Source organism: Corallococcus sp. bb12-1, from assembly GCF_026626765.1.
GTDB lineage: Bacteria > Myxococcota > Myxococcia > Myxococcales > Myxococcaceae > Corallococcus > Corallococcus terminator.
In genome coordinates, this window is record NZ_JAPNJZ010000003.1 from 170,001 (window position 1) to 226,657 (window position 56,657).

General features: G+C 69.8%; 52 protein-coding genes (2 of these 52 cut by a window edge). 9 read left to right on the plus strand and 43 right to left on the minus strand.

What is annotated here, in order from left to right:
- Together gmk and OV208_RS08370 are read right to left on the minus strand one after the other, a co-directional pair.
- A protein-coding gene (gene gmk, locus OV208_RS08365) for a guanylate kinase (protein WP_267573300.1) crosses the window boundary here: on the minus strand, window positions 1-434 show its 5' portion. Its footprint begins 190 nt before the window's first position; 434 of the gene's 624 nt are visible here — the first part of the coding sequence; the start codon lies at window positions 432-434; its stop codon lies off the left edge, out of view.
- Complete coding sequence (locus OV208_RS08370) at window positions 431-1,309, minus strand: YicC/YloC family endoribonuclease (RefSeq protein ID WP_267573301.1); 879 nt, start codon at window positions 1,307-1,309, stop codon at window positions 431-433. Before OV208_RS08370 ends, gmk begins: the two co-directional genes overlap by 4 nt.
- An 81-nt stretch (window positions 1,310-1,390) precedes the next feature.
- Here OV208_RS08370 and OV208_RS08375 point away from each other — a divergent pair, with 81 nt between their 5' ends.
- The gene (locus tag OV208_RS08375) at window positions 1,391-2,500 is read left to right on the plus strand and encodes a glycosyltransferase family 9 protein (RefSeq protein ID WP_267573302.1); all 1,110 of its coding nucleotides are present in this window, start codon (window positions 1,391-1,393) and stop codon (window positions 2,498-2,500) included.
- Here OV208_RS08375 and OV208_RS41215 read toward each other — a convergent pair.
- From OV208_RS41215 to OV208_RS08420, 10 genes are all read right to left on the minus strand, one after another.
- Window positions 2,490-2,666 carry a Trm112 family protein gene (locus tag OV208_RS41215; RefSeq protein WP_324291357.1) on the minus strand — a complete coding sequence of 59 codons (177 nt, stop codon included), beginning with the start codon at window positions 2,664-2,666 and terminating at the stop codon, window positions 2,490-2,492. The genes OV208_RS08375 and OV208_RS41215 overlap by 11 nt on opposite strands.
- Window positions 2,667-2,669: 3 nt before the next feature.
- Window positions 2,670-3,158, minus strand: coding sequence for an adenylyltransferase/cytidyltransferase family protein (locus tag OV208_RS08380; RefSeq protein WP_267573303.1), 489 nt, complete (start codon window positions 3,156-3,158; stop codon window positions 2,670-2,672).
- Window positions 3,155-4,168, minus strand: a complete 1,014-nt coding sequence (locus tag OV208_RS08385) for a bifunctional heptose 7-phosphate kinase/heptose 1-phosphate adenyltransferase (protein ID WP_267573304.1) — start codon at window positions 4,166-4,168, stop codon at window positions 3,155-3,157. Before OV208_RS08385 ends, OV208_RS08380 begins: the two co-directional genes overlap by 4 nt.
- A gap of 31 nt (window positions 4,169-4,199) precedes the next feature.
- Window positions 4,200-5,342 carry a tetraacyldisaccharide 4'-kinase gene (lpxK, locus tag OV208_RS08390; RefSeq protein ID WP_267573305.1) on the minus strand — a complete coding sequence of 381 codons (1,143 nt, stop codon included), beginning with the start codon at window positions 5,340-5,342 and terminating at the stop codon, window positions 4,200-4,202.
- Window positions 5,339-6,370, minus strand: a complete 1,032-nt coding sequence (locus tag OV208_RS08395; RefSeq protein ID WP_267573306.1) for a glycosyltransferase — start codon at window positions 6,368-6,370, stop codon at window positions 5,339-5,341. Before OV208_RS08395 ends, lpxK begins: the two co-directional genes overlap by 4 nt.
- Entirely contained in the window at window positions 6,370-7,371 is a 1,002-nt protein-coding gene (locus tag OV208_RS08400; protein WP_267573307.1) for a glycosyltransferase family 4 protein, read from the minus strand. The genes OV208_RS08395 and OV208_RS08400 overlap by 1 nt, the downstream gene beginning before the upstream one ends.
- Entirely contained in the window at window positions 7,368-8,651 is a 1,284-nt protein-coding gene (locus OV208_RS08405; protein ID WP_267573308.1) for a 3-deoxy-D-manno-octulosonic acid transferase, read from the minus strand. The genes OV208_RS08400 and OV208_RS08405 overlap by 4 nt, the downstream gene beginning before the upstream one ends.
- A gap of 20 nt (window positions 8,652-8,671) precedes the next feature.
- The gene (locus tag OV208_RS08410) at window positions 8,672-9,838 is read right to left on the minus strand and encodes a PHP domain-containing protein (RefSeq protein ID WP_267573309.1); all 1,167 of its coding nucleotides are present in this window, start codon (window positions 9,836-9,838) and stop codon (window positions 8,672-8,674) included.
- Window positions 9,839-10,028: 190 nt separating this feature from the next.
- Window positions 10,029-11,813 (minus strand): ABC transporter ATP-binding protein, encoded by a 1,785-nt coding sequence (locus tag OV208_RS08415; RefSeq protein WP_267573310.1) that lies wholly within the window; start codon window positions 11,811-11,813, stop codon window positions 10,029-10,031.
- 2 nt (window positions 11,814-11,815) lie between these two features.
- Window positions 11,816-13,699, minus strand: coding sequence for a DUF4388 domain-containing protein (locus tag OV208_RS08420; RefSeq protein ID WP_267573311.1), 1,884 nt, complete (start codon window positions 13,697-13,699; stop codon window positions 11,816-11,818).
- Between the two features lie 65 nt (window positions 13,700-13,764).
- On the opposite strand from OV208_RS08420, the gene lpxB reads away from it, so the two are divergent.
- The 3 genes from lpxB (at window position 13,765) to OV208_RS08435 (ending at window position 16,344) form a co-directional block, all read left to right on the plus strand.
- Window positions 13,765-14,934, plus strand: coding sequence for a lipid-A-disaccharide synthase (lpxB, locus tag OV208_RS08425; protein WP_267573312.1), 1,170 nt, complete (start codon window positions 13,765-13,767; stop codon window positions 14,932-14,934).
- Window positions 14,935-14,996: 62 nt separating this feature from the next.
- Window positions 14,997-15,704, plus strand: a complete 708-nt coding sequence (locus OV208_RS08430; protein ID WP_267573313.1) for a polyprenol monophosphomannose synthase — start codon at window positions 14,997-14,999, stop codon at window positions 15,702-15,704.
- Window positions 15,705-15,708: 4 nt separating this feature from the next.
- Window positions 15,709-16,344, plus strand: a complete 636-nt coding sequence (locus OV208_RS08435) for a MarC family protein (protein WP_267573314.1) — start codon at window positions 15,709-15,711, stop codon at window positions 16,342-16,344.
- On the opposite strand, the gene OV208_RS08440 is transcribed toward OV208_RS08435, so the two are convergent.
- From OV208_RS08440 to OV208_RS08535, 20 genes are all read right to left on the minus strand, one after another.
- Window positions 16,337-16,810 (minus strand): hypothetical protein, encoded by a 474-nt coding sequence (locus tag OV208_RS08440; RefSeq protein ID WP_267573315.1) that lies wholly within the window; start codon window positions 16,808-16,810, stop codon window positions 16,337-16,339. The genes OV208_RS08435 and OV208_RS08440 overlap by 8 nt on opposite strands.
- A gap of 8 nt (window positions 16,811-16,818) precedes the next feature.
- Window positions 16,819-17,856 carry an OmpA family protein gene (locus OV208_RS08445; RefSeq protein WP_267573316.1) on the minus strand — a complete coding sequence of 346 codons (1,038 nt, stop codon included), beginning with the start codon at window positions 17,854-17,856 and terminating at the stop codon, window positions 16,819-16,821.
- A gap of 136 nt (window positions 17,857-17,992) precedes the next feature.
- On the minus strand, window positions 17,993-18,796 hold the full coding sequence (locus OV208_RS08450) for an LpxI family protein (protein WP_120541675.1): 804 nt from the start codon (window positions 18,794-18,796) through the stop codon (window positions 17,993-17,995).
- A gap of 38 nt (window positions 18,797-18,834) precedes the next feature.
- Entirely contained in the window at window positions 18,835-19,611 is a 777-nt protein-coding gene (gene lpxA, locus OV208_RS08455) for an acyl-ACP--UDP-N-acetylglucosamine O-acyltransferase (RefSeq protein ID WP_267573317.1), read from the minus strand.
- Between the two features lie 29 nt (window positions 19,612-19,640).
- The gene (gene fabZ / locus OV208_RS08460) at window positions 19,641-20,120 is read right to left on the minus strand and encodes a 3-hydroxyacyl-ACP dehydratase FabZ (protein ID WP_420714992.1); all 480 of its coding nucleotides are present in this window, start codon (window positions 20,118-20,120) and stop codon (window positions 19,641-19,643) included.
- Window positions 20,117-21,181, minus strand: coding sequence for a UDP-3-O-(3-hydroxymyristoyl)glucosamine N-acyltransferase (gene lpxD, locus OV208_RS08465; RefSeq protein ID WP_267573318.1), 1,065 nt, complete (start codon window positions 21,179-21,181; stop codon window positions 20,117-20,119). The genes fabZ and lpxD overlap by 4 nt, the downstream gene beginning before the upstream one ends.
- A 21-nt stretch (window positions 21,182-21,202) precedes the next feature.
- Window positions 21,203-21,763 (minus strand): OmpH family outer membrane protein, encoded by a 561-nt coding sequence (locus tag OV208_RS08470; RefSeq protein ID WP_267573319.1) that lies wholly within the window; start codon window positions 21,761-21,763, stop codon window positions 21,203-21,205.
- Window positions 21,764-21,876: 113 nt separating this feature from the next.
- The gene (bamA, locus tag OV208_RS08475) at window positions 21,877-24,351 is read right to left on the minus strand and encodes an outer membrane protein assembly factor BamA (protein ID WP_267573320.1); all 2,475 of its coding nucleotides are present in this window, start codon (window positions 24,349-24,351) and stop codon (window positions 21,877-21,879) included.
- A 76-nt stretch (window positions 24,352-24,427) separates the two neighbouring features.
- Window positions 24,428-25,102, minus strand: a complete 675-nt coding sequence (locus OV208_RS08480; RefSeq protein WP_120532532.1) for an ABC transporter ATP-binding protein — start codon at window positions 25,100-25,102, stop codon at window positions 24,428-24,430.
- Window positions 25,103-25,104: 2 nt separating this feature from the next.
- Window positions 25,105-27,477, minus strand: a complete 2,373-nt coding sequence (locus OV208_RS08485; RefSeq protein ID WP_267573321.1) for an ABC transporter permease — start codon at window positions 27,475-27,477, stop codon at window positions 25,105-25,107.
- Between the two features lie 12 nt (window positions 27,478-27,489).
- Window positions 27,490-29,052, minus strand: a complete 1,563-nt coding sequence (gene lysS / locus OV208_RS08490) for a lysine--tRNA ligase (protein WP_267573322.1) — start codon at window positions 29,050-29,052, stop codon at window positions 27,490-27,492.
- A 109-nt stretch (window positions 29,053-29,161) separates the two neighbouring features.
- Complete coding sequence (locus OV208_RS08495; protein WP_267573323.1) at window positions 29,162-29,542, minus strand: anti-sigma factor family protein; 381 nt, start codon at window positions 29,540-29,542, stop codon at window positions 29,162-29,164.
- Window positions 29,539-30,171, minus strand: a complete 633-nt coding sequence (locus OV208_RS08500; protein ID WP_267573324.1) for an RNA polymerase sigma factor — start codon at window positions 30,169-30,171, stop codon at window positions 29,539-29,541. Before OV208_RS08500 ends, OV208_RS08495 begins: the two co-directional genes overlap by 4 nt.
- Window positions 30,172-30,356: 185 nt before the next feature.
- A protein-coding gene (gene prfB / locus OV208_RS08505; RefSeq protein WP_267573325.1) for a peptide chain release factor 2 occupies window positions 30,357-31,479 on the minus strand; the annotation gives its coding sequence in 2 pieces (ribosomal slippage) (window positions 30,357-31,409 and window positions 31,411-31,479; 1,122 coding nt in all).
- A gap of 48 nt (window positions 31,480-31,527) precedes the next feature.
- The gene (locus OV208_RS08510) at window positions 31,528-32,847 is read right to left on the minus strand and encodes a DUF4105 domain-containing protein (RefSeq protein WP_267573326.1); all 1,320 of its coding nucleotides are present in this window, start codon (window positions 32,845-32,847) and stop codon (window positions 31,528-31,530) included.
- A gap of 132 nt (window positions 32,848-32,979) precedes the next feature.
- Window positions 32,980-33,861: an rRNA maturation RNase YbeY gene (gene ybeY / locus OV208_RS08515; protein ID WP_267573327.1), complete on the minus strand. Its 882-nt coding sequence runs from the start codon at window positions 33,859-33,861 to the stop codon at window positions 32,980-32,982.
- Window positions 33,858-36,365: an HD family phosphohydrolase gene (locus OV208_RS08520; RefSeq protein WP_267573328.1), complete on the minus strand. Its 2,508-nt coding sequence runs from the start codon at window positions 36,363-36,365 to the stop codon at window positions 33,858-33,860. Before OV208_RS08520 ends, ybeY begins: the two co-directional genes overlap by 4 nt.
- Before the next feature lie 207 nt (window positions 36,366-36,572).
- Window positions 36,573-37,625: a PhoH family protein gene (locus tag OV208_RS08525; RefSeq protein WP_267573329.1), complete on the minus strand. Its 1,053-nt coding sequence runs from the start codon at window positions 37,623-37,625 to the stop codon at window positions 36,573-36,575.
- Window positions 37,626-37,722: 97 nt separating this feature from the next.
- A complete protein-coding gene (locus OV208_RS08530; RefSeq protein WP_267573330.1) occupies window positions 37,723-38,841 on the minus strand; it encodes a DUF4388 domain-containing protein in 1,119 nt (372 codons plus the stop codon).
- 3 nt (window positions 38,842-38,844) lie between these two features.
- Complete coding sequence (locus tag OV208_RS08535) at window positions 38,845-41,007, minus strand: tetratricopeptide repeat protein (RefSeq protein WP_267573331.1); 2,163 nt, start codon at window positions 41,005-41,007, stop codon at window positions 38,845-38,847.
- 116 nt (window positions 41,008-41,123) lie between these two features.
- Here OV208_RS08535 and mazG point away from each other — a divergent pair, with 116 nt between their 5' ends.
- Together mazG and rpsT are read left to right on the plus strand one after the other, a co-directional pair.
- A complete protein-coding gene (mazG, locus tag OV208_RS08540; RefSeq protein WP_267573332.1) occupies window positions 41,124-42,296 on the plus strand; it encodes a nucleoside triphosphate pyrophosphohydrolase in 1,173 nt (390 codons plus the stop codon).
- Between the two features lie 161 nt (window positions 42,297-42,457).
- A complete protein-coding gene (gene rpsT / locus OV208_RS08545; protein ID WP_120538442.1) occupies window positions 42,458-42,724 on the plus strand; it encodes a 30S ribosomal protein S20 in 267 nt (88 codons plus the stop codon).
- 40 nt (window positions 42,725-42,764) lie between these two features.
- Here rpsT and OV208_RS08550 read toward each other — a convergent pair whose 3' ends face one another.
- The 3 genes from OV208_RS08550 to leuS are packed head-to-tail and all read right to left on the minus strand — an operon-like array spanning window position 42,765 to window position 46,419.
- Window positions 42,765-43,280, minus strand: a complete 516-nt coding sequence (locus tag OV208_RS08550; RefSeq protein ID WP_267573333.1) for an LptE family protein — start codon at window positions 43,278-43,280, stop codon at window positions 42,765-42,767.
- 32 nt (window positions 43,281-43,312) lie between these two features.
- Window positions 43,313-43,885: a hypothetical protein gene (locus OV208_RS08555; protein WP_267573334.1), complete on the minus strand. Its 573-nt coding sequence runs from the start codon at window positions 43,883-43,885 to the stop codon at window positions 43,313-43,315.
- Window positions 43,886-43,917: 32 nt separating this feature from the next.
- Window positions 43,918-46,419, minus strand: a complete 2,502-nt coding sequence (gene leuS, locus OV208_RS08560; protein ID WP_267573335.1) for a leucine--tRNA ligase — start codon at window positions 46,417-46,419, stop codon at window positions 43,918-43,920.
- Between the two features lie 236 nt (window positions 46,420-46,655).
- On the opposite strand from leuS, the gene asnS reads away from it, so the two are divergent.
- Window positions 46,656-48,056: an asparagine--tRNA ligase gene (gene asnS / locus OV208_RS08565; protein ID WP_267573336.1), complete on the plus strand. Its 1,401-nt coding sequence runs from the start codon at window positions 46,656-46,658 to the stop codon at window positions 48,054-48,056.
- Window positions 48,057-48,141: 85 nt separating this feature from the next.
- On the opposite strand, the gene OV208_RS08570 is transcribed toward asnS, so the two are convergent.
- The gene (locus tag OV208_RS08570; RefSeq protein WP_267573337.1) at window positions 48,142-48,546 is read right to left on the minus strand and encodes a cupin domain-containing protein; all 405 of its coding nucleotides are present in this window, start codon (window positions 48,544-48,546) and stop codon (window positions 48,142-48,144) included.
- A 244-nt stretch (window positions 48,547-48,790) separates the two neighbouring features.
- Between OV208_RS08570 and OV208_RS08575 the strand changes: the two genes are divergently transcribed.
- Entirely contained in the window at window positions 48,791-49,099 is a 309-nt protein-coding gene (locus OV208_RS08575) for a hypothetical protein (protein WP_267573338.1), read from the plus strand.
- 53 nt (window positions 49,100-49,152) lie between these two features.
- Window positions 49,153-49,350 (plus strand): hypothetical protein, encoded by a 198-nt coding sequence (locus tag OV208_RS08580; RefSeq protein ID WP_120544097.1) that lies wholly within the window; start codon window positions 49,153-49,155, stop codon window positions 49,348-49,350.
- A gap of 55 nt (window positions 49,351-49,405) precedes the next feature.
- Here OV208_RS08580 and OV208_RS08585 read toward each other — a convergent pair whose 3' ends face one another.
- From OV208_RS08585 to OV208_RS08615, 7 genes are all read right to left on the minus strand, one after another.
- Window positions 49,406-50,296 carry an NAD(P)-dependent oxidoreductase gene (locus tag OV208_RS08585; RefSeq protein WP_267573339.1) on the minus strand — a complete coding sequence of 297 codons (891 nt, stop codon included), beginning with the start codon at window positions 50,294-50,296 and terminating at the stop codon, window positions 49,406-49,408.
- Between the two features lie 25 nt (window positions 50,297-50,321).
- Window positions 50,322-52,052, minus strand: a complete 1,731-nt coding sequence (locus tag OV208_RS08590; RefSeq protein WP_267573340.1) for a putative ABC exporter domain-containing protein — start codon at window positions 52,050-52,052, stop codon at window positions 50,322-50,324.
- Window positions 52,049-52,828, minus strand: a complete 780-nt coding sequence (locus tag OV208_RS08595) for an ABC transporter ATP-binding protein (RefSeq protein WP_267573341.1) — start codon at window positions 52,826-52,828, stop codon at window positions 52,049-52,051. The genes OV208_RS08590 and OV208_RS08595 overlap by 4 nt, the downstream gene beginning before the upstream one ends.
- A gap of 21 nt (window positions 52,829-52,849) precedes the next feature.
- Window positions 52,850-53,236 (minus strand): response regulator, encoded by a 387-nt coding sequence (locus OV208_RS08600; protein WP_267573342.1) that lies wholly within the window; start codon window positions 53,234-53,236, stop codon window positions 52,850-52,852.
- Between the two features lie 70 nt (window positions 53,237-53,306).
- On the minus strand, window positions 53,307-54,350 hold the full coding sequence (gene cheB / locus OV208_RS08605; protein ID WP_267573343.1) for a chemotaxis-specific protein-glutamate methyltransferase CheB: 1,044 nt from the start codon (window positions 54,348-54,350) through the stop codon (window positions 53,307-53,309).
- Complete coding sequence (locus OV208_RS08610) at window positions 54,350-55,222, minus strand: CheR family methyltransferase (protein ID WP_267573344.1); 873 nt, start codon at window positions 55,220-55,222, stop codon at window positions 54,350-54,352. The genes cheB and OV208_RS08610 overlap by 1 nt, the downstream gene beginning before the upstream one ends.
- 13 nt (window positions 55,223-55,235) lie before the next feature.
- Window positions 55,236-56,657 carry the 3' portion of a HEAT repeat domain-containing protein gene (locus tag OV208_RS08615; protein ID WP_267573345.1) on the minus strand. It continues 570 nt past the right edge of the window, so the window shows 1,422 of its 1,992 coding nt (coding positions 571-1,992); the start codon falls outside the window, past its right edge — the gene reads right to left on this strand; it ends in the stop codon at window positions 55,236-55,238.

Below are 56,657 nucleotides of genomic sequence, written 5' to 3' on the forward strand. Positions count from 1 at the left end.
TCCGTCTGACGGTCCCGAAGCCGGCGCTCCAGCTCATCCATGGAGGGGGGCAGTACGAAGATGAGAACCGCGTCAGGGTGCTTGCGCTTGATGGACTGCCCGCCCTGCACATCAATGTCGAAGACTGCGGTGCCACGGCGGCTTCGCGCTTCATCCACCACCGACTGGGGGCTTCCGTAGAAGTGGCCGTGCACTTCGGCCCACTCCACGAACTCCCCCTGTTCGATCTTCTGCTGGAAGGTGGCCACCCCGACGAAGTGGTAGTCCTCCCCTTCCTGCTCCTTGCCTCGGGGCCGGCGGGTGGTGACGCTCGTGGAGAAGATGCCGTCCGGCATCTCCTTCAGGAGTCGGTGCGCGAGCGTGGTCTTTCCCGCGCCGGAAGGAGCGGAGAGGACGAGCAACAAGCCAGGCGGGAGTCCAGAGGGTTCGTTCATTCGACGTTCTGCACCTGTTCGCGGATGCGCTCGACCTCGGCCTTCATCGAGACCACGCGCGCGGAGATCTCCGCGTGCTGGCTCTTGGAGCCCGTCGTGTTCACCTCGCGGTGCATCTCCTGCACAAGGAAATCCATGCGCCGGCCGACCGGCTCGGGGCTCGCCATGAGGAGCCGGAACTGCTCGAGGTGGGTCGCCAGCCGGGTCACTTCTTCGGCGATGTCCGTGCGCTCGGCGAACAGGGCCACTTCCTGCGCCAGCCGCTGCGGGTCCACCGCGACGCCGCGCGCGAGCTCCGCCACACGCTCTGTGAGCCGCTGCTGGTAGTCGTTCACCGCTCGCGGCGCGAGCCGGGCCACTTCCTGGCTCCAGCCCTCGATGAGCTTCATCCGGGTGTCGAGGTCCGTGTGGATGGACTCGCCCTCCGTGTTGCGCATCGTCTCCAGCGCCGCGAGGGCCTGCTGGAGCGCGGTCTGGGTCGCCTGGGTGGCCGACTCCACGTCCACGCCCTTCTCCTCCAGGCGGATGACGCCCGGCTGGTTGGACACCTGCGACCAGGCCACCTCGGCGGTCACGCCCAGGGCTTCAGCGACTTCGCGGAAGGCTCGCGCGTACTCGCGGGCGAGGGCGACATCCACCGTGGGGACATTGCCCGAGACGGTGGCGGCCTGACGGCGCACCAGGATCTCCACCGAGCCTCGCGCGAGCCGGTCCTTCACCAGCTTCACGAGCGCGGGCTCCAGCGCGGACAGCTCGCGCGGCAGCCGGACCTTCACTTCGCAGAACTTGTGGTTGAGCGAACGAGCCTCCACGGAGACCTCTTCGTCTCCCACGCGGGCGCGGCCCGAACCAAATCCGGTCATGCTTTTGAGCATCGGGCGGGGTGCTAGGGGCTTTCCGCCCCGAGGTCAAGCCAGCGTCTTGTGTCCATTCCAATTCTGGTAGGGTCCGCCGCGATGGCGTGGCACAAGCGGCTCGAAACGTGGGCAAAGCTGGCGCTGACGCTCCTGGCCTCAGTCCTGTTCTGGCGGCCTGGACGTCGTCGTTCGCTCGGAACGCCCCTCCCCCTTCCTCGCAAGGTCCTGCTGGTCCGGCCTGACAACCGTGTGGGTGAAGCCCTGCTCACCACGCCCTTGTTGCGGACCCTCAAGGCACTCGTCCACCCGCCCCCGGAAGTGCACATCCTGGTGCACACCAAGGTGGTCCGTGTCCTCCAGGGACATCCTGATGCGGATGCCGTCCTGGGCTTCGACCGGCGACTGCTGTGGCTGGGCCCCCTGGCGCCCGGCATCCGCGCGCTCCGTCGTGCGGGCTACGACACCGTGGTGGACTGCGCCAACTGGAGCGCGCCTTCGGTGACGAGTGCGCTCGTAGCCCGGATGGTCGGGCCCAAGGCGGTCGTCATCGGGCCGGGCATCTGGCCCGTGACCCTTCTGCAGTCGGTTTCGGTGCCTGCCCGCTCCGACACGCGGCACGAAGCCGTCCAACGCACGCACCTTCTCACCCCCCTGACGCAGGGGGCTGTCACCCAGGGGCTTTCCTTCCGGGAGCCGGTGCTCGGAGCCTCGTTCCGGACCTATCTGGAAGGCTTCGCGGGGAAGGGGCCTCGACGCGCGGTCATCAATCCCGGGGGGCGACTGGGCGAGCGTCGCATTCCCGCCGAGGCGTTTTCGGCGGCGGCCCGGGAGCTGATTTCGCTGGGCCATGTGCCCATCGTCACGTGGGGGCCGGGTGAGGAGGCGCTGGCGCAGGCCGTGCTCTCCGGGGCTCCGGGGGCTGAACTTGCTCCGGCCACCAGCATCGACGAGCTCGCCGCGCTCATGCGGGCCGCGGGTCTGACCGTCTGCAACAACACCGGGCCCATGCACCTGTCCGTCGCTGTGGGCGCACCCACGTTGGCATTCTTCCTGCGCATGGACATGGAACGCTGGGGCCATGCGGTCGGGCCCCATCGAATGGTGGACCTGACTCCCTTGGTGGATGGGGCCTCTGGCGCAGGCATGGAACAACGCGTGGCCGAAGAGGTCCGGTCGTTCGTCGCGGAGCGGAGCTCGCTCACGGGGTGAGCGGTCGCTCCCGCTCAGACACCATCTGCGGGATGCCCTGCTCCACGGGCCAGGCTCGCAGGCACCGGGGGCAGTGGACTTCTGGCGGGGGTCCCTCTTGCGGTTCGAGCGGCCCCTTGCAGTGGGGGCAGCCCAGGATGGACCTCAGCACCGGCTCCAGGACCATGGGCTACTTCGTGCCTTCGCGGCCGAGTCTTCGCGCCAGTTCCGTGGTGCTGTGGTCCTTCGGATCTCCCGCCACCGCGGTCCTCCCTCCGTAGGCCCGGACCTCGTCGCCCTCGGGAATGGAGTCCGGCGTGTAGTCCGTCCCCTTCACGTGCACGTCGGGCTTGAGGGCCCGGATGATGACTCGCACGTTCGGTTCGTCGAAGACGACGACCCGGTCGGTGCAGGACAGGGCCGCTACCAGCTCCGCGCGCTCGGCTTCAGGGATGTGGGGGCGGCCCGGCCCCTTGTACGCCCTCGTGGAGGCGTCCGAGTTCACCGCCACCACCAGCACGTCCGCCAGGGCCTTCGCTCCCTCCAGGTACCGGACGTGCCCGACGTGCAACAGGTCGAAGACCCCGTTCGCCAGGGCCACCGTGCGCCCCTGTTCTCGCCAGCGTTCCCGTTCCTCCGCGATGGCCGCGAGGGGGCGAAGCTTGTCCAGGGTGTTCATCGCGGGCTCCGCAGCGCTCCGAGAAGTTCTTCCCGGGACACCGTCGCCGTGCCGGGTTTTTGCACCACCAGGGCGCCCGCCACGTTCGCGAGCCTCGCCGCCTCTCCGAACGAGGCTCCGGCCGCGAGCGACAACGCGAGGCTGGCGATGACCGTGTCTCCTGCTCCCGTCACGTCCACCGCCGACTTCGCTCCGTGCACGGGGATCAGGTCCACTCCCCCCTTCTTGTCGAAGAGCGCCATGCCGTGCCGGCCCCGGGTCACCAGCAGCGCCTGACACCCCAGCTTGCGCACCGCCGCGTGTCCGGCCTCCAGCAGATCTTCCTTCGTGCGCACCGGACGCCCCGTGAGCGCCTCCAGCTCCGGCTCGTTGGGCTTGCACACCGTCAGGCCCGTGAAGGACGCGAGGGCGTAACGGCTGTCCACGCAAACGGGGAGTCCCTTCGCCGCGAGCGTCCTCAGCACCTCGCGGACCTCGTCGCCCACCACTCCGGCGCCGTAGTCCGACACCACCACCGCATCCGCGTCCTTCGCGGAGGCTTCCACCTGCCGGGCAATCGCCTTGCGCATGCGGGGTGGGAGTTCTCCGCGCTGGCCCTGGTCCACGCGGAGCATCTGCTGCCTCGTCGTGCTCACGCCTCCCGCGAGGATGCGCGTCTTCGTCTCCGTCTGGATGCTCCGGCTGCTGACCGCGTGCAGTTGGATGTCAGCGGTTTCGAAGAGCTTGCGCAGCGACCGGCCCATTGGATCCACGCCCAATGCACCCACCGCTGTCACCTTACCGGATAGCGTCCGGACGTTGGCCGCCACGTTGGCGCCTCCGCCCAGCTTCACTTCCGAGGACTCGTAACGGACGATGAGCACCGGGGCCTCGCGGCTCACCCGATCCGTCTGCCCGTAGAGGTAGTGGTCGGCGACCAGGTCCCCCACCAGCAACACCCGGCGGCGCGCGAAGGCGAGTGGCAACCGCGAGGACGAAGCTGTCGGACGTGAGGACGGGGCCGCGGCCATGGGCGCGCTTTGTCCCACAGCACCCTGGCCCTCACAAGTCGCGCGTCGCGGCTGGGAGCCCGAGTGCTCGCCGTAGATGAGGCTCGCCCTCCAGGACTTCCACTCCCAGCCGCACAACCCAGGCTTCGAAACCCGGCGGCAGCCGGACCGCGTCCTTCTCCGTCGTCACCACGAGCGCGCCCTCCCTCCCGGCCCGAGTTTCAACGTCTCGCAACTCGGCCGCCGTGAAGTGGTGGTGATCCGGGAAGAGGGCCGCGTCCCGCACCTCCGCTCCGAGCGCGGTGACGGTTCGCAGGAAGCCTCCGGGCCTCGCCAGTCCCGCGAGCACGAGGACCGGCCGTCCTTCGAGGGCGCTCGTCGCGTGCTCCGTGCCCGAGGAATCCCACCAGCCCGTGGGCCCGTAGCGCGTCCGGACCCTGGGGGCCGTGATGGCTTCGAGCCAGGGCATGGGGACCGTGGGTGTTGACGACAGGGGTGCTGCTCGCAGCCAGAGGAGCGTGGCCCGGCGCAGGGCCGAGGGCGGCTCTCGCAGCGGTCCCCTCGGGAGCAGGTGGCCGTTGCCCAGGCCCACGGCTTCGTCCACGACCACCAGATCTTCGTCGCGGTGGAGGCGACGATGCTGGAAACCGTCGTCCAGCAGGACCGTGTCCAGGCCGAACTCATCCCTGGCCCGGCGCGCCGCTGCAACCCGGTTGGCGCCCACGAAGAGTCGGGCCCGTGGACATCTGCGCGCCAGCAACAGGGGTTCGTCTCCGGCTTGCGTTACCGCGGGCGCGGGTCCGGCACCCGTGAAGGTCAGGGGCTCCGGGGACTCGCGGCCGTAACCTCTCGTGAGGATGCCGACCTTGCGCCCTTCGCGGATCAGCATTTCGGCCAGGTGCAGCACCGCTGGCGTCTTGCCCGTTCCTCCCACGTTGACGTTGCCGACCGAGATGACCCGCAGCCCTTCGACGTGTTCGGCTCGCAGCAGGCCCGAGTCGTAGAGCGCGCCTCTCAGGCGGACCGCTCCGCTGTAGGTCCAGGACAGCAGGGACAGGGGTGACAGGAGGGCCTTGCGGGTCCAGGGCTCCAGGGTGGGCGGATAGAAGACCCGCTCCAGGGCCGTGGGCGCGCTGGCTTCCGAGGTCTGCTGGGGGCTTCGCGTGCTGAGTCCGGTGCCCGGACTGGCGCTCATCGCCGGACCTCCGCTGCCTGCCGGTAGAGGTCCAGGATGTCGCTGGCGATGCGTTCGTTCGTCGGATGTTCGCTCTTCGCGCTCGCTCCAGACAGGGCGGCGGTGAGCACGGCGCCCACCGTGGGGGCTTCCACCTGCGTGTCCGCGAGGTCCGGGAGCGCTCCTTCCTTCACCGCCACCACCCGGACTCCGCAGGCTCGCGCCTGGGCCGCGGCCCTCGCGCTCCAGTCGTTCCCCAAGCCGAGGATCCAGACCTCGTCCAGCGCCTGCAACCACTTCGCGAAGGCCTGGCCCTGCTGGTAGCCCGCGAAGGTCACCTGTTCCTTGAGGCCCCTCTCAGAGACCTGGACCCGGGTCGCTTCGAGCAGGGCGCCGTCGCCTACCAGCACGAGGCGGGCTTGCGGACGCTGGCGCACGAAAGCTCCGAAGGCTTCGACTCCCAACGCGTGACGCCGACTCTCCTGGAACGTGGAGATCATTCCCACGAGGTGCGTGTCATCAAGGCCCAGGGCTCGACGGAGGGCCTTGCGGTCCTTCGCTGGCTCGAACATCGGATCCACCAGGGCGGGGAGGACCTGGACGGGGCGATGTCGTCCTTCGAGCTTTGCTCGCAGGTGGATTGCCGGCACCGTGTAGGCGCCTGCGTCGGGCAGGGAGGAGCGCAACGAGCGGGGCGCGTGGATGGAGCGGATCCGCACCGCGCCCTTCGGCGTTCCCCAGCGGGCCAGCAGGTGATCGTGGGTGAAGTGGGCGTGAAGCACGTCCACCTGCCTTCGACGGAGGGCTCGGAGGTCGCTCCACAGCTCCCACGGTGACGACTTCACGGACAACGCGAGGCCTCCCTCGTCCAGGAGGCTTAGTGCCTCGATGCGCGGGACGGCGGGCTCTTCCGCGGCGATGTCCTTGCGTTTGCGGTCCACCGCGACCGTGACTTCGTGGCCCAGGGCTCGCTGCGCCTGGGCCAGCAGTGCCACGTTCTCCGCCGGGCCGCTCCAGAACGGGCTCGCCAGCAGGTGCAGGATGCGCATCAGCGCTCCACCAGCGAATGATAGAGGTCGCTCAGCGCCCTTGCTTCGTGTTCGACGCCGCAGCGACTCCGCGCTTCCTCTTCGGCGTTGCGTCCCACCTGACGCGCTCGCTCGGGTTCACGGGTCAGTTGATCCAACAGGTCGCGCAGTCCCTTCACGTCGCCGGGTTCGAAGAAGAAGCCCGTGCGGCCGTGCTCGATGAGCGTGTCCAGATAGGGCAGCTTCGACGCCACCACGCAACAGCCGGACGCCATCGCCTCCACGTGCACCAGCGAGTAGCCCTCCGCATAAGACGGATGCACCAGGATGCTCAGGCCCTGATACCAGGGCTCGATGGTGGACTGCTCTCCCGCGAGCTTCACCCGCTCATCGATGCCCTGGCGCAAGCCATTCACCCACTCGAGGTCCGGCCCCTTCGCGAGCCCCACCAGCACCGCCTGCCACTCCGGCCGCTCCGGCAACAAAGGCCGCAGGGCTTCAATGAAGTCGCCCTGCCCCTTCTCCTTGCGGATCCGCCCGATGACGCCGATGCCGTAGCGCCCTCCCTGGTCCAGTCGCGTCCAGGCGGCGTCCCGATCTTCCGGTGGACGGAAGCGCGTCAGGTCGATGCCGTGGGAGATCACCGTGGAAGGGAGCGCGATGACTTCCGAAATCTGATTCGTGAGCGACACCAGCGCGTCCGCGCCCCTCGCGAGCCAGCGGGTGAATCGTGTCGGGGCCACTGACGTGTGCCTCGTGAAGACGAGGCGGACCTCTTCCCCGAGGACCTTCAGGAGCATCCCCGCGAGCAGTTCGTTGTTCCGGTGCGCATGCCAGACGATGGGCTCCTGCTGGGCGCGGTGGACCAACTCACTCCAGGAGATCCTCGGCAGGTCCGCCTTCAGGCCCGAGCCGATGACCCGCGTCTCGTCGTCCTTGGCGAGCGCGGGCACCACCGACTCCACGTGCCGGGTCACTCCCGTGTAACGCTTGTGGAAGTGGGGATGGACGATGAGCGTCATGGGCTCGCGGTCCTTGCCTCGCGGCGTGGCAGCGCGGCCATGGCTTCGGCGTTGCGTTCGCTGGCTCCGGAGATCTGGCGCACCGTGGCTTCGGCCTTCGCGCCCAGAGCGCTCAGGCGGTCCGGGTTCGCGAGCAGGTCCTCCAACGCGGCGTACAGGGCCTCTCCATTCGCCACCAGGATGCCTCCGTTTCCTTCCAGCACCGCGACGCTGTCCTTGAAGTTGTCCATGTGCGGGCCGAACAGCACCGGCTTGCCCTGCCCCGCCGGCTCCAGGATGTTCTGCCCACCCCGCTTCGTGAACGAGCCTCCCACGAACACCACCGTCGCCAGGCGGTAGGCACGCGACAGCTCGCCCATCGAGTCCATCACCACCACCGCGGCCTGGTCCGGATTGCCCTGGGTGCGCAGGCCCGCGGTCAGGCCCTGCTCCTTCGCCAGGGACAGGATGCGCTCGGCCCGGTTCACGTAGCGCGGGGCGATGACCAGGGCCAGTGTGGGCCAGCGCTTCTGGAGACGCTGATACACCTGCAACAGGATTTCTTCCTCGCCCTCGTGCGTGCTCCCGGCGATCCACACGGGTTGGCCTGGCGACAGGCCCAGCGCGCTTCGCAGCGCTTCGTCCTCTGGCGCAGGGCCCGCGGCCAGGGCGTCGAACTTGGTGTTTCCGGTGGTGAGGACCCGTTCGGGCGGCGCTCCCAGGGTCCTTGCCCGGTCGGATTCTTCGTCCTGTCTCATCAGGAGCAGGTCCATGTCCTCCAGCGGGTTTCCGATGAGCCCGAAGAGCGTCCGGTACTTCCCCACGTTCGCTGGGGAGAAGCGCCCGTTGGTCATCACCACGCGGGCTCCAGAGCGCTTCGCGGCGCGGATGAGGTTGGGCCAGACCTCGGTGTACTCCAGCACCAGCACGTCCGGGCGCAGGGCCCTTACGGCCCTTCGGGTCGCTCCCCACAGGTCGTAGGGCGCGTAGACGACTCCGTCGATCTGCTTCGCCAGACGGTCTCTTGCCATCACGTGGCCGCTGTCCGTCATCGTCGAGAGCACGATGCGGCACCCGGGAAAGCGCTTGCGCAGGGGACCGAACATGGGCGCCAGGGCCAGCAGGTCTCCCGCGCTGGCTCCGTGCAGCCACAACAGCGGGCCTTCTCCCTGGGGCAGGTCTCCCGGTGCGTAGAAGCCCAGCCGCTGCATCAGCCCGTGACGCGTCTTCCGGTGCACGCAGAGCACCGGGAACAGCAGCGCGAAGAGGACGTAGGTGGCGACGATGTAGAGCAGGCGCATGGGCGACGTCCCGCGCTCTATCAGATGCCCGGTGCTCTCGGCACCACCCGCACGGGGCTGGGGACGAGCCAGGGTCGCCACTCGCGGCCGAAGAAGCGGCCGGGCGCGTGCGCCCAGACCTCCACCTGCACCACTCCGGGCCCCGTCAGTTCGATGTGCTGCCCGTCGGGGGCCAGACGGCCATCGCCCCACACCCGGACCTCGACCGTTCCCGGGAGGTGTTCCGGGAGGCGCACCGTGAGCACCGTGCCCACGGAGGCTTCACGGGTTCGCGCGTCGTACCCTTCCAGGGCGAAGCCTTCCGGGGCGCCCAGGGCTCGGAAGACGCAGAGGGCCTGGGCGCTCGCGAGGGCCTTCGTGACCTGTGCGGCGGCTTCGCGGGCGTCCTGGGACAGCGGGCCTGACAGAAGCTCCGGCGGGAACTCCATGTCGAGCGCGCTGAAGACCGCTTCGTACGCGGGCAGGCCGTGCGCATCGTGCGCGCACAGGGCGAGCCTCGGGCGCTCTCGCGCCAGGTCCAGGAAGCGCGCGGTGGGTTCCGGCTCGGGGGCCACGAGCAGCATCACGCCATGCACTGGATTGATCAGGGAGGCTCCCAGCGCGGGCAGGAGCCGGCTCACCGGACTTCGCAGCGCCTGCCGGAAGAAGGTGTCCGCGGAGTACAGCTCGAAGCCGGGCACCTGGTGCGCGGTGGCTTCGTTGGTCCAGGGGTTCTTCTTCTGGACTGGATGGGCGAGGACCGCCGTGCCTCCGGCGGCTTCGACCGCGGCCACGGCTTGTTCGGGTGGCCCCCAGGGCTTCACGTCCTGCAGCGGCCGCTGCATTCCAAAGGCGGCCAGATGGCCCGCGTTCGTGGAGAGCTCCACTCCGGGAATGAGCAACACGCCGTCCATCCACGTCGCGGTCGGGGGCTTGAGGTCGTTGTGGTCGGTGAGCACCACGAAGTCCAGGCCCGCGGCCTTCGCCGCCGCCGCGACCTTCGCGGGCGTCCCGTTCCCGTCCGAACGGGTGGTGTGCACGTGGTACGCGCCCCGGATCCAGGCCTTTGCCTTCGGCGATGGAGGGACCACCGGGTAGTCCGCGAAGCCCGCCGCGAAGGCGAAGAAGCCCGCGACGCCCAGGAGGAGCAGCAGCACCCCGAGCACGGCCCGGAACCCCAGGGACAGGAACCGCTTCGCTGACTTCACGCGCGGATCCACACGGAGACCACGGGGTGGGGCTGGGGACCTGGGCCGCGGGCCCAGCGCGCGCGCAACCGTGGGCGTGAAGAGCCTGTTGTCTTTATGCCCCGCTTTGCCTGACGGGCCTCAACGTCCGCATGCGCCAGATGGACACATCGCGGCTCGCAGGCGCCTCGCCTTGAAGAGCAGGTGGCCCTCATGCCGCGCCACGCTCCACGGCCCCCGTCGTCTGCAGGCGCCACATGGCGGCGTAGCGGCCCTCCTTCTGGAGCAGTTCCTCGTGGCTTCCGCTCTCCACGATGCGCCCCGCTTCCACCACGTGGATCACGTCCGCGCTCGTCACCGTCGACAGGCGGTGAGCGATCACCAGGGCGGTGCGCCCCGGGAGGACCTTGGCCAGCGCGGCCTGGACCTCGCGCTCGTTCTCCGGATCCAGGCTGCTGGTTGCTTCGTCCAGCACCAGCACCGGCGCCTTCGACAGCACCGCCCGGGCGATGCACAGCCTCTGGCGCTGGCCTCCGCTCAGCGTCACGCCCCGCTCTCCGATGCGCGTGTCGTACCCCTGAGGCAGCGCCTGGATGAAGCTGTCCGCGTTCGCCACCCTCGCCGCGGCCTCCACTTCTTCCCGCGTGGCGCCCGGCCTCGCGTGGCGCAGGTTGTCCGACACCGTGCCGTGGAAGAGCAGGGGCTCCTGCGTCACCAGCGCGAACTGACTCCGCACACTCGCCGCCGTGTACGTGTCCGCGTCCACTCCATCCAGCAGGATGCGGCCTTCCTGCGGACGCTCGAAGCGCAGCAACATCGACGTCACCGTGCTCTTGCCGCCTCCGCTGCCCCCCACCAGCGCCGCCACCTGGCCCACCTTCAGGTCCAGCGTCAGGGATTCGAGCGCGCGCCGCTCCCCGTAGAAGAAGCGCACGCCCTCCATCCGCAGCGACTCCCGCATCGCGGGCGCGGGGATGGCTCCGGGCGCGTCCTCCACCGGGTGCTTCAGGTCGAGCAGCGCGAAGAGCCGCTCTCCCGCCGCCCCCGCCTGCACCGCGAACTGCGTCACCCGGCCCAGGTCCTTTACCGGCTGGTACACGAGGATCACCGCCGTCAGCAGCGACAGGAGCGCCTCCGGCTCCATCGCCCGCGTCGCCGCCGCGTACCCCAGGGCTCCCGCCAGCGCCGCCGCCGCCAGCACCTCCATCAACCCCGGCACCCCGCCTCGCGCCCAGGCCGCGCCCACCACGGCTTCCTCGTGCGCCTTCGCGTAGGACTCGAAGCGCGTGAGCTCCGCCTTCTGGCCGTTGAAGGCCTGGATGGTTCGCAGTCCGCCCAGGCCCTCGTGCAGTTGGCCCGCGAGCTGACCCAGGTGGGCCTGCCCCTCCCGCGTCCCCTTCAACACCTTGCGAGTCAGCTTCGAGGCGGGCAGCGCCGCCAGCGGAATCACCGCCAGCATCAGCCCTCCCAGCATCGGACTCATCGACAGCGCCACGACCGCCAGCACCAGCACCTGGATCGTGTCGCGCAGGTACGAGCCCACCGTGTACATGGCGGCCAGCTCCACCGCCATCACGTCCGAGGAGAAGCGGCTGAGCAGGTCTCCCGTCCGCTGCTTCGACATCTGCGACGGTGACAGCGCCGTGAGCCGCAGGAACAGGTCTCGCCGCAGGTCCTTCACCACGCGCTGCGCGAACAGGCCCATGAAGTAGAACTGCCCCAGGTACCCCACGCCCTTCACCGCGCCCACGGCCAGCACGAACACCGGGAAGCCCCAGAGCGCCGCCTCGCGCGGCAGGTCCGCCAGCCAGGGCACCTTGTGCGCGCTCGCGAACCCCTCCTCCCCTCCCGACAGGAGGAAGCGCAGGGCCGGGCCCAGCAGGTACGCGTACGCGCCCGTGGCGAGCCCCAGCACCGCCATGCACACGAACGCCAGCACGAGGATGCCCACGTGCGGCCGCGCGTAGCGCAACAGTCGCCACAGCACTCGATGCATTGCTACTTCACCACCTTCTGCAACGCCGCCCTCGCGAGCACCGAATACGGGTTCAGCTCCAGCACCTTCATCAGCTTCTTTCGCGCGAGCGGTGCGTCGTCCAGATCGATTTCGATGATGGCCGCGATGATCTGCGCCCGCTCCAGGTACGGATCCAACGTCAGCGCCCGCTTGAGCACCTTGCGTGCCGCGAGCGCCCGCTGCATCAGCGAGCCCACCGAACCCCGGTACAGCGCCCAGGCAAGGTACGAGTAGTACTCGGGCTCGTGCTCGTTGAGCGCCACCGCCTCCTGGAAGCCCTGGATGGCCGTGCGGTAGTCGCCCCGCTTCAGCGCGGATTCGCCCCGGCGCAGCGCGATCTCCGCATCCACGTTGATGGCGGTCGCCCGGCCTACCACCTCCTGCCGGCTGAAGAAGTACTGGAGGTAGGCGCGGCGCTTCTCGTCCACGCTCAGCACCCGGTACGACGCGGACAGCTTCTCCTGCACCTGGTCCAACAGGTCCTTCAGGTCGGAGATGTCGAACTCCGCGTAGGTGTCCGGATGAAAGCGCATCGCCGTCTCGTGGTACGCGCGCTCCACCGCTTCCTTGTCCGCCGCGATGTGCAGGCCCAGCCCGCCGAAGTAGCTGCGCGTGATGATCCGCACCGCTTCCTCACGCAGCGACGCCGCAGTCTCCGCGGGCAGCGTCTTGCGCTTGCGCGGCGCGATGACATCCGGCGCCGCCGTGCTCAACACGTCCGTGCCCGACGCCACCGGCACCGGCGAGAACGTCACCCCGCCCGTCAGCCGCAGGAACCACATGAGCGTGTACGCCGCCCGCAGCTCCGCGCGCCCGTGCGCCAGCAGGTCCTTCAAGACGATGCGGCCATTCACCTGCATGGCCAGCTTGATGTCCTCCGTGTCCAGCGCCATCGCCTGGAGGTCCCGGCCGAAGTCCGCCGAACGCACCGGGTACTCGTTCAGGTGCGCCCGCAGCGCCGCCGCCACCACCCGCAGCGGCATCCGCTGGCGCGCCGCCTCCAACAGGGGCGCCAGGGCGGGCTGATCCACCACCGCCACCTCGGAGGAGAATTCGTCCCCGGCATAGAAGGCGAAGCGGCCCTCGCGCATGGCCAGCACCCGGCCGAGCCGGTCCCTGGTGAAGTCGCGCAGGAGGGACAGCAGCTCCTCGCCCACCGCCTCCGCGCCCACGTCCGCCAGCGCCGCGCCGATGCGCAGCCCGGAGGCCAGCGACTCCACCACCGCCGGCTCCTGGGCCTCCGTGAGGACCTTTCGCTCGCGCAGGAAGCGGGGCAGCGCGTCCTGCTTCGCGGAGGCGTCGAAGTTCACCGGCCCTCCGCGCAGGAAGTACACCCGCCGGCACAGGTCCCGGTGGGCCACCACCAGCACGCCGTCGCGGCGCAGCCGGTAGAGCGAGTGCAACAGCGCCGGCAACGGCCAGGCCTTCAGGTCCCCCGCCGCCACGGCGGGGCGCGACAGCGTGGCGGACAGGCCCGTCAGCACCTGGGCCTGCGCGGCCTTCACCAGCGACTCCAGCCGGGGCACCAGTTCGCCCGGCTTGAGCGGATCCGGGATGTACGCGTTGACCTTGAGGTCCAGCACCGAGCCCACGCCGCGCGCCCGGCCCAGGTGCCCCTTGTCGATGGCCACGATGGGAACGCGCCCGCCCTGGCTGTGCCCCCGGATGAGGTGCACGACGTGCTGCCCCTCCACGCGCGGCAGGTCCACCCCCAGCACCACCACGTCCGGGTTGTCCGCCGAGAAGTGCTCCAACGCCATCACGGCGTCATTCACCGCCCGCACGGTGTACCCGGCCTGGGAGAGCAGGCCCGTCAGGTGCTCGAGTGTCGGGGGGTGGCTCTCAGCGAGCAGAAGCGTCTTCAAGGGGGCCGCAGTCTACAGCCTCCCTCCCCCCGCGCATCAGGTACGATGCGGGCCTCTTGCCGCCCATGACGCAGCCGCCCTCCCCCCGCATCCTCGTCGTGGCCGGTGAGGCCTCCGGCGACACCCACGCCGCGGAGCTGGTCGCCGCCCTCCAGGCCCTGCGCCCGGACCTCACCTTCTTCGGCATGGGTGGCGCCCGACTGGCCGCACGGGGGGTGGAGCTCATCCACGACGCCCGGGAGGTGTCCGTCATGGGCATCACCGAGGTGCTGCCCCGCATCCCCCGCATCCTGCGGATCATGAAGGACCTGGCCCAGGCCGCCGCCGAGCGCCGCCCCGTCTGCGCCATCCTGGTGGACATCCCGGACTTCAACCTGCGCCTGGCCAAGAAGCTCAAGGCCCTGGGCATCCCGGTGGCCTACTACGTCTCCCCGATGATCTGGGCCTGGCGCCGGGGCCGCGTGCGCACCATCCAGCGCCTGGTGGACCGGATGCTCTGCATCCTCCCCTTCGAGGAGGACTTCTACCGGGAGGCCGGCGTCAGTGCCCGCTATGTGGGCAGCCCCGTTCTGGAGCAGATGCCCGCCGCCGCCACCCCCCAGGAGTTCCGGCAGCGGTTGGGCCTGTCGGTGGACGCCCCCACGCTCGCGCTCCTTCCGGGCAGCCGGATGAGTGAGATCCGCCGCATCCTGCCCACCCTCGTCGGCGCGGCGAAGCAATTGTCGGCGGAGCGACCCGGACTCCAGGTGGTGGTGCCGGTGGCGCCCACCATCGCGAAGGAGGAGATCACCTCCCGCTTCGAGGGCAGCGGCGTGACGCCCGTGCTGGTGGACGGCCGGGCCCCGGAGGTGGTGGGGGCCAGTGACGCCGCGGTGGTGGCGTCCGGCACGGCGGTGCTGGAGGCGGGGCTGATGGAGCGGCCCCTGGTGGTCGTCTACCGCGTGTCGCTGGTGACGTACCTCGTGGGCCGGATGATGCTGAAGGTGGCTTTCGTGTCGCTCATCAACCTGCTGGCGGGCCGGCGCGTGGTGCCGGAGCTGCTCCAGGGGGACATGACCCCGGAGAGGATTTCCGAGGAGGTCCGGCGCGTCTGGCTGCCCGGCGCCCCCCGCGACGCGATGGTCCAGGGGCTGGCCGAGGTGCGTGGGCGCCTGGGAGAAGTGGGGGCGGCCCACCGGGCGGCCCAGACGGTCCTGGAGCTGCTGCCCCCGCGCCCCGCCGCCGGGAACGGGTAAGGGACGATACCCTCGCCGCTTCTGCTGTTCCGGCGCCGGGTTTGGGGTATGTCCGCCGGGCCATGAAGAACCGTGCGCTGGTCTGCATCCCCACCTACAACGAGCGGGAAAACATCGGGCCCATCACCCTGGCGGTGCTGGCGGCTGATGCCCGTGTGGACATCCTCATCGTTGACGACAACTCGCCCGACGGGACGGGGCAGTTGGCCGACGAGCTGGCCGCGAAGAATCCGCGCGTGCGCGTGCTCCATCGCGAGAAGAAGGAGGGCCTGGGCCGTGCGTACCTGGCCGCCTTCCGATGGGCGCTCGCCGAGGGCTACACGTACATCCTGGAGATGGACGCGGACTTCAGCCACGACCCGTCCTACCTGCCCACCTTCCTGGACGCGGCCGAGGGCGGCGCGGACCTGGTGCTGGGCTCGCGCTACGTGGCGGGCGGCGGCACGGTGAACTGGGGCGTGGGCCGGAAGATCATCAGCCGGGGCGGTTCCCTGTACGCGCGCAGCATCCTGGGCGTGGACGTGCGCGACCTCACCGGCGGCTTCAAGTGCTTCCACCGCCGCGTGCTGGAGACGCTCAACCTGGACGAGGTGCGCAGCACCGGGTACGCGTTCCAGATTGAGTTGACCTACCGCACCCTGCGCAAGGGCTTCACCGTGCGCGAGGTGCCCATCGTGTTCGAGGACCGCCGCGTGGGGCACTCGAAGATGAACAAGAAGATCTTCGTGGAAGCGCTGGGCATGGTGTGGAAGCTGCGCTTCACCGTCTGACGCCATGACGGTGCCCAGCATGGTGTCCACGTTCCTCGTGTCGCTGTCCGCCATCTTCTTCGTGGTGGACCCCATCGGCGTCGTGCCGCTGTTCCTGGCGATGACGGCCGGAGACACGAAGCAGCAGATCCGCAGCACCGCCCTGCGCGCCTGTCTGGTGGCGTGCGGCCTGATGCTGTTCTTCGCCCTCTTCGGCCGCGTCATCTTCCAGGTGTTCGCGGTGTCGCTGGGCGCCTTCCGTGTCGCGGGCGGCATCCTGCTGCTCATCACCTCGCTGGACATGCTGCGCGCCCGTCCGTCCTCCACGCGCACCAGCCCCACCGAGGAGGAGGAGGGCGCGGTGAAGGAGGACGTGGCCATCGTCCCGCTGGCGATTCCCCTGCTGGCGGGGCCGGGCGCCATCGCCACCGCCATGGTGCTGATGGCGCGCAGCGGGACGTCCTTCGTGTCCGCGCTGCCGGTGGTGGCCGCCGTGGTGCTCACCTTCGGGGCGAGCTACTTCATCCTCCGCGCGTCCAGTCTGGTGCAGCGGGTGCTGCGTCAGTCCGGCGTGGCCATCCTGGAGCGCGTGTCGGGGCTCATCCTCGCCGCCATCGCCGTGCAGTTCATCGCCGACGGGGCGAAGGACCTCCTCAAATAACGTCCGCGCCCGCCACCCACACCGTGCCGTCCTTGCGCACGGTGCCCTGGGGACGGCCCTCCATGGTGAGGTGCTCCGGGCTGGAGCGCTGCGCGTCGTACGCGTAGCCGCCCTGCACCTCCTGCAGGTACACCACCACCGCGTCCACCACGTTCTCCTGCACGACCTTGAACGAGTCGTCCGCGCACTGCGCATCCCCGGTGAAGAAGCGCTCCAGCGTGGCCTCCTCCGGACGGCGCACGTAGACGACGACGGGGGCCTTCGCTTCCTTGCCCTCCGCGACGAACCTCTGGGCGGCCTGGGCCGGCGCGGGCTGCCGCATCAGCGCCTGGATGAGCGTGCACTTGTCACCCTCCGCCTCCACGAGCTTCGCGTGCGGCACGGTGCGCACGCAGCCCGCCGCGCCCACGAGCCCCAGGCCTGCCACCGCGAGCAGGCACCGGATGCCGCCAGGAAAACCCACCATGTGACACCTCATGGCTTGCGCCAGCGAGGGGTGAAGGGAGCGTTCGCCAACGCTGGATCCTCCACCGCGATGATGTACTCAGCGCGACGGTTGCCCGCCTCCGCCGTCTCGTCCGGCGTGGACACCGCCGGGGCCTGCTCTCCGAAACCTTCGTAGAACACCGGCACCTTCAAGCCGCGCTGCCGGAACCAGGCGGCGATGCTCTTCGCCCGCTTGAGTGACAGCTCCCGGTTGTCGTCCGTCGCGCCCACCGTGTCGGTGTGACCGAGCACGTACAGACGCAGCGACGCCCAGCGGCCGTACTTATTCAACGCTTCGGAGACGGCTTTGTAGGACGACTCCAGCTTGCCCTTCTCCGCCGGGGGGATGTCCGAGCGGCCCGAGGCGAAGCCCACTTCCTCGTGTGGCACATCCACCTGCCAGGGGAAGAGGTCCACGCCCGTGTAGTAGTCGGAGGTGTCGAAGGCGCGCAGGCTGATGCGCATCACCTTGCCCTCCGCCGGCAGCCACTTCACCTCCAGCGGCGTGCCCGCGGGCGCGCCCTTGAAGTCCACGTCGCCCGCGAAGGCGTTCTTGCCGGTGTCCATCAACACCGTGACTTCCGTCTTCGCCGCGGGCCGGGACAGCGTGAAGCGCACCTTGCGCGCGGCCACGTCCACATCCTCGCGGCGAATCTCCAGCTTCAGCGGGCCGTACAGCTCCGTGTCGAAGGACAGCGGCATGGAGCCGGGCTCGGCCCCTTGCGGGAACTGCACCGTGAGCTCGCCTTCGTAATGGAACTTCCCTTCCGGCTGCTCCAGCGCGAGCCGACGGGTGACGCCCGGCTTGCCACCGCCCTTGAGCTCCACCGCCTTGCCGTCGCTGCGCTTGAGCTTCACCTCGAAGCCGGTGATGGGCTCCTCGATGTGGACGAGCAGCGTGGGCACGCCCTCTCCCAACGCCGCGCGGCCCTCCAGGGACACCCGGATGGCCTCCGCGAACGCGGGCAGCGGCAGGCCGACCAGCGCCGACAACAGCATCACGGAAGGTAGGAGTCGAACGGACATGGGCGGCGTCAGCCTCGGCGTCGCGGGGGGAGGTGGGGAGGCAACTCCAGCCCGGGGGGACGGATTCCCGAACGCTAGGCCCAACGCCCGGCCCGGACCAGCCCGATGCTTGGGTGCTCCCCTGGAGGCGGCGGACCTACTTCACGCCGACGAGCGAGATGCCCCGCGCGGTGGCCCCCGCGAAGAGCGCGGGTGCGTCCAACAGCACCGTCCGCCCTACCTCCAGCGCCAGCACCCGGGCCCCGACTTCGTCCATGACCTCCAGGGTGCGAGGGCCCACGGCGGGCAAATCAAAGCGCAGGTCCTGCTCCGGCTTGCAGCGCTTCACCACCACCGCGCCCGCGCCGCCCAGCTTCGCGCCCCGGCGGATGGTCTCGTCGGTGCCCTCCACGGCCTCCAGCGCGAGCACGTGGCCGTCGCGCACCACCACCGTCTGGCCCACGTCCGCCTGCCCCAGCAGGACCGCCACCTCGCGGCCCAGGGCCACGTCCTTCTCTTGCGCGGGCTTGAGCGCGGGGCCGGCCAGCAGGCCCTCCGGGCACAGCACTTCGCCGAGGAAGTCCGTGGGAGCGATGATGGTGATGCCGCGCGCCTCGAAGTCCGCGGCCACCGCACGAAGGAGCGCGTCGTCCCGGAAGCTGCGCAGGCGCGAGATGATCCGCACCGCGCCCAGGTCCGGCCGGGCTTCCTTGAGGGCCTTCACGCGGCCGATGCCGCCCGCCATGGCCGCCTGCGTGACGCCGGCCTGACGGAAGACCTTCTGGATGCGGTCCACCTGGCCGACCCGCACCCAGGAGAAGTGGCCCACCTCTGCTTCGAGCGCCGGGTCCGTCTCCCCCCGGTGCGCGGCCACCACCACGTCCAGACCGCGCGCACGGGCCGCGCGCGCGAAGAGGAAGGGAAGCTGGCCGTTGCCCGCGATGAGCCCGATGCGCTCCACCCGTTCCCCCTTTTTTCCGTCCCGAGAAGGGCGTGCGCCTAGCGCGTCACGCCGCGCTTGCTCTGCTCCACGAACTTCACCAGGTGATCCACTTCCGGATGGCCGGACAGGTCGCCGCGCAGCTGCGTGAGCGCGTCCTGGAGCCCCAGCTTGGAGCGGAAGAGGATGCGGTAGGCCTCCTTCACACGGCCAATCTGCTCCTCGGTGAAGCCGCCGCGCTCCAGGCCCACGGTGTTGAGGCCCACGAGCGTGGCCCGGTCGCCCTGCACCGTGCAGTACGGGGGCACGTCCATGGTGACCATGGAGCCGCCGGAGATGAACGCGTAGCGGCCCAGCCGGGTGAACTGGTGCACCGCGACGAGGCCGGAGATCTTCACCGAGTCCTCCACCACCACGTGGCCCGCGAGCGCGGCGCCGTTGGCGAGGAGGATCTCGTTGCCGACTTCGCAGTCGTGCGCGATGTGGCTGTTGGCGAGCAGCAGGTTGCGGTGGCCCAGGCGCGTGGCCCCGCCTCCGCTGACCGTGCCCAGGTTCACCGTGACGAACTCACGGATCTGGTTGTCGTCGCCGATGATGAGCTCGGTGTCCTCGCCCGCGTACTTCAAGTCCTGGGGCGCCGCGCCTACCGAGCAGAACTGGAAGAGGTGGTTGCGCTCACCGAGCGTCGTGCGCCCGTCGATGACGACATGCGGCCCGATGCGCGAGCCCGCGCCGATGACGACGTGCTCACCGATGACCGAGAACGGCCCCACGACGACGGTGTCGTGGAGGCGGGCCCCCGGATGGACGACCGCGGTGGGATGAACCTGCGCCATGTCCTTCTCTCCTCAGCAGCGCGTCGCGCCTACGACGCCGCGCTCTCGTCGCCCTTGGCGGCCTTGGCGGCCTTGTTCTTGTCCACCACCGTGGCGAGGAACTCCCCTTCCGCCACCTTCACGCCATCCACCGTCGCCAGGCCCTTGGTCTTCCAGATGGCGCCCTTGTGACGGATGACCTCGATGTCCAACTGGAGCCGGTCGCCGGGCACCACCGGCTTGCGGAAGCGCGCGTTGTCCACGCCCATCAGGTACGTCACCAGCCGCGACGGATCCATCGCTTCCGTCTTGTACGCAAGGATGGCCGTGGCCTGGGCGAGCGCTTCCAGAATCAGCACGCCCGGCATGACAGGGTGGCCCGGGAAGTGGCCGTTGAAGAAGGGCTCGTTGATGGTGACGTTCTTGTACGCCGTGAGCTTCTGGCCCGGCACGATCTCCACCACCCGGTCCACCAGGAGGAACGGGTAGCGGTGCGGCAGCAGGCTCTGGATCTCGCTGATGTCCATCATCCGCCCTTCTCCTTCTCCAGCGTCTCCACCCTGCGGCGCAGGGCGCGCACTTCCTTGAGCAGATCCGCCATCTGCCCCGACGCGGCACTGGCGCGCAGCCAGTCGCGGTGGGGGATGGCGGGACTGCCGCTGACAATCTGCCCGTCCGCGACGTCATGGGCGACGCCGGACTGCGCGCCCACCTTGGCCAGGTCTCCCACGCGGATGTGGCCCACCACGCCCACCTGCCCCGCGAGCACCACGCCGGTGCCCACCTCCGCCGAACCCGACACGCCCGCCTGCGCGCAGATGAGCGACAGCGGACCCACGCGCACGTTGTGGGCGATCTGCACGAGATTGTCGAGCTTCGTCCCCCGCCCCACCACCGTTTCGCCCACCGTCGCGCGATCGATGCAGGTGCAGGCCCCCACTTCGACGTCGTCCTCGATGCGGACGATGCCCACCTGGGGAATCTTGAAGTGCTCCGGCCCGTCCTCGCCTTCCGCGTTGAACGCGAAGCCGAAGCCGTCCGCGCCCACCACCGAAGAGGCGTGGAGGATGACGCGCGAGCCCACCACGCAGCGCTCGCGCACCGTGGCGTGGGGGTAGAGCACGCAGTCGTCGCCCACGCGCGCGTCCTCGCCCACGTAGGCGCCGGGGTGCAGCACCGAGCGGGCGCCGACGTGGGCGCCCTTCTCCACCACCGCGCCGGCGCGCACCGTGGCCTCCGGGTGCACCGTGGCCTCCGGATGGACGTGGGCGGACGGGTGGATGCCCGCTTCTGGCCGGGCGGCCGGATGGAACAGGGCCAGCAGCTTCGCGTAGGCCAGATGCGGGTTGTGCACCCGCACCAGCGCCACGCCGTCGCGGGCCTGAATGTCCATCCCCACCAGCACCGCCGAGGCGCGGGTGGCCTCGAACTGCTTGCGGTAGCGGGGGTTGCCGTAGAACGACACGTCCCCGGAGACTGCTTCCTCCAGCCCGTTCAGGCCGTGGACGAGCAGTCCGGGGTCGCCGAGGAGTTCACCGCGCACGTGGGCGGCGATGTCCCCCAGCCGGTGCGCGGAAGGTGCGGAGGGCACGGGGGCGGTTCCTCTTGTTGCCTACTTCTTGACCGGGGCGTCCTTGGCCACCGGCGCGGACTTCTTGGTGTTGTTGTAGCTGCGCACGACCTCGTTGGAGATGTCGTACTGGCCCAGCGCGAAGACGATGCCGGAGTCGCGCTTGTCCAGCACGAAGCCCAGGCCGTCCCGCTCCGCGATGGTCGCGATGACCTGGTCGATGCGGGAGATGATGGGCTCCATCTCCTGGCGCTCCTTGTTGGCGGCTTCAGCGCGGCTGCGCTCGTACTTCTGCGCCAGCTCCATGACCTTCTTCTGGAGCTCCGTGGCCTTCTGGGTGCGCGTGGCCTCGCTCATCGCGCTGGCCTGCTTGTCGAGGAGGTCCTTCTCCTTGCGGAGCGTCTCCTGCTCGCCGTCGATCTCCTTCTGGCGGGCCTCCAGCCACTTCTGCAGGCGCTGCTTGGCGGCCTTTCCGTCATCCACCTCCAGCAGCACGCGCTGCAGGTCGACGTAGGCCACCTTGAGGTCGGCGGCCGAAGCGGCAACCGGAAGGGCAAGCGACAGGACAGTGGCGGCGGCCGCCAGGGTGCTTCGAAGCGACATGGGTTACGGCTCCTCGAAAAGGGTGCTGCAGACTCCGACGTCCACCCCCCCGGCCTGTTCACTCCCACTTCTTGAGGAGGTGGGATGGCCGGGGAAGCCGGGGTCGATGCCTATCAGAAGAAGTTACCGATCGTGAACTCGAACAGGATGGGGTCGTCCGACGGCCGCTTGGTCAGCGGGATGCCCCATTCGAAGCGCAGGGGTCCGATGGGCGAGAACCAGCGGAAGCCGAAGCCCGCCGAGTGGAAGAGCCCGAGGGGCAGCTTGTTCTGCCGGTCCTCGAAGAACTTCTCGTTTGAGCCGAAGGCATTGCCCGCGTCGTAGAAGATCACGCCTCTCAGGCCGGCCTTCTCGAAGATGGGGAACTCCAGCTCGAAGTTGAAGATGAGCTGCTTGTTGCCGCCCACCCGGAACTCGGTGACGTTGGCGTCCGGGTTGTCCGCGCGGGGCACCAGGAGCGTGGGGCTGATGCTGCGCAGGTAGTAGCCGCGGATCGTGTTGATGCCGCCTACGTAGTACAGCTCGCTGATGGGCAGGGGCTTGCTGGAGTCCAGCTGCTGCACGTAGCCCATGGTGGCGTTGGTCTTGAAGACGGCGCCCAGCGGCAGCGGGAAGTACAGGCGCGAGTAGGCGGTGTACCGGTTGAAGAGGAACGTGCCGCCCAGGAAGGACGGGGCCGTCTCCACCGAGCCGTAGTGGATGAAGCCGCGCGACGGGAAGAGGCGGTTGTCGCGGCGGTCGAACTGCACGGACAGGCGCAGTGCGCTGGTGGTGCCGGACTGGAACTGGTTGGCGAGCAGCACCGCGCCAATGCCCTGCCCCGCCTGCACGTCCACGTACTCCCGCGTGTAGCCGACGGTGGCCAGCACGTCGTCCACGAGCTGACGGCCCAGGGACACGGTGCCGCCCGTGGAGTTGCGGATGAAGCCCTCGTAGTCCGCCTGCACGCGGAAGAACTCCGCGGACAGCAGGTAGTTCGTGTCGAGGAAGTACGGGTCGTAGAACGACAACTGCACGAGCGAGCGCAGGCCGGAGATCTGCGCGGACGCGGAGACGCTCTGGCCCCAGCCGAGGAAGTTGTTCTGCGACACCTGGGCCGTGAAGATGAAGTTCTCCACGTTGGAGAAGCCGAGGCCCACCTGGAAGGTGCCGGTGGCCTTCTCCTTCACCTCCACCTGCAACACGATGGCGTTGTCGGAGCTGCCCGGGTGCTGGGTGATCTCCACCGTCTCGAAGAAGCCCAGCGCGGTGACGCGCTCGCGGCTGCGGCGCACCTGGGTGCCGTTGTAGAGCTCGCCTTCGTAGACGCGCAGCTCGCGGCGGATGACCTTGTCGCGGGTCTTGTTGTTGCCGACGACGTCGATGCGCTCGATGTTGACGAGCGGCCCCTTCTGGATGTCGAAGGTGAGGTCCACCGTCTTGTCCTCGGCGTTGACGGACGTGACGGGGTTGATGTTGGCGTAGGCGTACCCCTTGTCGAAGTACACGTCGGAGACGGAGGAGATGTCCGTGGAGAGCTGGCCTCGGTTGAAGCGCTCCTTGGGACGCGACTTCATCAGCTTCGCCAGCTCCTCCGGCGGACGCTCCAGGTCGCCCGCGAAGTCGATCTTCCCGATGTCGTACGGGTCGCCTTCGACGATGTGCAGGGTGATGTAGATGTCGCGCTTGTCCGCGGACAGCTGCACGGTGGGCTTGTCCACGCGCACGTTGATGAAGCCGCGGTCGTAGTAGGCGATCTGGATGACCGCGAGGTCGCGCTGGAAGGCCTCTTCGCGGTACGTGCCCTCGCCGGTGAAGAAGGACAGGAAGCCGCCCTCGCGGGTGATCATCACCGCCTTGAGCTCTTCCGCAGAGAGCCTCTGCGCGCCCAGGAGGTTGATCTGCTTCACCATCACCTTCGAGTGCTCGTTGATGACGTAGACGACGTTGACCGCGGCGCCCTGCTCCACCGGGTCCAGGCGGTACGTCACCTCCGCGAGGAAGTAGCCCTTTTCGACGTACTTCTCCTGGATCTTCTTCTGCGTCGCGCGCACCGCCTCGATGTCGAGGATGGTGCCGGGCTTGAGCTCCAGTTGTTCCTTCAGGTCCTCCGCGCTGAGCTCCTCGTTGCCCTGGAGCTGCACGTTGCGGATGGTGGGGCGCTCCGTGACACGCACCACGTAGGCGATGCCGGCGGGCAGGCGCTGGACGAGCAGCTGCACGTCCGAGAAGTAGCCCAGGGCCCAGACGGCGCGCAGGTCCTCCGAGGTGCGGGGGCCGGCGAGCGCGTCACCGACCTTGGTGCGCAGGGCGCGGCGGACGGCCTCGGCCTCCACGCGGCGGTTGCCCTCGATGCGGACCTCCACCACGCGGTCCGCGGCGGAGACGTTCGCGTCCTCGTCGGGAGACTGCGCGAGGGGGGCGTCGAGACCGGGTTCGGTGCCCGCGTCCGGAGCGGCGACGGGGGTGGCGGCGGAGGTGGACGGCGGGACGATGGCCGGCGAGCCCGCGTCCACGTCCAGTTGGGCGTGGGCAGGAGCGGACCAGAGCGCCCACAGGGCGACCGCCAGCAGCGGGGTCAATGACTTGCGCAGAACGGTGAGCCTCAAGTGCAGTCCGGCCAGGAAAAGGCGGGGCAATCTACGGGATGGGCCAAGGGCCCCTCAATCCAAAAGCGAGCGGCCATCAGGCCTCCGACACCTGCCCGCCGGCCAGCCGCAGGCGGCGGGGCATGGAGCGGGCGAGCGTCTCGTTGTGCGTCACGATGACGGCGGTAATCCCCAGGTCCCGGTTGACGTCCCGGAGGAGCTGGTGGATGCCCTCGCCCGTGGTGGGGTCCAGGTTGCCGGTGGGCTCATCCGCGAGGAGCACCGCGGGCTTGAGCACCAGGGCCCGCGCGAGCGCCACGCGCTGGGCCTCGCCGCCGGACAGCTCCCCGGGGCGGTGATCCACGCGACTGCCCAGGCCCACGCGCTCCAAAAGCTCCCGCGCGTAGGTGTAGGCCCCCGCGCGCTCCCGCCGCTGGATGAGGGCCGGCATGGCCACGTTCTCCAGCGCGGTGAACTCCGGCAGCAGGTAGTGGCTCTGGAAGACGAAGCCGATGGTGCGGTTTCGGAACTCGGCGATCTCCGCGTCGTTCATGGAGAAGACGGAGCGTCCCTCGAAGAGCACCTCGCCGGCGGCCGGGGCGTCCAGCGTGCCCAGGACGTGCAGGAAGGTGCTCTTGCCCGCGCCGGACGCGCCCACCATGGAGATCAGCTCCCCGGCGTGGATGTCCAACGACACGGCGCGCAGGATGTCAATGCGCTTGCCGTGCAGGAAGTAGCTCTTGAAGACGTTGCGGATGGACAACAGCGCCATGGCTACTCCGCCTTCAGACCTTCGACCGGTTCCACGCTGCTCGCCTTGAGGGCCGGGTAGATGGACGCCAGGTAGGTGACGAGCACCGCGATGATCACCGCCAGTGCCGTCTGCACCGGTTCGATGCGCACCGGCAGCGCGGGGATGTAATACACCTCCGGATCCAACTTGATGCCGACCTTCTCGATGAAGAGGCACCACGCGAGTCCGGAGAACAGGCCCAGCAGGCCCCCGGCCACGCCAATCTGGAGGCCTTCGGCGAGGAAGATCTTCACGATGCCGCCGTCCGGGACGCCCAGGGCCTTGAGGACGGAGATCTCCTTGCGCTTCTCCAGCACCAGCATGATGACCGTGGCGACGATGAGGCCCGCGGCGACGATGATGATGATGGACAGGATGATGCCCATCACCAGCTTCTCCAGGCGCAGCGCGGAGAAGAGGTTCTTGTTCATCTCCCCCCAGTCGCGCGCGCGGTACGGATAGCCGCCCAGCACGCGCACCACCTGGTTGGAGATGCGCCGGGCGTCGTCGATGTCCGCCACCTTCAGTTCAATGCCGGTGGCGCCCTTCACGTTGAAGAAGTCCTGCGCTTCCTTGAGCAGGATGTAGACGAACTTGGAGTCGTACTCGTACATGCCCGAGTAGAAGACGCCCGCCACCCGGAACGCGCGGCTCTTGGGGATGGGACCCGAGGGGCTCAGCTCCGTACCGAGCGGTGACACGACGTTGACCCGGTCGCCTACCACCACGCGCAGCGACGCGGCCAGCTCGCGGCCGACGATGATGCCCGGCAGCACCGTGGGCTTCGCGGGCGCGGAGGACTTGCCGATGATGGGGTCCTCCTCGTCCTTCGGCTTCGCGTCGTCATCGTCCTCCACCGCGCGGCCGGGGAGGATCTTCCCCGGCTGCTCCAGGTGGCCCAGGTCGCCGCCGGGCAGGATGTTCTGGGGCAGGTCCGTCACCGTGCCCACCGAGTCCGGGTCGATGCCCTTGATGATGACGCCGTCGACGTTGCCCTCCGACGCGATCATCACCTGGTTGATGATGAAGGGCGTCTGGCCCACGACGCCGGGCACGCGCTTCACCTGTTCCATCACCTTGGCGTACTCGGGCAGCTCCCCGGCGTACTTGGACACCACCGCGTGCGCGTTGGTGCCCAGGATCTTCTTCTGGAGGTCCGCTTCGAAGCCGCTCATCACGCTGAGCACGATGATGAGCGCCATCACGCCCACGCCCACGCCGCCTACCGACAGCGCGGTCATCATCATGGTGGGGGACTGTTCGTGCAGCTTCATCCGGTGCTGCGCGGACGCGGCGGCCAGCGGATCCGCCAGGCCCAGGGACTTCACGCGCGTGCGCTCCACGGCGGCTTCCGCCCCGCGGATGATGAAGTAGATGATGAGCGGCGGGATGATGCCGAACATCAGAACCGCCAGCGCGCCCAGGAGCAGCGACGGGCGGAACACCGCCACGTGGCGCCGGGCGACGAAGAGTTCGAAGCCCAGCCGCAGGTCCACCCGGCCGCTGCCCGCGGCGATGAAGCCCGTGTTGATGCCCAGCACCAGGGCCAGCACCAGCGCGGCGAAGACGAGCCAGTACCCCAGCTCCGGCCGGCCCAAGAGGCCCGCGACGTACGTCACCTCCCGCAGCCGGTAGCCCAGCGCGAGCTGCAACGAGGGCACCCGCTCCATCAGCGACAGGAGCAGCGGGATGGGCAGGCCCAGGTAGAAGACGCCGATGGTGGCCTCGGGCAGCGACAACCGCTGTGCCCGGGACGCGCCCACGAAGCCAGACGCGAAGGCCACGCCCGCGCCCACGACGAGCGCGATGGCGAAGGCGATGGTGGGCGGCAGGCTCGCGCCCCCTCCGGCCTCACGCGGCGTCACGCCCCCCAGCTCCGAGGGCCCTCCGCTGGAGAGGACCGTCTGGAGCAGCAGCATCACCAGTTCGGCCAGCAGGATGCCGCCGCCGTAGGCGCCGAGCGTGCTCCAGTAGAAGTCCCGGTAGCGCGCCAGGCGCGGGTACAGGGTCGACCCGGCCGCCGGACTGGGGCCTTCGGTGGAGGCGGGAGCGCGGCGGATGCCCGCGGCCACCAGTCCCCAACCGGCCAGCCAGACGAGCGTCCCGGCCACCAGCATCTTGGGACCGGCGATGGCCCCCGCGGGGTTGGGGCCCAGGGCGAGCACCCCGGCGTCGAAGGACTGCACGAGGCCGCCCCACCCGACGAGGGAGAGGCCCAGCGCGCCGGCCACCTCGGCCCACGCCTCGGATTCGGAGATGGCCACGCCCAGGAGCGCGGCTCCCACGAGGGCCACGAGGGCACCGGCCCAGAGGAGGGGCCAGCGATAGTCGGTCTGCCGTTCGGCGGGGTGCACGAGGCCTCGTGGCTACTTCGCCAGCGGCTTGAGGAGGGGGAAAAGAATCACGTCGCGGATGCTGGCGGCGTCCGTGAACAACATGGCGACGCGATCAATCCCGATGCCTTCGCCCGCCGTGGGAGGCATACCGTGTTCCAGGGCGCGGATGTAGTCCTCGTCGTAGTCCATCGTCTCCTGCTGGCCCCGCTGCTTCGCGTCCAGTTGGGCCTGGAAGCGGCCCTTCTGGTCCAGCGGGTCGTTCAATTCGGAGAAGGCGTTGGCGATTTCCCGCCCGGCGACAAAGAGTTCGAACCTGTCCGTGATTTCCGGGTTCTGGTCGTTGCGGCGGGCCAGCGGGGAGACGGCGGTGGGATACTGGGTGATGAAGGTGGGATGAATCAGCGTGTGCTCGACGTGGTGCTCGAACAGGGCACCCACGAGCTCGCCGTGGTTCATGTTCTCCACGGCGCGGCGCTCCGACTCCGCGTGGGACGTCTTGAGCAGTTCATGACGCAGCCGGTCCGCGTCCACCATGTCCTTGTCGGACAAACCGGGGACGATTTCCCGGATGGCCTCCGTCATGGGGATGCGCTTCCAGCCCTGCCCGAAGTCCACCGTGTGCTCGCCGTACTTCACCTTGGTGTCGCCGGTGAGGTGGCGGGAGGCCTCGGTGAGCATCTCCTCGGTGAGGTCCATCAGGTCCTCGTACGTGGCGTACGCCTGATAGAACTCCAGCATCGTGAACTCGGGGTTGTGCCGGGTGCTGATGCCTTCGTTGCGGAAGTTGCGGTTGATCTCGTAGACCCGGTCCATGCCGCCCACCACGAGCCTCTTCAAATAGAGCTCGGGCGCGATGCGCATGTAGAGGTCGATGTCGAAGGTGTTGTGGTGCGTGATGAAGGGCCGCGCGGCCGCGCCCGTCACCAGCGGGTGCATCATCGGCGTCTCCACTTCGACGAAGTCCCGCCCGTCGAGGAAGTTGCGGATGAACTTCACCAGCTTGCTGCGCGTCAAGAAGACCTGCTTCACGTCCGGGTTGGAGATGAGGTCCAGGTAGCGCTGGCGGTAGCGGATCTCCACGTCCGTCAGGCCGTGCCACTTCTCCGGCATGGGGCGCAGCGTCTTGGTGAGCGGGACGAACTTCGCGGCGGACAGCGTCAGTTCGCCCGTCTTGCTGCGGAACAGCGGACCCTCGGCGGCGACGAAGTCACCCAGGTCGCACAGCTTGAAGACCTCGTAGAGGTCCCCCAGCGCGTCCTTCTTCACGTGGACCTGGATCTCACCGGAGCGGTCGCGCAGCTTGATGAACGCGGCCTTGCCGAACGAGCGCATGGCCACGATGCGACCGGCGACGTCGTAGACGGGCGGGTCCTTCTCCAGATCCTCGGTGGAGTGCTTGTCGTGCGCGTCGGTGATCTGCTTCGCGACATGCTTGGGGCGGTAGCCGTTGCCGTACGGGTTGAAGCCCGCGGCGCGCCACTTGTCGGCCTTGTCCAACCGCTGCTGGTAGATCTCCTGCTCCACGTTGGAGCCGAGATCCGCCGCTTCGCCGCTCTTCACACCAGGGGGGGTCTTGTTATCGGTCTCGGCCATGACGCGCTTTCCAGAAAGGCGCGGCACGCTAGCCAAGCGGCCCCCGGGACGCAACGCATCACGGCGGATGGCGCACGGCGGAGGTTGCCTCCCCAGAGGGTGGCGGGCCTCAGGAGGACATCAAAAGAAATGCGCCCACCGCCGCGGCCAGGAGCAGCGGGATGAGCACTTCCACGGGAAAGCGGTGATTCGCGTGGGCCAGGTACAGCCCGCGCAGGCCAAACCGACGCTGACGGCGGACACGGCCGACGACCAGCGACGCGAGCGCGGGCGGGGCTTTCTCCCGCTCCACGGTGCGCACCCGTTGCACCGTGCGTGCGTACCGGTCCCACCCCTGGCGGCACTCCACGCAGTCGTCCAGGTGGCTCTGCACGGCCTGGGCCTGGGGGGCGGGCAGCTCTTCGTCGGCGAGCGCCAGGAACAGGGCCCTCGCCTCGCGGTGATCCAATCGCGGTTCCAAGTCCGTTCCTCTCCGCTGCAGGCCGCTCATGGTTCGAACCGCCCCAGCAGGTCCGCCAGCTTCTCGCGTGCCCGGTGGAGCCGGCTCTTCACGGTCCCCTCGGGCAGCTCGGTGATGTCCACAATCTCGTCGTAGCTCAGGCCTTCGATGTCGCGCAGCGCCACCAGCATGCGCGCATCCGGCTCCAACTGGGAGATGGCCCGCTGCACCCGGGCCCGCTCGCGCGCCGCGTCCAGCGCGGCGTCCGGCTGCGGAGGGGCGCCCCCGCCTTCCGCGATGGCCGCGGCGCTCGTCTCGTCGTATTCGTCCGAGCGTCCGCGCCCCCGGCGTTGCAGGTACTTCAGCCGGTTGAGGCAGTGGTTCTTGGTGATGCGGAACAGCCACGTGGACAGCCGCGCGTCCTCGCGGAAGCGGCGCACGTTCTGGTGCACGCTGACGAAGATCTCCTGCACCAGGTCGTGGGCCTCCTCGCGGTCGCCCACCATGCGGAAGCAGAAGTCGTAGAGCCGGTCCTGATGCTCGCGCACCAGCTCCTCGAAGGCCCCCGGGTCGCCCCGACGCAGCCGGACGAGCAGCGCCTGCTCCTCACGGCGCACGTCCGGTACGGCCGCGCTGGCCAGGGCCTCCTGTCCGACTTCGAGCACTCCGCCCGATGCCACCCGTGCCTCCCGGCCATGGGCCTTCCACTGTTCCTGGAAAGGCCCGCTCCGCATCCTACCGCACCACCCTGCCCTGCCCCCTGACACCGGCCCGTGGAAAAGGTTCCCGGACACGAAAAACCCCTCCCCCGGCGCATGCTCGCCGGTGGAGGGGTGGAAGGTTTCCAGCCTGGAAGGACGGGGGGTTAGTCCGCGGCGGCGTTGCGGTTCGGGTTCTTCACGCCCAGGAGCTGCGCGGTGACGAACTCGTCCAGGTCGCCGTCCAGCACCTTGTCCACGTTGCCCGTCTCGATGCCGGTGCGCAGGTCCTTGACCATGCGGTACGGCGCCAGCACGTAGCTGCGGATCTGCGAGCCGAAGGTGATGTCCTTCTTCGCCGCCTCCGCCGCGTCGCGTTCGGCATCGCGCTTCTTCATCTCCAGTTCGTACAGGCGGCCGCGCAGGATCTGGAAGGCCATGTCCTTGTTGGCCGACTGCGAGCGCTCCGTCTGGCAGGTGATCATGATGCCCGTGGGCAGGTGCCGCAGCTGCGCCGTGGACGACGTCTTGTTGACCTTCTGGCCACCCGCGCCACTGCCGCGGATGAACTTCAACTCGTAGTCCTTCTCCGGCAGATCGATGTGAATGCTGTCGTCGACCTCCGGGTACACATCCACGGACGCGAAGGCCGTCTGCCGGCGGGCGTTGGAGTCGAAGGGGCTGATGCGCACGAGCCGGTGCACGCCCACCTCCGCCTTGAGGTAGCCGTAGGCGTTCTCGCCCTCGATGCGCAGCGAGACGTTCTTGAAGCCCGCCTCTTCACCCGGCAGCGCGTCGCTGATCTCGACCTTCCAGCCCTTCGTCTCGCCGTAGCGCGTGTACATGCGCATGAGCATGGCGGCCCAGTCCATGGAGTCCGTGCCGCCCGCGCCCGGGTTGATGTCCATGAAGCAGTTGCTGTGGTCCTGCGGGCCGGAGAGCATCCGCGCCAGCTCCAGCTTCGCGACCTCACCTTCCAGCGACGCGAGCGTGCCTTCGGCTTCCTGGGCACTGGCCTCGTCGTTCAGCTCCGCCGCCAGCTCCAGCAGCGTCTGCGCGTCGTCCAGCCCGCGCATCGTCTTGTCGAAGGCGCCCACGCTGGCCTCCAGCGTGGACTTCTCCTTCAACAGCCCCTGGGCCTTGGTGTTGTCGTCCCAGAAGCCGGGCTGCGTGGAGTCACGTTCAATCAGCGCGATGCGGGACCGCTTGCGGTCCAGGTCAAAGATGCCCCCGGAGCGCGTTGAGGCGCTCCTTCAGGGCGTGGATCTTCTCCATCGAATCGTTGGCCATGGTGTTCGTCGTCCTTCGTGTTGGGAGGTCTTGAAAAGTCGTTCTGATTCAGGATGCCTTGAGTGAAGGCACCTGCGCGCCCTCACGGGTGGCCGCGGGTTCCCTGACCGCCGCGCGGGCACGCAGCCGGTCCAGCCAGAAGGCTCCGGCCATGCCCAGCGAGATGGGCAGGATGAGCGCGACGAGCCGCCAGTTGTCCTGGTCGAACCAGGGCAGCACCTTCAGCACCACGCCCAGCGCGCCCGTGGCGGCGAGGAAGCCCCACACCCACTTGAGCCGCGCACGCGCCTTCACGCTGTTCCACGTCAGCCGCAGGCCGTACGGAACGGCCAGCAGCGTCACCGGGTTCGCGAGGAAGAGGTTCTCGTTGTGGTGCGTCACCACGTGGTCCGTGCCGATCCACATCACCACGAGCGCGAGCCCCGGGATGCCCAGCACCAGCCCGACCACCATGTTCTCCACGCCCAGGAGGATGCGCGCCGCGCGGCTGCCCCGGCGCTCCCACGCGGCGAGCCCCAGTGCGCTGGCGCCCAGGAGCACGCCCAGGGCGAGGATCCACGGGCCGAAGTTCGGCGGCGTGGCCGGCGGGCGCGGACGCGACGAGGCGAAGTAGTCCCACTGCTTCTCCACCAGCGACACCGGCTGACCGTCCGCGCCGGGCACCTTCAGCTCCGCCACCTGCTGCTCCAACTCATCCGGGAGGAAGGCCTCTTCGCGGCGGGTGATGGGCTTGTCGATGGAGTCGTTCATCATGAAGTCGAGCAGCAGGCTCAAGGGCGGATTCACCGCCGTGTAGCGCCGCGTGTGCTCGCGCAGGTTCATGCGCGCCGGGGCCCGCTCCGCCTCGCTCAGGCGGCCGCCCACGGCCGAGTCGATCATGTCGCGCAGCCGCGTCACGCAGTTGTCGCTGTAGTGCTCGTACAGGTAGTCGCGGTTCTCCGGCAGCACGTTGTCCGCCAGCCGCTTCGCCACCTTCACGCGCTGTTCCGGCGTGAGGTTGAGCTCCTGCACGCGCACGTCGCGGCCCAGCGACTTGTAGAGGCGGAAGGTGCCGTTGACGCTCGACTCACCCACCCAGAACTCCAGGCGGCCCTTGGCGAAGCGCACCAGGGTCTGGTCGTCGAACGAGTACATCCCGTAGTTGTAGAGGCGCTGCATCTGCCGGGCGCGGTCCTCCACCACCAGCGAGCCGTGGCCCCACCACGCGAAGACGTCGTCCCCGGGGCTGAACGTCACCAGCCAGATGGACAGGTCCTCGCCCCGGCTTTCGCCCGTGCCCCACGGCGGCACCGAGGCGGCGCGCGCGGAGGACGTCAGCAGGAGGAGGCCAAGCAGGCTTGAGAGTGCGAGAGACGACAGGCGGGGCATCGTTCCATCCAACACACGGAAGGGCGGGCCCCACCTACCTATCACGCAGCGCCCCCGACTCAACGGCGGGGACGCAGGGGTGTCGGCCGCCCGAGGGAAGCCCCGGGGCCCCGGAAGGCCCCGGAGCGGGCTTCAGATGAGCTTGGCCCGGCGGGCGCGCGAGTCGATGGTCAGCGAGTCCGCCACCATCCCGCGCTCGCCCAGGAGCTGCTCCTCCAGGGCCGCCATGCGCTTGGCGTCGCGCGGCTTCTCGTGGTCGTGCCCCAACAGGTGCAAGAGGCCGTGCGCGAGGTAGCGGCCCATCTCCGACTCCAGCGTGCGGCCGTATTCCTTCGCCTGCCGCTTCGCCGTGTCGAGGGAGATGACCACGTCGCCCAGCGGACGCGGCCCCGGCATGCCCTTGGGCTGATCCCCCGCGGGGAAGGACAGCACATCCGTGGCCTTGTCCTTCTGGCGCCAGGTGCGGTTGAGCCGGCGGATGGCCCGGTCCCCCACGAGCGACAGCGACAGCTCGCAGTTGGTGAGCCCCAGTTGCTTCAAATAGTCGCGGCTCCAGGTGGTGAGCAGGCGCTCGTAGTCCCCGCCCTGCCCGTGCGCCACCTGCACCGTCACCTGGTTGTCCTGGGCCTTGGGCTTCGGCTCCGGCTTCTCGATGTGCGCCAGCTCCACGCGGAACGCGGGCGCGCAGATGGACCAGTAGTCGCACGCGCCCTGCGAATCGTTGCGGTACACGACGCGCTTGCCGCGCGGCACGAGCCCCACTTCGCCCGCGCCGATGCGCTCGCGCTTGCCGTCCACGACGAGGGTGAGTTCGCCCGCGAGGACGAGCACCACCTCGTCGAACTCCGGCGTCTGCGCGGGTTCGCTCCACCCCGGGGGCGCCAGCATGCGCGCCACCGACGCGGACTCCGTCTGCGTGCTGGCCGCGCCGACGAACTCCTCGATGCGCTTGCCGTCGTCCCGGGGAATCACCTTGCCCTTGCGAAGCTTCACGCCCTCCACCTTGCGGCTCATGACATGCCCGCCGTTCTCACCTTCGTGTCCTTCGACTCTGGCTTCACCGGGGCCGGCGCCATCATCAGCGGCGAGCCCGACTTGCCGCCACCCATCGCACCCGCCGGGTACACCGGACGCGTGTGGTAGATGCCTTCCAGCGTGTGCAGGAAGGACTGAGAGATGAGGTTCAGGTCCTTGAGCGTCAAGTCACACTCGTCGAGCTGACCTTCGGAGAAGATGATGTTGATGATCTTCTGCACCTGCGCGTGGAGCTTCGCGCTGGTGGGGTCCGGCATGGAGCGCGTGGAGGCCTCCACCGCGTCGGCGATCATCACCAGCGCCGCTTCGCGGAACTGGGGCTTCGGGCCCGGGTAGCGGTAGATGCTCTCATCGATGGGCGGCGCGCCTTCCTTGCCCTCCTGCTCCTTGAGGGCCTTGTGGAAGAAGAAGCCCACCGTCCGCGTGCCGTGGTGCTGGGGGATGGCGTCCGCGACCAGCTTGGGCAGGCGGTACTGCCGGGCCATCTCCAGGCCTTCCGTCACGTGGCGCTTGATGATGACCGCGCTCATCGCGGGCGCGAGCCCGTCATGCCGGTTCTCGCCCTTCTGGTTCTCCCCGAAGTAGAGCGGATTCCGACCCTTGCCGATGTCGTGGTAGTACGCGCACGAGCGCGCCAGCAGCGGGTTCGCGCCGATGGTCTCCGCCGCGTTCTCCACCAGCGTCCCGATGATGATGGAGTGGTGGTACGTGCCGGGCGCCTGGACGATGAGCTCCTTGAGCGCCGGGTGGTTCAGGTTCGCCAGCTCCAGCAGCTTGATGTCCGACGCGTAGCCGAACGTGGCCTCGATGAGCGGCGTCAGCGCCATCACCATCACGGGCACCGCCAGCGCCGTGCCGAAGAACGCGCACACCGCCGTGACGACCGTGTCGCCCGCCAGCCCCTTGCCCTCCACGAGGAACAGGAACAGGACGGCCACCATGTTGGCGATGCCGGTGATGAGGCCCGCGCGGAAGATGCCCACGCGGTCCTTCGCCTTGACGATGCGGTCCGCCGCCACCAGCGAGCCCACCAGCGTGTAGATGCCGAACGCCAGCGAGTTGCCCAGCATCACGCCCGCGAGGCACGCGAACACCATGGCGAAGAACAGCGCCAGCTCCTGCGTGAGGATGAAGCGCACCAGCATCGCGCCCGCCGCCACCGGGAAGGCGTAATAGAAGGCCTCGATGGGCAGCGCCGTGTAGCGGTCCTGCACCGCGTCCGCGATGGACACCCAGACCTGGAGCAGGCCCAGCAGGCCCACCAGCAACAGACCCAGGAGCACGCCGTCCTTGCGCGTGGGACGGAAGCGCCGGAAGGCCGCGCGGCAGAAGCCGTAGAAGGCCACCACCAGCAGGGCCACGAGGCCCGTGCCGCCCACCTGGAGCTGGAGCAGATCCAACCGGTCCGTCTGCGACCGCATCCCGCGCAGCATCACCAGGTGCGTTTCGTTGACCAGCTCCCCGTCGCCGATGACGCGCTGGCCCTTCTTGATGGCGATGACCGCGTCCTTCACCGCGTCGCCCGCGAGCCTGCGGCGCAGGTCCGTCTCCGCGATGTTGATGGTCAGGCTGGGACGCACCAGCCGCTTGGCGATGCGCAGCACGGCGCGGCGCTGGACGGCGGGGGACTCCGGCAGCACGTTGCCCGGCACGGAGGCGAACCTGTCCAGCTCCTGGTGCGCCTCCCGCATGTCCACCACCTGCGTGGCGGCGGCGGGCAGCGACTCCTCGTTCTTGTGCTGCACGTCGCGCACGGTGAGGCCCTGGGGGGCCTCGCGAACCAGCTCGTCGCGCGAGCTGGCCACGTACACCGGGCCGCGGTCGGCGCGGTAGGCGCGGTCGAGCAGCACCAGCGTGGCGGACTCCGACTCCCCGGAGAAGCCGTTGGTGATGAGCGCCTGGAAATCCTCTCCCTCCAGACCCGCGTCCCGCTGGCCGAAGAGCTGCTCCTGGAACTGGGCCTGCATCTCCTCACGGTCGCGGCGCTGGCGCTCCAGGGCCTCCGGGGTGGGCGGCACCGGGCGGCGGCGCTTCGCGTTGCCCTCCTCCGGCGTGGCCTCCTCGGCGCGGGCTTCCTTCTCCTCTTCCAGGCGCTCGCGGGCGGTGGAGAAGGCGGCGCGCACGGACGCGCGCAGGTTGCCCACCACGGCGGGATTCAGGTCGTACACCGGGCGCACCGCGCTACGGGCCTCGCGGCGGCGCTGCTGCGTCATCGCCTGATGCACGATGTCGTAGTCGCGCGCGGCCTTGAACCCCGCGGGCGAATTGGCCCGGAAGGGCTTGCCCACGTTGTCTTCCGTCAGCGCGGGGATCTGCTGGCTGTAGAGGCCCGGGGAGATGACGAAGCCCGCGCCCACCGACACCACCAGCAGCAAGAGGCCCTGGACGATGCGCCGGCCCCAGTCCCCACGTCCGAGTCCCAGGCGCACCGCGAGCGCGTCCAGCGGACTGGGCTCGGGGGCGGGTGATTCAGGCTCGGCCATGGGGGGACTCCTCACCCGGAAAAGGCGTCAAAGGCTCCATAGAAGGCAGCAGCGACGCGGAAAATTCGTGAGGGTGGGACAGCCGCCGCCTGGACGCCAGTTCGCTCTGCAAAAAATGACGGTGGGCGAACAAGCCAGGATGTAGGCCAGCAAGCGCCGCCACCCCCACCCCGGCGAAAGCCTGGGAGCGGGGGTGGAGGCGAAACGTCACTCCTGCGAACCGCCGGACGGGGCCTCACGGTGGGACTGCGCCTGCTTCTGGGCGTTCTCCGAGCGCTCGTACGCGCGGATGACTTCCTGCACCAGCGGGTGGCGCACGACGTCCACGTCGGAGAACTCCGAGAAGTGGATGCCGTCGATGTTCTTGAGCACCGAGCGCGCGTGGTTCAGGCCGGACATCTTGCCCGTGGGCAGGTCCACCTGCGTCACGTCGCCGGTGATGACCGCCTTGCTGTTGTAGCCCAGGCGGGTGAGGAACATCTTCATCTGCTCCACGGTGGTGTTCTGCGCCTCGTCGAGGATGACGAAGGCGTCGTTGAGGGTGCGGCCGCGCATGAACGCGAGCGGCGCCACCTCCACCACCCCCTGCTCCACCAGCGTCTGGGCGCGCTCCACGGCCATCATGTCGTGCAGTGCGTCGTAGAGCGGGCGCAGGTAGGGGTTCACCTTCTCCGCCATGTCGCCGGGCAGGAAGCCGAGCTTCTCCCCGGCCTCCACGGCGGGGCGCGCCAGGATGATGCGCTTGACCTTGCGCTCCTGGAGGAAGGCGACCGCCATGGCCATGGCCAGGTACGTCTTGCCGGTGCCGGCGGGGCCCACGCCGAAGACGATGTCGTGGGCGCGGATGGCGTCCACGTACCGCTTCTGGGCGATGCTCTTGGGGGCGATCTGCCGGTTGCCGGTGCTCTTGAGGACGGTGCCGAGCATGACCTCCTGAAGCGACTCCGTGCCGCGGCCCAGGACCTTGATGGCCTGCTCCACGTCCTCACGGTAGACGGCGCGGCCGGCGCGGATCATCTCCTCGAGGTTCTCCACGAGGCGCACCGCGAAAGCGACGGCGTCCGCGGGGCCCGACAGGAGCAGCTCCGTACCGCGCTGCCCCACCCGGACGCCCAGGCGCCGCTCCATCAGCTTGAGGTTCTCGTTCTGATTTCCGCACAGGGCCAGGGTCGTCTCGTTGTCACGGACGTCCACCTTGGCGGAGGTGGGAGTGGATTCTGCGCGAGCAGCGGGCACTTCCAGCGTGGCGGGGTTTCGCAATGCGCGTCGTTCCTCGTTCAGTGGTCGCTCGCCGACAACGTAACGCCGCCCCCCCACCCGTGCCCGGTGGACCTCCAGGACGACCTCTAGAAGCAGGCTAGCGCACGGGCGGCAGGAGGATGAACCGCCGAGCGGCCAGCCGACGGTAATAGTACTGCTCCCGCCACGGGTAGCGCAGCTCCTCCGGGGACAACAATCCGGCATCCACCAATGCATCCAGCCGTTCCGGCAGGGTTCCCTTCTCCAACTGGAACACCTCCAGCGCGGCTTCGATGCGGACGCGCTGCGCCTGGGCAATCTGACGCTGGGCGGCGGGATCGCCCAGGACGGTGGCGCCGGACTCCGGCCCCCTGCCACCCACCCACCGGGAGGCGATGAAGGCCAGGGCCGCGAGGACGGCCATGGTCACCAGGACGCGGCCCACCGGGCCCGCCACGCGGGCGACGAGGCGGGTGTCCTCGATGACGGGGGCGCGCCCTTCCGGGTCGATGACGCGCACGTAGTCGCCCTTGACCAGGTTGTAGAGCGCCTTGCAGGTCTCGAATTCGCCCAGGCAGCACAGGTCCACGAGCTTGCGCAGGTCACGCCCGAGGGCGATCTCCTCGTAGACGTGGCGCTCCGAGGGCCCGATGGCGCCCAGCTCCCCGCCCTCGTCGGCGTTGGGGCGGGGCACGGGCAGCGCCTTGACGCGCTCAAAGGTCATGTCGTCGCGGTGGATGCGCTTCCGGATGACGGGCCACTCGTCCACCATCCGGAAGCCCTCCATCAGCACCGTCTCCGCGCGCAGCGGGGTGATGCCTTCGGGGCCCGGCTCCACCGGTTCCTGGATGAATTCGTAGGTGCCCGCCTTCCAGGTGAAGAGGCGGTAGAGCGTCTCCGTCACCTGGAGCTGGGCCATCTGCTGGAAGCGCTCGGCGGTGAGCGCATGGCTGGTCACCAGCACATCCCCCAGGCGCTTGAGGGTGCGCTTCTGCACCTCCAGCGCGGCCTCCAACTGGGTCTCGGTGATGATCTCCGCGCGCACCAGCATGGCGCCGATGAGCTCCTTGCGCTTCCGGGTGATGCCTTCGGCCTTGATGATGTGGCCGTCCTGGAAGCCGACGCGCACCTCCTGGTCCTTGTTCCGGAAGTGGAGCGTGCCCGTCTTCTGCTGCTGCCCGATGAGCTGAAGGATGTCGCCGATGCCGAAATCCTTGAGGGTGCCCTTGAGGGACATGGCTTAGGCCTCCCCGCGCTGGAGGCGGCGCAGGCCGCGCAGCGTCAACAGGTAGACGAAGAAGAGCACGAGGCCCGCGGGCACGAGCTTGAGGTACAGCGGCGCGTCTCCGTACGGGGTGCGGACGAGGCCGCGGTGGAGCACCAGCGCGGTCAGGGAGAAGCTGAACACGAAGGCGTAGAGGGCGCCCCGCACCGGCAGGCCGGTGATGACGTGGCCCGCGCCGGACACCAGTCCGCCCAGCCCATACGTCACGCGCTTCGTCCAGGCCTGATGGCGGTCCACCTCCACCTGCTTGCGCGAGCGGACCTCCTTGGGCACCTGGCTCTTGCGCGCGTAGACATGGACGCACTGGCCGCACATGGCGCTGCCCACGCCCAGGTCCTTGTCGCAGCGCTGGCACACCGCCCGGCCACACCGGTCGCAGTCGCGCGACGCCTTCATCCGCGAGCCCGCTTCACCCATCAGCGCCAGGAGCGCCGCGAGTCCCGCCGTCAGCGCCCAGCCCACCGGGCCCTGGGGAAGGGCGTGCGACAGCCACCGGCCCACCTGGGCCTCCACGCGCGCGCCCTCCGCGGCGCCGTCGGCCAGCTCCATCCAGTCGCCCTCCGGAATCGACGGCGACAGGAGCAGCAGGTTGAGCAGGGGGCGGTCCTCCGGGGGAGGCTCACGGCGCAGCAGCGATTCGTCCAGCGACTGCGCGGTGGCGCTCGCCGTGGTGGCGCGCTCCAGCTCCTTGCTCAACTGTTCATCCGGCACCTGCCGGGCCCGGCGCCGGTACACCTGCGCGAGGTTGTAGTGCGGCGCCGCCATCCTCGGGTCCGCCTGCGCGGCCTGGTTGTAGAGGGGCAGCGCGCCCTCCGCGTCCCCCAGCCCCACCAGCACGTTGCCAAAGCGCGTGAGCAGCCGCGCGTCCCCGCCGCGCAGGGCGGAGGCGGCCTTGAAGTCCGCCCTCGCTTCCTCCAGCAGGCCGCGACGGGATTCGTAGAAGGCGAGCGCGCCCAGTTCCTGGAAGCGGGCCGTCCGGGCCTCGGCGCGGGCACGCACCCGCGCCGCCGCGCCGTCCGCGGACAGACCGCCGCGCTCCAGCAGGTAGACGTCCTCCGCGGGCGTGCCGGCGAAGACGGTGAAGCGCACCAGCGCTCCGGCCGCGAGCGGCATCACGCCCAGGCCCATGATCAGCACCGCCGCCACCCAGCGCTCGGCGCGGCCCAGGTACAGCGCGACCACGGCGAAGAGCAGCAGCAGTTGCGGCACCAGCCCCACGCCCAGCACCGCGGGCAGCGCCAGGAGCAGCAGGCCCAGCAGCGCCGACTGCCAGCGAGCCACCGCCCGGGGGAACAGGTGGTGGAAGTCATGCAGCGCGTAGCGGATCCGCCGCAGGAAGAGCGCGGCCACCACCGCGACCGCCGTGGCCGCCCACGCCGCGAGCGCCACCGCGCCCAGGTCCGTGAGCGCCGGCCGCCGGTAGCGCGCGTCCTTCGCCAGCGTCACGAGCGCCGTCTTCCATTCACCCAGGAAGCGCGGAAGGTTCAGCGGATCCTCCACCGCGTACGTCTCCGCGCGGGCGAAGCGCGCCGAGGGCAGTCCCGGCGAAAGGGTCACCGCCACGTCCAGCAGCGCGAGCGTCCCGGAGAGATCCCCGGCGCGGCGGCGGACCTCGGCCTCGCGCAGGAAGCCCACGCTCAGGGGCTCCAGGTCCGTGGCGAGGATCTCCTCGCGCAGCTTGAGCAGTTCCTGCTGGGCGGTCTGCGCCGCGGCCCTGTCGTTGCGGGCGCGGGCCTGCTTCCACCGCTCCCACACCGCCAGCAGCTCCGCGTCCACCACCTTGGGGGCCATCACCGGCGTGGGGCCGGGGCGCGGCGGGACGACGACGGGCTCAGGCTCCACCGGCGCGGCGGGCACCACCACGGACTTGGGCGGCGGGGTGACGACGCGGCCCTTGCCCGTGGCACGCCGGGGCTCCGGATCCGGTTCGTCCATCACCTCTTCCTCCGGCTCCGGCTCCGGATCGTCGTGGACGGTGGCGTCCCCGGGGTCGGTCTCCTGCGGATCTTCCAGATAGGTTTCCTGGATGCGCGTGGGTGCGTCCTGCATCAACGCAGGGGCGCGCGCGGGGACAAGCAGCACGAGGCAACAACACAGGCCGAGGAACGAGCGGAGCATCCGAGCGGCCGATGATAGGCGACAGCGGGGACGACACGAAATCATGAGTCCCCGTTCCCCCTGCGCTCCCACGTGCTACAGGAGCGCCCGGCGGGGGATTGCTCGGGAGCAAACGCATGGCGGCGCCTGGATCAGAGCTGGAACGACTGGTGGGGATCATGCAGCGGCTGCGGGCCGAGGGCGGCTGCCCGTGGGACCGCGAGCAGGACCTGCGCTCGCTGCGCCCCTACCTGACCGAGGAGGCATTCGAGGTCCTGGACGAAATGGACCGCGTCTCCGACGGCGGCCCCTGGCGCCCCCTGTGTGAAGAGCTGGGGGACCTGCTCTTCCAGATCGTCTTCCACGCCCAGCTCGCGGCGGAGCTGGGCGAGTTCACGATGGCGGACGTCTGCGCGGCCATCAGCGACAAGATCACCAGCCGGCACCCGCATGTGTTCGGCACCGAGCAGGTGAAGGGCGCCGAACAGGTGCTCTCCAACTGGGCGAAGCTGAAGGCGGACGAGCGCAAGAAGAAGACGGGACGCGCGGGTTCGGTGCTGGACGGCGTGCCCACCGCGGCCCCCTCCCTGCTGCGCGCCGAGCGCCTCACCGAGAAGGCCAGCCGCCTGGGCTTCGACTGGCCGGACCTCGCCGGGGTGCGCGGCAAGCTGGACGAGGAGCTGCGCGAGTTGGACGAGGCCATCGCGGCCGGCGGCCGGGACGCCATCGAGCACGAGCTGGGGGATGTCCTGTTCTCGCTCGCGAACCTCGCCCGCTTCGTGAAGACGCCGGCGGAGGACGCGCTGCGCATGGCCTCGCGCCGCTTCGTCACCCGGTTCCAGTACATCGAGGCCCGGCTGCACGAGGAGGACGTGCCCTTCGGTGGCGCGACCCTGGAGCACATGGAGCGCCACTGGCAGGGCGCCAAGGCCCAGGAGAAGCTGCTGCCCCCGCCCGCCCACCTGCCCCGCGCCTCCGTGGCAACCCTGCGCCTGCCGGTGCCGGACGTGGCCGCCCAGCGGGCCTTCTGGGACCCGGTGGCCTCCTGGCTGGGCTGGACCTCCACCCAGTCTCCGGACGGCACGGCGGCCTACACGGGCGCGGGCCTGGGGCTCGTCTTCACGCCGGCCCCCGCGTCCTCGGTCCAGGCCACCCTGACGCTGGATGCGCCCTCCCCGTCCGCCGTCGCCCGGTTGAAGGACCTGCTACAAGCCCACCACCCCCGCAGCATCGTTTCAGGCCCCGAGGAGGGCCTGCGGTTCCAGGACCCGGCCGGGCTCACGTGGGAATACACGCCCCCGTCGGTTTGATTCTCCCCGCGAGTGGCATCAGGCCCCTCGCGAGTGCCGTTCGAGGCGTTCCGGAACCGGAAATCCTGATCGCGTTTGCACGCGTGCCTTGACGCAACGGGGGCGTCGAAGTAAGGACGGCCCCTCTTTTTCCTTGTCTTGCCTTCCGCTGGAGCATTGCCTTGGCGAACACCAAGTCTGCAGAGAAGCGTCACCGCCAGTCCCTGAAGCGCCGCGCCCGGAACGTGAACGTCCGGACGTCGGTGAAGGACGCCGTCAAGTCCGCCCGCGAGGCCATTGCCTCCAAGGACGGCACGAAGACGACGGACGCTCTCAAGGCGGCTTCCAAGACCCTCAACAAGGCGGCCAGCAAGGGCGTCCTCCACAAGCGCACCGCCTCGCGCCGCATCTCCCGGCTGGCCAAGGCCGCCGCGAAGAAGTCGGCCTAGTCGTACCCCGCCCTGGGTTGAGGACCGGGTTTCCCGGTCCTCACCAGGTGCTGGCCAGTCGGTCGTACCCATCACGCATGAGCGTTTCCGCCAGGCGTGCCAACGCCGCCTGACGGTTGGCTTCTGCTTCCAGGACGTTGCCCCGGCCCTGGAGATAGTCCTCCGTGCCCGCCACCACCGTCTCCCCGAGCAGCTGCCCCTCCTTCACGAGGCGCAGGCGCACGGTTGTGTAGACGCGGTAGTTGTTGGCGACGATGGTCGGGGACGCCCCGACATTGAGCACCACCCCTTCAATCGTGGCGTTGCAGCCCGGCGCGCTGGCCAGGCGGCCCGCCTGGATGAGCTGCTGGCGCAGGTAGCGCGTGAAGAGGTTCTCCAGCGTGGGCTCCGGCGTCTCGTTGATGAAGATGGGCGCGCACACCTGCCCCACCCCCTCCGGCAACGCGGAGCCCCACGGGCTGAAGCGGTAGCCGCACCCGGACGCCAGCACCGCCGCCGCCACCACGCCCGCCCGGGCCCACCGGTACGCACTCCCCGCACTCCAGGTCGCCCACATGGGCGCGCACCCTACCCGCCCGCGATCCTCCGTCAAGCGTCGGGGCCGGACACCGGCACGCCTCGCGCGCGTCCGGCCTCCAGCAGCGCCACCCGGGCCGCCTCCAGCCGGGCCTCCCGCGCGGAGCCCCGGAGCGCCATGCCCAGCGGCCACTGCAACCGTGCGCCGTCCTCCACCTCCACCGTGAGGCCCTGGTGGCGGTACAGGGCCGCGAGCAGCACGCCCACGACTCCCGCGGCGAGGGCCATGATCCGGATGGCCTGCGTCGGTGCCCAGAGGCCCAGCAGCGCGAAGGCGAGCAGTCCCAGCGCCTCCACGTAGGGGCGCGTGCGCCACTCCAGCCGGCGCACCCGCGTCCACGCGACCTCCACGGGCGGGCTTCCGGAACGCCCCTGGAAGGTCAACCGCTCCGCGTCCATGGACAGGCCGCGCCCATTGCCCAGATCCAACGCGAGCGGGGCGGTGCGCGGGGGTGGAGGGGACGCGGGGGCCTGGGGCGGCAGGGGCGCCTCCGGCAACACCGCGTTGCAGAAGGCGCAGCGGCGCCGGGCCGCCGTCTGGGGGCGCCCGCAGGCGGAGCACATGACGAGCACTTCCGCGGGCACCGCCCCTCCCTTCCTGGCTTCAGCGATTGGCGTCAGCCGACGACGAAGTTCACCAGCCGCTTGGGGACGAAGACGAACTTGCGCAGCGTCTTGCCCTCGAGGGCGGACTTCACCTTCTCCTCCGCCTCCGCCGCCGCGCGCACGTCCGCCTCGCTCGCGTCCGCCGCCACGCGCACCTCCGCGCGCAGCTTGCCGTTCACCTGCACGGCGTACGGAATCACGTCGTCCACCACCAGCGCCGGGTCGAACTCCGGCCAGGCCTCCGACACGGTGAGCACCTTGGAGCCGTAGGCCTCCGCCAGCTCGTCCGCGATGTGCGGCGCGAACGGGGTGAGGATGCGCGCGAGCAGCCGCATCGCCTCCGCCATGGCCGCCTTCTCCGCCTGCGTCTCCGGCGTGCCCACCGCATAGAGCGCGTTCACGCACTCCATGATGCCGGCGACACCGGTGTTGAAGGACAGGCGCTCAATCGCCTCGCTTACGCGCTTGAGGCACTTGTGCGCCGCGCGGCGCGTCTCCAGGGCCTTGCCCTCATAGGGGCCGTCGTACGTGACGTCCGCCACGGACGCATGGTGCGTGGCGGCCAGCGTCCACACGCGCTTGAGGAAGCGGGCGACGCCCTCCACCTGATCCGGGGACCAGTCGAAGTCGCGCTCCGGCGGCCCCGCGAAGAGCACGTAGGTGCGCGCCGTGTCCGCGCCGTACTTCTGCACGATGGTGGAGGGCGCCACGCCATTGCCGTAGCGCTTGCCCATCTTGCGACCGTCGGCGCCGTTGACGATGCCCTGGGTGATGAGCCGCGTGACGGGCTCATCCACCGGAGACAGGCCGAGCAGCTTCATGATCCGGGTCCAGAACCGGAAGTAGAGCAGGTGCATCGTGCCGTGCTCGGGGCCGCCCACATAGACGTCCACGGGCAGCCAATGCTTGGCCACCTCGGGGTCGAAGGGCGCGGCGTCGTAGTGCGGCGACAGGTAGCGCGCGAAGTACCAGCAGGAGTCGACGAAGGTGTCCATCGTCTCCGCCTCCCGACGCGCGGGACCGCCGCACTTCGGGCAGGTGGTGTTGACGAAGGACGCGACCTTCGCGAGCGGCGGCTCGCCCCGGCCAGTGAGCACCTCCTGCGTGTCGATGTCCGGCAGGCGCACCGGGAGCTGATCCAAAGGCACGGGGATGCCCTTGCGCTCCGGATCGCACTTCTCGCAGTAGATGATGGGGATGGGCGTGCCCCAGTAGCGCTGGCGGCTGAAGCCCCAGTCCCGCTGGCGGTACGTCACCGTGGCCTTGCCCTTGCCCTGGGCCTCCAGCGTCGCGGCCATCTTCACGCGCGCCTCCGCGGAAGGCAGGCCGGTGAAGTCCCCGGAGTCCACCAGCACGCCGTCGTCGGTGGAGGCCTCGGTCAGCGTCTCCCCCGCGCCCAGCTTGTCACCCTTGGCCGGCTGGATGACCACGCGCACGGGCAGCGAGTACTTGCGCGCGAAGGCGAAGTCGCGCTCGTCGTGCGCCGGCACGCTCATCACCGCGCCGGTGCCGTAGTCGCTCACCACGAAGTTGGCGATCCAGATGGGCACCGGCTGCCCGGTGAACGGATGCAGCGCGTGCGCCCCGGTGAAGACGCCCTCCTTCTCCGTGTCCTCGCCCAGCCGCTCCGTCTTGTTCTGCGCCGCCATGCGCTTCGCGAACGCTTCGACGTTCGCGCGCTGCTCCGGCTTCGTCACCTGGGCCACCAGCTTGTGGTCCGGCGCCAGCACCACGTAGGTGCAGCCGAAGAGCGTGTCCACGCGGGTGGTGAAGACGCGCAGGGCCGCGTCATGCCCCTGCACGCGGAACTCCACCTCCGCGCCGTCCGAACGGCCAATCCAGTCACGCTGGCGGGTGGTGATGCTGTCCGGCCATTGCTTGAGCGTGGGCAGCGCGTCGAGCAGGTCCTGCGAGTACTTCGTGATGCGGAACGCCCACTCGGGCATCTCCTTGTCCAGCACCTCCGAGGAGCAGCGCTCGCAGCGGCCGTCCTTCACCTGCTCGTTGGCGATGACGGTGTGGCAGCCCGTACACCAGTTCACCTTGCTGAAGCGGCGATAGACGAGCCCGCGATCCAGCAACTGGAGGAAGAACCACTGGTTCCAGCGGTAGTACTCCGGCTGGCTGGTGTTCACCTCGCGCGACCAGTCGTAGCTGTAGCCGAGCGTCTTGATCTCCGCCTTGAACGATTCGATGTTCTCGCGGGTGCGAATGGCCGGGTGGACGCCGTCCTTGATGGCCGCGTTCTCCGCCGGCAGACCGAAGGCGTCCCAGCCCATGGGGTGCAGCACGTCGAAGCCGCGCATCTGGTAGTAGCGCGCGTAGACGTCCCCGATGAGGTAGTTGCGCACGTGCCCCATGTGCATCTGGCCACTGGGGTACGGCAGCATCTCCAGGACGTACTTCTTGGGGGCGTCCGGACGCCTGCCTGCCCGGAAGATGCCCTCCTCGTCCCAGCGGGCCTGCCACTTTCCTTCAATCGACTGCGGCTCGTAACGCTCGTTCATCGCCATGGCTTTTCAGTCTCTTAGCGGGAGGTGCGACATGCGGGCAACAAGTCTTGCCGCGTCGAAGGGCCCGACGGTCCGCCCCCGTACGGCCTGCCTCCCTGGACGGCCTCCAGGCCCGGGAACCTGACCGGGGCCCCCATGTGGGTGCCCCGGGCTGGGGGCGGCCTTCGCTCGGTGCTTGCCCTCCGGCCCGGGCGCGACTAACTCGCCTTCCCGGTCTGGCGCAGAGGGAGAGCACCATGCAGGTCGTGAGTGTGAAGAAGGCCCTTTCGGGGTCGGTCGAGGCGGGCTCGAAGGTGGAGGTGCGCGGCTGGGTGCGGACGCGCCGCGACTCCAAGGCGGGCATCAGCTTCGTCAACGTGAGCGACGGGTCGGTCTTCGACCCCATCCAGGTCGTCGCACCCAATTCGCTGCCCAACTACGAGAAGGAGATCCTCCGGCTCACCGCGGGCGCCTCCGTCATCGCCAAGGGCACCCTGGTGCAGTCCCAGGGCAAGGGGCAGGCGTTCGAAATCCAGGCGGACGAGGTGCAGGTGCTGGGGTTGGTGGATGACCCGGACACCTACCCCATCACGCCCAAGCAGCACTCGCTGGAGTTCCTGCGGGACGTGGCGCACCTGCGCGTGCGCACGAACACCTTCGGGGCCATCACCCGCGTGCGCAACTCCGCCATGCAGGCGGTGCACCGCTTCTTCCACGAAGAGGGCTTCTGCTGGGTCAACACGCCCATCATCACCGCGAGCGACGCGGAGGGCGCGGGCCAGATGTTCCGCGTGTCCACGCTGGATGCGTCCAACCCGCCGCGAGGTCCGGACGGAAAGATTGACTGGGGCAAGGACTTCTTCGGCAAGGAGGCCTACCTCACCGTGTCCGGGCAGCTGAACGTGGAGGCGTACTGCCTCGCGATGTCGAAGGTGTACACGTTCGGCCCCACGTTCCGCGCGGAGAACAGCAACACCACGCGGCACCTGGCCGAGTTCTGGATGATTGAGCCGGAGATCGCGTTCGCGGACCTCAACGAGGACGCGGCGCTGGCGGAGCGGTTCCTCAAGTACGTGTTCAAGGCCGTGCTCAACGAGTGCGCGCCGGACATGAAGTTCTTCGAGGAGCGCCAGCAGAAGGGCGTCACGGAGCGGATGGAGAAGTTCATCGGCTCCAGCTTCGAGCGCATCGACTACACGGACGCCATCTCCATCCTCCAGAAGGCGAAGAAGAAGTTCGAGTACACGCCGGAGTGGGGCAAGGACCTGCAGACGGAGCACGAGCGCTACCTCACCGAGGAGCACGTGGGCCGGCCCGTGGTGGTGATGAACTACCCGGAGGCCATCAAGGCCTTCTACATGCGCATCAACGAGGACGGGAAGACCGTCGCCGCGATGGACGTGCTGGCCCCGGGCATCGGGGAGATCATCGGCGGCAGCCAGCGCGAGGAGCGTCTGGATGTGCTCGACGCGCGCATGGTCAAGTTCGGCCTGAACCCGGAGCACTACCAGTGGTACCGCGACCTGCGCCGCTACGGCACGGTACCGCACGCGGGCTTCGGGCTCGGGTTCGAGCGGCTCATCGTCTACATCTGCGGCCTGCAGAACATCCGCGACGCCATCCCCTACCCGCGCGTTCCGGGCTCCGCGCAGTTCTGAGTTCCACGCGGTAGCGGACCGTGGGCGGAGACCCCGCCCGCGGTCCGAAGCATCGTGACACCCGGGGCGTCGTCGCCCGCCGGGCCTACTGGAGGACGGAGGGCTCTGCCTCCTCCTTCTCCTTGGGTGCCTCGACGCGGGCGTAGTCCTCCGCGCCGGTGAAGTCCACGGCGCGGCAGGGCTCCTTGCCTACGACCCAGGCATCGTGGCCCGGGGGGATGAAGGCGACGTCGCCCGGCCCCAGGTCGAACTCCTGGCCGTCCCGCATCTTGACGTGCAGTTGCCCGGACAGGATGCAGGTGGTGTGGATGACCTCGCAGAACTCGGTTCCGGCGAGCGGCTTCACGTCCTTCGACCACTGCCAGCCGGGTTCGAAGACCCCACGGCCGATGGTGAGCTCGCCGAGCTTCAGGACATCCGCGGAGCCGTGCGCGACGAACGGCCGGTGCTCGTCCGAATCGCTGACCTTCTTGATGATTGCGCGTGCCATGGCTGTCTCCTCCAAGGAATGGAGGCCGTGCTCAGTCATTGCTCAGCCGACCTCGGGTCCATGGGAAATCTGGGGGTCGCGCGCTCGGGCGCACAGGTCGCGCCCGTGGGTCGTCCAGATAGACCCTCGTGACCATGGCCGACGGGCAGCGCCCCGGCTGGGCCGTCCCGAGCGCCCAGGGTGTTCACCCTGACAAGGGAGGCCTGGGTTTGACGGACGCGGCGCCCTGGCTACGTTGGGCCCCGTGTCCTGGCATGCGCGGCAGGTGGCTCGCTGGTTGAGGTTGGCGCTGGCGTGCGTCGCGCTGGCGCTGGGCGCTGGTGCCTCCGCGCATCCCCTGCCCGGGCCCGAGGGCGTGGTCGCGGTCCTCGTGGACCGACGCGCGCCCGAGGCACGACGTCCGGCCGAAGTGGCACCCGCCCGGCGCCGGGGCTCCACGCCGCGCATCCGGGAGGCTCGCGCACAGGCCACCGTCCACCGCGTCGCTCGCACGCCCAGGAGTCCAGGGCCGCCGCACCCGCTCTACCTCCTGCACCGGGCGCTCCTGCACTGAGCCCTTCCAGCGGCCCCGTCCCTGGAAGGTCCTTCGGTTCCTGGAGTCTCCCCATGTCGCTGCTTTCGAACGCGGGGCGCGCCTGCTGGCGCGTCCTCAAGGCGAGCTTGCGCAGGTGCATCCGCGCCTGCCGGCTCGTCCTCATCCTCGTCCTCGTTGTCCTGCCCAATCCCCTGGTGATGGTCCTGTCGGTCTTCCTGACGTCGGAGCGCCGCAACCTTCCCGCGGAGGTGCTGCGAAAGAAGAAGTGAGTCCCCGCCGGGACAGGGCCTCCCGTGGCAGGTGCCCGGGAGGCCCTTCGTCTGCTCAGGACTTCTTCTTCAAGCCCGCTCGGTCCCGCGCGAGTTCGCCCAGCGCGGACCAGTCCTCATCCCCGCGTCCCTGCGCGACACCGGTGAGGAAGTGGTCGCGCAGGAGGCTCGCCAGCGGCAGTGGCACCTCGGCGGCGCGCCCTGCTTCGAGCGCCAGCGTCACGTCCTTGAGGCCCAGGCGCAGCGCGAAGCCCGCGGGGGTGGTCTGCCCCTTCGCGATGGCGCCCGCGTAGTTCTCGAAGATGGGCGAGCGGGCGAAGACGGACTTGAAGACGTCCAGGAACGCGGCGCGCTCCACGCCGGACTTCTCCGCCAGGGCGAAGGCCTCCGACAGGGCCTCCATCATCGACGCGATGAGGAAGTTGCCGGAGAGCTTCACCACGTTGGCGGCCGAGGGCTTCTCCCCCAGCTCCGTGAGGCCGCGCCCCAGCGCAGTGAGCAGCGGGCGCACGCGCTCCACCTGCGCCCGAGGGCCCGCGGTGATGACCCAGAGTTGCTTGCCCTCGGCGGCCTCCGGACGGCCGAAGACGGGGGCGGAGACGTAGCCCTGGCCCGCGTCCGCGTGCGCCTTCGTCAGCCGCTCCGAGAGCGCGACGGAGATGGTGCTGGAGGAGACGTGGACCGCGCCCTTCGGCAGGGCCCCGACGAGGCCGTCCGGGCCCAGGGTGGCGGCTTCGACGGCGGGGTCATCCGCCAGCATGGACACGACGACCTCCGCGTCACGCGCCGCATCGGCGGGCGTCTTCGCCACGCGCGCGCCCTGCTGTTGCAGCGGCTGCGCCTTGGAGGCGGTGCGGTTCCAGACGGTGACTTCATGGCCCGCGCCGAGCAGGTTCTTCGCCATCGGCGCGCCCATGTTTCCCAATCCGATGAAGCCGACCTTCATGGGGATGCTCCCTTCGTGCTCGCGTTCAACCTTCGTTCGACTGCTCCTCGGACACGTCCAGCCGTTCGAAGGCGCGGCCCAGGACGGCGACGCCCAGCGCCACCTCCGCGAAGAGTGCCCCCGCCGCCACCAGCCCCGCGAGCGGTACCGCCCAGCGGCCCACGACAGTGAACAACGGATAGCCCACGAGGAGGGCCACCACCGCGGCAGGCAACAGTCCCAGGAACGTCACCACCAGCGTGCCCACCAGCGTGAGCAGCCGCTGGCCCAGGGCCTCCACGCCACGCGCCCGCTCCGAGTCCGCCGGAATCCACGCGGGCAGCAGCACCACCGCCGCGTTCTGCACCAGCAGCCCCGCGAGCCCCAGCGCCGGCAACACCGACAGCAGGCCCAGCACCACCGGCGTGGACCACGGCGCGAGCGTTTCGTCGTCCGTGCCCACGCCCAGCACCAGCGCCACCAGCAACATCACCCACTGCACCGCGCCCAGCGTCAGCGCCGACGCCGCCAGCTCCGCGCCCACCACCTGGCGCCCCGTGAGCGGCAGTGCGCGCAGCAGCTCCAGCTTCGGCAGGTCCATGCGCAGGTCGGTCCGGAACGCGCTCGGGCCGATGACCGCCATCGCCACCGCGACCATCAGGCTCATGGGGCCCAGGAGCTCCCGCGTGTTGGAGAACATCCGCGTGTCGTTCAGCACCAGCGCCACCAGCGCGCCTATCAACACGAAGCCCAGCAGCATCACCAACCCACCGCCCAGGCGCTTGCGGGCGATGAGGTTCTTCCACACGAGCGCCACCTCCGGACGCCCCCGGGCCTTGAGCATGAAGGGCACCCGCCCCACGCGGATGTTCCCGCCGCGCGCGGACCGGTTGCCCCGACGGGCCTGCTCGCGCGTCCGCGCATCCGCCCCGGCCACCGCCGAGTCCTCGAAGGGCGTCTCCACCGCCAGCACCCAGGCGTAGTGCGCCGCGAGCAACGCGAGTGACGCGGGCAGGTAGCGCAGGAAGTCCTGGGTGCCGCGCGCCATGGAGGGGGCCACCAGCGCACGGCCCGGCCACAGCACCGCCCGGGTGCCGGGCGCGTTCAGCACGTCGCGCAACCACTCACGCACGGCGTAGGGGGCGCCCGCGTTCGCTGGCCACGGATGCGCCTCCAACGTCGTCACCAGCGTCCCCATCACCGCCACGAGGACCAGCCCCACCACCGTCCAGCGCACGACGCTGCCCCACCGCCCCCGGGACACCAGCCACGCGCGCACGAAGGACGCCGCGGTGCCGTGCAGGTACAGCGTCCCCATGGCCAGCGCGGCGCCCAGGAAGAAGAGCTCCGGATGGGGACTGGTGAAGCGTCCCACGAAGACCGTCGCCGCCAGCGCCGCCAGCGCCGCGCTCAAGAGGCCTCGCAGCAGCTTGTAGTGCAGGAGCGCCTTGCGCGTGACGGGCGCGGGGAAGAGGTACTGCACCTCCGTCTGCGTGAAGGACAGCGCTGGCCGGTCCGCGCCCAGCACCCACGCCGTCACCAGCGTGCCCAGCACCGACACCTCCAGCGAGAACTCCGCGAACATCCGCGCGTTCGGGGACACCCCACGGCCTGTGCCCTGCACGAACACGCTGCGGCCCACGAGCGAATACAGGTACGCGGCGCCCACCAGCGCGCCCAGCAGGTAGCGCGGACGCTTCAGCCGCTGCACCTGACGCACCAGCCGGTTGCGCCAGGTCCGCACCCACAGGAACGCCACCGCCCGCGAAAAGCTCACGTGGCCCCAGGCCCCGGCCCGGCCGCGCCCGACTCCTCCGACGCCGCGCTGGTGATGCGCACGAACAGCTCCTCCAGCGACGCGCCGTCGCCTTCCCCACCGGCCAGCTGCTCGCGAATCTCCGGCAGCGTTCCCAGCGCCACCGCGCGGCCTCCAGCGATGATGAGCAGCCGGTGGCACAGCTCCTCCACCAGCGGGAGCAGGTGCGAGGACAGCACCAGCGCGGTGCCCTCCTCCGCGCGCCGCTTGAGCGAGGCCTTCATCCGCCGGATACCCAGCGGATCCAACCCCGTCAGCGGTTCGTCCAGCAGGATGAGCCGGGGCTGGTGCAGGAAGCCGCACGCGATGGACAGCTTCTGCTTCATGCCCCGCGACAGCTCGCCCGGCAGCGACTTCTCCCGGCCCGTCAGCTCCATCTCCTCCAGCAGCGCGCGCCCCCGCTCCTCCCAGTCCTCCACGCCGTAGAGGCGCGCGGTGAAGTTCAGGTGCTCCCAGACAGTGAGGTACTCGAAGAAGCGCGGCTCATCTGGAAGGAAGGCCAGCGCCCGCTTCGCCTCCACCGGCGCCAGCGCCAGGTCGTGCCCCGCCACCCGCACGCGCCCTACGGACGGAGGCAGGATGCCGGCGAGGCAGCGCAGCGTGGACGTCTTGCCCGCGCCGTTGGGTCCCACGAGGCCCAGCACCTCACCGGGCGCCACCTGGAACGTCAGCCCCCGCACCGCCTGCACCGCGCCGTACGTCTTCTGCAAACCCTCGACGTCCAGCGCCGGTTCCATGCGTGCGTGGGCCCCAGAAGCTCAGTCGAGCTTCAGCAGTTCCTTCACCGTCTCCAACACCACCCGGGCCTGCACGGGCTTCACCAGGTAGGCGCTCGCGCCCAGGGCCATGGCCCGCGCCCGGTCCGCCTCCGCGCCCTCCGTCGTCACGACGATGATGGGCACGCCCCGGTGCTCCGGCGCCTTGCGGATGTGGCTGATGAGCTTCAGCCCGTCCATCAGCGGCATGTTGATGTCCGTCAGCACCAGGTCGAAGCGGCCCTGGGTGGTGAGCATCTTCAGCCCCGCCACCCCGTCCTCGGCCTCGATGCAGACGACGCCCGTGAGCCGCTGGAGCGCGTACATGATGCTGCGGCGCATGGCCTGCGAGTCGTCCACCACCAGCGCGCGGATCTGCTGCTCCGACATGCCCGACAGCCTAGCACCCGCGCGCGGCCCGTCCCGGGTTTGTGCGGGGGCCTGTCCGGCAACCACCGATTCACTGCCCGGACGACTGCCTCCGCCGCCGCACCAGCGCCGCCAGCTCCGTCCCCATGGAGTCCAGGGGCAGCACCCGCGTCACCGCCCCGGTGGCGATGGCCTCCTTGGGCATGCCGAACACCACCGCCGTGTCCTCGGATTCGGCCCAGGACTCTCCGCCCTCGCGCCGCACGTAGCGCACGCCCTGCGCCCCATCCGCGCCCATGCCCGTCAGCACCACCGCCACCGCGCGGGAGCCCAGCACCTCCGCCGCGCTCTCGAAGAGCCGGTCCACCGACGGCGCGTACTTGTCCGCGGGCACCGGCCCCGGCGTGCGCAGCTCCATCCGTCCCCCGCGCTCCGTCAGCACCAGGTGCCGTCCGCCCGGCGCGATGTAGACGTGGCCCGGCGCCACCACGTCGCCGTCGCACGCCTCCGTCACGGTGAAGGGGCCGATGCGATCCAACCGCTCCGCGAAGGCCCGGGTGAACTGCGAGGGCATGTGCTGGCTCACCAGCACGCTCACCGTGGGTTCACTGGCCAGGCCCTCCAATATCCGCTGCACCGCCGGAGGCCCGCCCGTGGACGCACCCACCGCGATGACCTGGGGCGCATCCCCCGACAGGACGGCGGTGCGCAGCGCGGCCCCGTGGCGTCCCCCCGACTTCACATGGCGGGCCGCGAACACCTTGTCCAACAGCTCGCGCCGAAGAATCTCCAGCGCCTCCGGCGTGCTCCGGGGCGGCTTGGCGATGAAGTCGAACGCGCCCAGCTCCAGCGCCTTGAACACGTCCGACTTGTGCGAGTAGCTGGAGATGACGATGACGGGCGTGGGCGCGGCGCGCATCAAAAGCCGCAGGAAGGTGTGGCCTCCCAGCCTGGGCATCTCCAAGTCCAACGTCACCACGTCGGGCTTCAGGTCCAGGACCTTCTTGAGCCCCTCCTCGCCATCCCCCGCCCAGTCCAACACCATCACCTCGTTGGACGACTCCAGGAGCGTGGTGAGCGTGCGGCGGTTGGTGGCCGAATCGTCGATGACGAGCACCGTGAGCGGTTGTCCCATCAGCGGCCCTCCCCGTGCGGCAGCTCCGGCCGGCGGTACACGAGGTCGCCCTTCAAGTGCACCAGTTCGAAGTCAGCGCCCAGGCTGAGCAGGTTCTCCGCGTGGCCCAGCAGCAGGTAGCCCCCGGGGCAGAGCCGATCGCGGATGACGCCCAGCACCCGGCGCCGCATGACCTGGTCGAAGTAGATCATCACGTTGCGGCAGAAGACGACGTCGGTGCGCGGCACCAGCTGGCTCGTCGCTTCGTCCGCCAGGTTGTGGTGGCCGAAGCTCACCCACGCCCTCACGTCGTCGCGCACGCGCACGCGGTTCACCCCCGCGGGCACGAAGAAGCGCTCCAGCAATTCCGGCGGCGTCGCGCGCAGGGCGCTGGGCCCGTATTCGGCGCGGCGGGCCACCGCCAGCACCCGGCGCGACAGGTCCGTGCCGTGCACCTCCACGTCCCAGTCGTCGAAGCGGCCGCTGTCCTTCAGCAGCATCGCCACGGTGTACGCCTCCTCGCCGGAGGAACACCCCGCCGACCACAGCCGCAGCCGCCGGGTGCGCGCGTTCTTCTTCTCCAACAGCGGGAGCAGCTCCTCGCAGAAGGCCTTGAGCTGCGCGGGTTCGCGGAAGAAGTACGTCTCGTGGGTGGTGAGGGATTCGACGGCCGCTTCCAGCTCCGCGATGCGCTGGGCGTCGTAGCGCAGGTAGCGGTGGTAGGCGCCGAAGTCCGTGAGCCCCAGCGCCTCCAGCCGGGGCCACAACCTCCGCTCCATCACGAACTTCATGTCCTCGTGGATGAGGATGCCGCAATGGGCATAGACGTGGTCGCGCAGAAGCCTGAACTCCTCCAGCGTCATCTCCGGACGGCCTTCGTCGAAGCGTGGCATGCGCGGCCTTCCCTCAACGCCCCGACAACAGTGCCACCGCGTCCACCAACGCCTTGCGGGCCAGCGCGTCGTGCTCCACCGCCAGTGCCTGCTGGAGCACGGGCAGGCATTCGGGCCGTCCCAGGTCTCCCAGCACCCGAGCCGCCGCCGCCCTCACGTCCCACCGGGGATGCCCCACCAGCGACACCGCCAGCGCCGCGCCGTCCGCCGCGCCGTCCGCCGACGTCAGGGCCGCCAGCGCCGCCTTCACCACCTCCGTGTCGGGATGGCCCAGCGCATCCCACAGCATGCCCGCGCCCACCTTGCCCAGCTTCGCCAGGGCGCGCACCGCCAGCACCGCGAGCGCACCGTCGCCATGGCGCACCAGCGCTTCCAGGTCCAACGCGCGCTCCGTGGCGCCGCCCACGCCCACCGCCTCCACCGCGGCCAGCCGCACGGCGCGGTCCTCGTCCTTCAGCGCGAGCCCCAGGAAGTTGCCGGCCTCCCTCCCGCCCTGTCGTCCCATCGCCCGCACGGCCGCGATGCGCACCGGTGCGGACTCGTCCGCAAGCGCGCCCCGCGCCAGCTCCAGGCCCGCCTCGCCACTCACCCGGCTCGCCGCCTCCACCGCCGCCGCGCGCCAGGGGGCGTCCACGTCGCGCGCCAGCCGCCGCAACAGGGGCAGCACCTGCACGCCGCCCAGCCGTCCCAGCACCGCGACCGCCACGGGCGTGGTGCGCTGCTCCACCGCCGTCTCCAGCGCGGCCAGGGCCGCCAGCGGATGCACCGCGATGAGCTGATCCAATGCTCGCGTCGCCGTGCCCGACAGCGACGCATCCGCGAGCAGGCCCACCAGGGGCAGCAGCGCCTCCGGAGAGCGCGTGCGACCCAAGGCCCGCACCACCACCGCGCGCAGGTCGTCCTCCGCCCACTCCAGGAGCGCGCACAGCTCCGGCACCGACGTCGCGTCCACCAGCAGCACCAGCGCCTCCGCCGCCACCGTGCGCGCGGGCAGCGACAGCGCGCCCATGTTGTTCAGCAGCAGCCGGCGCCCCTCCGTGCCCAGTTGCCCCAGCGTGAAGAGCACCTCGCGCAGCAGCCGGTCCTCGCGCGCCACCTCCGCCACCGCCAACGCCAGCGACGCTTCGCCCAACGCCCCGGCGGCCACCAGCGCTCCGGCGCGGATCCGCACGTCCTCCACGTCCAGCGCCTGCGCCACCCGCTCCGTCATCTCCGGGGTGTGGGCCAGCACCGAGCGCGCCACGGCATCCAGTTCGTTGCGCTCATAGGGACCCAGGCCCGTCGCCTGCGTGCCCAGCGCGACGAGGGCCGCCTCGCGCACCGAACGCACCGACGAGGCCAGGGCGCGGCAGATGCGCTCGGTGGACGCGCCCGGAGGGCAGAGTCCCAGCAGGCGCAGCGCGCTGCGCTGCAGGAGCGGTTCTTCCACCAGCGC

Excerpts from the sequence above, each read along its gene's own strand:
- fabZ (WP_420714992.1), bottom strand. The coding sequence starts at position 20,120 with ATGATGGACATCAGCGAGATCCAGAGCCTGCTGCCGCACCGCTACCCG.
- OV208_RS08470 (WP_267573319.1), bottom strand. The coding sequence starts at position 21,763 with ATGTCGCTTCGAAGCACCCTGGCGGCCGCCGCCACTGTCCTGTCGCTT.
- OV208_RS08445 (WP_267573316.1), bottom strand. The coding sequence starts at position 17,856 with ATGTCCGTTCGACTCCTACCTTCCGTGATGCTGTTGTCGGCGCTGGTC.
- OV208_RS08480 (WP_120532532.1), bottom strand. The coding sequence starts at position 25,102 with ATGGCGCTGTTGTCCATCCGCAACGTCTTCAAGAGCTACTTCCTGCAC.
- OV208_RS08495 (WP_267573323.1), bottom strand. The coding sequence starts at position 29,542 with ATGAGCGGCCTGCAGCGGAGAGGAACGGACTTGGAACCGCGATTGGAT.
- OV208_RS08580 (WP_120544097.1), top strand. The coding sequence starts at position 49,153 with ATGTCGCTGCTTTCGAACGCGGGGCGCGCCTGCTGGCGCGTCCTCAAG.
- OV208_RS08370 (WP_267573301.1), bottom strand. The coding sequence starts at position 1,309 with ATGCTCAAAAGCATGACCGGATTTGGTTCGGGCCGCGCCCGCGTGGGA.
- OV208_RS08600 (WP_267573342.1), bottom strand. The coding sequence starts at position 53,236 with ATGTCGGAGCAGCAGATCCGCGCGCTGGTGGTGGACGACTCGCAGGCC.
- OV208_RS08610 (WP_267573344.1), bottom strand. The coding sequence starts at position 55,222 with ATGCCACGCTTCGACGAAGGCCGTCCGGAGATGACGCTGGAGGAGTTC.
- lysS (WP_267573322.1), bottom strand. The coding sequence starts at position 29,052 with ATGGCCGAGACCGATAACAAGACCCCCCCTGGTGTGAAGAGCGGCGAA.
- OV208_RS08550 (WP_267573333.1), bottom strand. The coding sequence starts at position 43,280 with ATGTGGGCGACCTGGAGTGCGGGGAGTGCGTACCGGTGGGCCCGGGCG.
- lpxK (WP_267573305.1), bottom strand. The coding sequence starts at position 5,342 with ATGAGCGCCAGTCCGGGCACCGGACTCAGCACGCGAAGCCCCCAGCAG.
- OV208_RS08570 (WP_267573337.1), bottom strand. The coding sequence starts at position 48,546 with ATGGCACGCGCAATCATCAAGAAGGTCAGCGATTCGGACGAGCACCGG.
- cheB (WP_267573343.1), bottom strand. The coding sequence starts at position 54,350 with ATGGGACAACCGCTCACGGTGCTCGTCATCGACGATTCGGCCACCAAC.
- OV208_RS41215 (WP_324291357.1), bottom strand. The coding sequence starts at position 2,666 with ATGGTCCTGGAGCCGGTGCTGAGGTCCATCCTGGGCTGCCCCCACTGC.
- OV208_RS08430 (WP_267573313.1), top strand. The coding sequence starts at position 14,997 with ATGAAGAACCGTGCGCTGGTCTGCATCCCCACCTACAACGAGCGGGAA.
- OV208_RS08375 (WP_267573302.1), top strand. The coding sequence starts at position 1,391 with ATGGCGTGGCACAAGCGGCTCGAAACGTGGGCAAAGCTGGCGCTGACG.
- OV208_RS08535 (WP_267573331.1), bottom strand. The coding sequence starts at position 41,007 with ATGCTCCGCTCGTTCCTCGGCCTGTGTTGTTGCCTCGTGCTGCTTGTC.
- lpxB (WP_267573312.1), top strand. The coding sequence starts at position 13,765 with ATGACGCAGCCGCCCTCCCCCCGCATCCTCGTCGTGGCCGGTGAGGCC.
- OV208_RS08400 (WP_267573307.1), bottom strand. The coding sequence starts at position 7,371 with ATGACGCTCATCGTCCATCCCCACTTCCACAAGCGTTACACGGGAGTG.
- OV208_RS08585 (WP_267573339.1), bottom strand. The coding sequence starts at position 50,296 with ATGAAGGTCGGCTTCATCGGATTGGGAAACATGGGCGCGCCGATGGCG.
- OV208_RS08415 (WP_267573310.1), bottom strand. The coding sequence starts at position 11,813 with ATGCATCGAGTGCTGTGGCGACTGTTGCGCTACGCGCGGCCGCACGTG.
- OV208_RS08435 (WP_267573314.1), top strand. The coding sequence starts at position 15,709 with ATGACGGTGCCCAGCATGGTGTCCACGTTCCTCGTGTCGCTGTCCGCC.
- OV208_RS08595 (WP_267573341.1), bottom strand. The coding sequence starts at position 52,828 with ATGGAACCGGCGCTGGACGTCGAGGGTTTGCAGAAGACGTACGGCGCG.
- OV208_RS08440 (WP_267573315.1), bottom strand. The coding sequence starts at position 16,810 with ATGGTGGGTTTTCCTGGCGGCATCCGGTGCCTGCTCGCGGTGGCAGGC.
- OV208_RS08510 (WP_267573326.1), bottom strand. The coding sequence starts at position 32,847 with ATGCCCCGCCTGTCGTCTCTCGCACTCTCAAGCCTGCTTGGCCTCCTC.
- OV208_RS08385 (WP_267573304.1), bottom strand. The coding sequence starts at position 4,168 with ATGGCCGCGGCCCCGTCCTCACGTCCGACAGCTTCGTCCTCGCGGTTG.
- OV208_RS08380 (WP_267573303.1), bottom strand. The coding sequence starts at position 3,158 with ATGAACACCCTGGACAAGCTTCGCCCCCTCGCGGCCATCGCGGAGGAA.
- mazG (WP_267573332.1), top strand. The coding sequence starts at position 41,124 with ATGGCGGCGCCTGGATCAGAGCTGGAACGACTGGTGGGGATCATGCAG.
- asnS (WP_267573336.1), top strand. The coding sequence starts at position 46,656 with ATGCAGGTCGTGAGTGTGAAGAAGGCCCTTTCGGGGTCGGTCGAGGCG.
- ybeY (WP_267573327.1), bottom strand. The coding sequence starts at position 33,861 with ATGAGCCGCAAGGTGGAGGGCGTGAAGCTTCGCAAGGGCAAGGTGATT.
- OV208_RS08405 (WP_267573308.1), bottom strand. The coding sequence starts at position 8,651 with ATGCGCCTGCTCTACATCGTCGCCACCTACGTCCTCTTCGCGCTGCTG.
- OV208_RS08395 (WP_267573306.1), bottom strand. The coding sequence starts at position 6,370 with ATGCGCATCCTGCACCTGCTGGCGAGCCCGTTCTGGAGCGGCCCGGCG.
- leuS (WP_267573335.1), bottom strand. The coding sequence starts at position 46,419 with ATGGCGATGAACGAGCGTTACGAGCCGCAGTCGATTGAAGGAAAGTGG.
- OV208_RS08530 (WP_267573330.1), bottom strand. The coding sequence starts at position 38,841 with ATGTCCCTCAAGGGCACCCTCAAGGATTTCGGCATCGGCGACATCCTT.
- OV208_RS08520 (WP_267573328.1), bottom strand. The coding sequence starts at position 36,365 with ATGGCCGAGCCTGAATCACCCGCCCCCGAGCCCAGTCCGCTGGACGCG.
- lpxA (WP_267573317.1), bottom strand. The coding sequence starts at position 19,611 with ATGGCGCAGGTTCATCCCACCGCGGTCGTCCATCCGGGGGCCCGCCTC.